This window comes from Streptomyces sp. NPDC058045 (assembly GCF_042885635.1).
In the GTDB taxonomy this organism is placed as follows: Bacteria; Actinomycetota; Actinomycetes; order Streptomycetales; family Streptomycetaceae; genus Streptomyces.
Genome location: NZ_JBHVRR010000019.1, coordinates 29,866 through 86,704 on the forward strand (window position 1 = coordinate 29,866; position 56,839 = coordinate 86,704).

Consider the following 56,839-nt stretch of genomic DNA (forward strand, 5'->3'; position numbering starts at 1 on the left):
CCGCGTCCCCCCCCCCCCTTCCCCGGCCTGCCCCAAAACCCCCCCGGGGGAGGGGTTTTGGGGGGGGCTAAGTGGGGCCCGCGCGGGTGGCGCGGCCACCCTCCACTTCGGAGCGGGGTGACCGGCCCCGCACGCGTCCGGACTCAGCAGTCGCGCAACTCCGGTGACTGGTTGAGGAGTTGGCCGCGGACGGAGGTGAAACGGGCGAGCCGCTCGTCCACCGAGGCGTCCAGCGGGAAGACCGCCACCCGGTGGCAGTTCTGGAAGGCCAGCCGTACCCCGAAGTGCCGTTGCAGCGCGCCGCGTATCGCGTCGCTCGCCAGCGCCCGCAGCAACTGGCCGCGCGCCTGCTCGTCCGGCGGCGGCGTCTGGTTGTCGGCGAACTCCCCGCCGTCGACCTTCAGTTGGGCCACCAGAGAGCTGATCATCCCCCAGGCGTAGGGCAGGGAGGTCCGGACGCAGTCGACGAAGGCGGCTTCGTCGACCTCGCCTCGCTCGGCCTGTTCGAGTAGGGCCGGTGAGACGTCGAGCGACATGGGTTCTCCTCTCGCACCCCCGTGACCGCACGGGGGCTGACGGACAAGTACGGCTGCCGGACACGCTGTGTACACGCGCGGCGACCTCCTGCGTCCACCGTAAGCACCTGCACCGCCCCGCACCAGGAGATGGCGGACACAACCGGCCAACTCCGAAAAGACCCGGACGGGTTCGTGCGGGATATGGACAACGATCCGATGCCAACCGGCGATCAACCGGACATCGGCCCGGCCCCGACCGCGCCTTCGCGGGAGCTCGGGCGCGAGTCGCGCGGGCGGGGCCCGGTCGAGTAGCGTTGCCGACCATGCGTCTCGTCATCGCCCGCTGCTCCGTCGACTACGCGGGCCGCCTCACCGCCCATCTCCCGCTCGCCCCCCGGCTGATCCTTGTGAAGGCCGACGGCAGCGTCTCCGTCCACGCCGACGACCGGGCCTACAAGCCGCTCAACTGGATGTCGCCGCCGTGCACCCTGAAGGAGGGCTCGGGCGAGGACTCCGGGGTGTGGACGGTGATCAACAAGGCGGGCGAGAAGCTCATCATCACCATGGCCGAGGTGCTGCACGACTCCAGCCATGAACTGGGCGTGGACCCGGGCCTGATCAAGGACGGCGTCGAGGCCCACCTCCAGGAGCTGCTCGCGGACCGCATCGAGACCCTCGGCGACGGCTACACCCTGATCCGCCGCGAGTACCCCACCGCGATCGGCCCGGTGGACATCCTGTGCCGGGACGCGGACGGCGCCACCGTCGCGGTGGAGATCAAGCGCCGCGGCGAGATCGACGGCGTGGAGCAGCTCACCCGCTATCTGGAACTCCTCAACCGCGATCCCCATCTGGCCCCGGTACGCGGGGTGTTCGCGGCCCAGGAGATCAAGCCGCAGGCCCGCGTCCTGGCCACCGACCGAGGCATCGGCTGCGCGGTGCTGGACTACGACGCGCTGCGCGGTATCGAGGACGACAAGCTGCGCCTCTTCTGACGGCCCCGCGGTCGGCCGACAGAGGGTGCCGGTCGTCAGAGGCTGCCGCTCGGCGAGGCCTCCGGCCCGGCCTCCGGACTGGACGTGGTGTCGCCGCTCGCCGCGGGGCTGCCCTCGGCCCGGGTGGACGCGGCGGTGCGGCTCGCCGAATCGGAGGTGCCGTCCGGCCCGGTGGGTTCCGTGGTGGGTGACTCGGTGGGCGTCGGCTTCCCCGTCTCGCTGCCCGAAGGCGTCGGCTTGGGCGAGGACTTGGTGGGCGTGGGCTTCGGCGAGGACCTGGTAGGCGTCGGCGTGGGGCTCGGGTGCCGGGTCGGGCTGGCCGGTGCGCTGCGGGACGGCTCCTGGGTCACCGGGTCAGGGGTGGGCGTCGGCGCGCTGGTGGTGGGCGTGACGCTGTCCTCGGGCTCGGGCGAGGAGGCGGTGGTCGCGGGTGCGGTGGTCGGCTCCTCGGCGGCGGTGTCCCCGCTGTCGTCCTGGCTGGCGGAGGGCGTGCTGCCGACGGTGCCGGAGGAGTCCTGGTCGCCGCGGGAGGTGATGCCGAGGGTGATCACGGTGCCGAGGACCGCGACCAGTACGGCACCGGCGCCGGCCGCCGCCAGATTCCGCCGGGTGCCCCGCACCACCCCGGCCTTGCGGTGGCCGTGGCCGACCGCTTCCGGTTCCGCCGCAGCGGACATCCGGTGGGTGACCAGGGCCTCCTGCTCCGCGGGCACCGGCTCGAACCCGGACACCGCCGCCGGCTCCGGTCGGCTCGGCGGCCCCGGCACGATCACCGGGACGGGGACGCCGGTGGCGGGGGTGGAGGACGGGTCGTCGTCGTGGCGGGCGGCGATCGGCGGCTCGCCGGGGAGCGGGCCGGTGACGGTGTGTCCTGAGCGGTCGGCGACCAGGGCGAGGGCGCGCCGCCCGGCGACGGTGCCCCGCCGGTCGGCGAGCGCGCCCCGCAGCCCGATGGAGGCCTCCAGCTCGGCGCGGGCCCGGTCGAGGCTGCCGCGGCAGAGCGCCAGTACGCCCAACTCGTGGTGGAAATAGGCCTGGTCGGCGATCTCACCGGCGTGGCGGGCGGCCTCCTGCCCGGCACGCAGCGCCCGTTCCCAGGAACCCCAGTCGAGGGCGGCGGCGAAGGCGGGGGCGGCACCGCGGGCCAGCCGCACCGGCAGGCTGCGCCGCGGCCCGTCCTCGGTCCCGCTCGCCGGACCGGGCGCGGGGGCGGTGCTCCCGGCGGTGGGGACGGCCCCGGCGAGGGCGGCGAGTACCGCCTCGGCCTCGGCCGCGACCCGCTCGGGGGTGACCGAGGGGTGGCCGGTCCACCAGGCGTAGTGGGCGGCGGCGGCCCGGAGATGGGCGGCACGGTCGCCGTCCTGGCCGACGGCCTCCAACTGGGCGGCCGCCCCGGCCGCCAGCCGGTGGCGGGAGCCGACGGGGGTGACGAGGGCGGCGTCGAGGAGTTCGGTGAGGGCGGTGTCCGCGTGGGTGTCGCCGACCAGGGCGGGCAGATGCGCGGGGTGCGGCAGCTCACCGTCGAGGGCGAGCGCGAAGCGGAGTGCGGCGCGCGCGGCGTGCCCCAGCCGGGCCGCCAGCACCGGTACGGGCGCGGCGCCTTCCCCGAAGGTGGGCAGCGGCACCGTGGCGGCCCCGAACGCCGTAACCGGGGTCAACCGCCCTTCGCCCAGGGCGGATTCGGGCCGCCACGGGGACTGGTCCAGGGGCTCGCCGGCGCGGATCCGGTCCCGGCGCCGCAGCAGCGCGGCGGCCTGGAGGACGCGCACCGGCAGCCCGTCCCACTCCGGCCACAGCTCCCCGGCCCAGGCGGACTCCTCCGGGCTGAGGGCACGGCCGGTACCGGCGGCCAGCAGCGCCAGCGAGGCACCCCGGTCCAGCCCCGGCAGGTGGACCTCCTCCAGATGCGAGCCCGGCGAGGGGGCCGCGACCTCGGGAGTGGCGGCGAGCAGGAAGGCGCACTCGGGGGTCGCGTCGAGGAGTTCGTCGAGGGCGGCGCCGCCGAACTCCAGATCGTCCAGGACCACCACCGCTCCGATGCCCTGCACCGATGCCAGCAGAGCCGTTTCGTCCGGGCGGGCCGGGCCCGCGTCGAAGACCTCGGCGTACAGGTCGTACAGCAGGTCGGCGGTGGTGCGGCGGTGGCCGGTCAGGCGTATGACGCCGTCGGGGGCGAGACCGGCGCAGTCCCCGGCCACGGCGTCCAGCAGTGCGGTGCGGCCGCAGCCGGCCGGGCCGGTGAGGCGGACCGAGCGGCCGCGGGCCAGCAGCCGGGCCAGCCGGTGGCGCGCCTCGTCCCGCGCCAGCAGCGGTACCCGGGGCGCGGTGGGGGCGGGCGGGACCGGCGGGAGGGCGGCGCGGGCGCGTTCGGCGCGCTCGGCGGGGGTGCGGCGGACGGGCTGCGGGGCGCGCTCGCCGGGCGGGCAGGGCTCGATCTCGCTCCCGTCGAGGGGGTTGACGGTGAGCAGGAAGTCGCCGGTGTGCAGGGTGACGGTGCGGACCTGCGGCGGGTTGGCGGCGGGGGTCGGGTCGAGGGGGGCGCGGGCGGGCGGCGAGTGGCGCACGGGCAGATACCGGGCGTCCTGCGGTGCGGGGTCGGGGTGTCCGCCGTGGCGGTGCGGGAAGTCGGCGCCGTTCGGGTCGTTCGGGTCCATGGTCAAGCCCCCACAAGCATCATCGTGTGCCCGAGCCCTCCCGGCCCCGTGTCCCGCGGTCGCGGGTCCCGCTGCACACCATGCTCTCGCTGCTGGTCCGGTGCCCGTCTGCCGGGTCTGTCATGGAACGGGCCCCCGCACCCTAGACCGCCCCGACTACTTCCGGCCACCCGGGGCCCCGAACCATCCCAACCGTTCCGAACTGCCCGAGATACCCGAAGAGCTGGTCCTGTCCGGCGAGTTCCCCTTTGCCCTGCGGGATGCGGCCCGCCTCACCCGGCCCCGGTCCCGATCCCGTCCACAGCCTCGCCGGCGTTGAACTCCGGTGCGCGCAGGGCGAGTTGGGCTCCGCCCGGACCCCGTACCTCAGACCCTGGGCAGGGACTCCAGGCCGATGCCGCCCTCGATGGCGAGAATGCGGTGCAGCCGGGTGGCGACCAGCAGCCGCTGCATCTGCGGCGGCACCGCGCGCAGTACCAGCCTGCGGCCGCACCGCCCGGCGCGCCGGTGCACGCCCATGATGACGCCGAGCCCGGTGGCGTCCCAGGAGTCCAACTCGGACAGATCCAGCACCAGATCACCGACTCCGTCGTCCACGGCGGAGTGCAGGACCGTTCGGGCGTCCGCCGCGCTGCGGACGTCGAGGCGGCCCCCGACGACCAACTCGACGTGGTCGCCCCTGATGTGCATATGCGCTCCCCAAAAGTGCTGTCGGCGATGCTGGTCGGCTGCCCGGTGCCGTGACGGCGGTCGGCGTGGTCGGCGTTTACCCGCGTACGGTGTATGTCACTGCAACTGACCGCGAGTTGTGCAGCCGAGTGGCCCGGTTGTGAGCGAACCGATATCCAATTCACCCCGGGGGGTGAAGATTTGGTCTCCCCCGGGGTGCACGGACTCGGCTCGCGTGGTGCGGTGGTGCGGGTGTGCCGTCGTACGGCACCCGGTCAGTACGTGTAGAACCCCTGCCCGGTCTTGCGGCCGAAGTCACCGGCGTCCACCATCCGGCGCATCGACTCCGGCGGGGCGAACTTCTCGTCCTGGGACTCGGTGTAGATGTTCTCGGTGGCGTGCAGCAGGACCTCCACACCGGTGAGGTCCGCGGTGGCGAGCGGTCCCATGGCGTGGCCGAAGCCGAGCTTGCACGCCAGGTCGATGTCCTCGGCGGTGGCCACGCCCGACTCCTGGAGCTTGGCCGCCTCCACCACCAGCGCGGAGATCAGGCGGGTGGTGACGAAGCCCGCCACATCGCGGTTGACGACGATGCAGGTCTTGCCGACGGACTCGGCGAACTCCCTTGTGGTGGCGAGGGTTTCGTCGCTGGTCTTGTATCCGCGGACCAGCTCGCAGAGCTGCATCATCGGCACCGGCGAGAAGAAGTGCGCCCCGACGACCCGCTCCGGGTGCTCGGTGACCGCGGCGATCTTGGTGATCGGGATCGCCGAGGTGTTGGTGGCGAGCACGGTCCGCTCCCCCACCAGCTTGTCCAGGGTGCGGAAGATCTCGTGCTTGATCTCCAGCCGCTCGAAGACGGCCTCCACCACGATGTCGGCGTCGGCGACGGCGTCCAGGTCGGTGGTGGCGGTGATCCGGCCCAGCGCGGCCTCCGCGTCCGCCGCGGACAGCTTGCCCTTGGCGGTGAACTTCTCGAACGAGGCCTTGATGCCGTCGGTCCCCCGGGTCAGCGCCTCGTCGGTGACGTCCCGCAGGACCACGTCCCAGCCGGCCTGCGCGGAGACCTGAGCGATTCCCGACCCCATGAGTCCCGCTCCGATGACGGCGAGCTTCCCTGCCACAGTCCGACTCCCTCTCCCCGTGAAAACATGTCCATGATTGCTCTCCGGCGGACCTTAGCGCCCACGAGGGGCCCGTGGGGACGGGAGAGATGCGTGTCACGTCTCACTGGACGGACATCACATCGGCCGACCCCCGAGACGGCACCCCCAGCACCTCACCGGGCCTTGCACCGGGCGTAGTTGAGGAACCGTTCACTCAGCAGGCGACCGTCTCGCCGGGCACCCGCGCGCCCTCCGCCGTGCCGAGGCCTAGGGGGTGTCCGCAAAGTCCCGCCGTCGCCCGAAGGGCGGCCCCGCGGCGTCTGGTGCGTGCTCTCGGCGTGCCGGGCGCGAGGCCTCGTACTGGACGTACTTGGCCTTGTGCCCGGTGCGGCGAGAGTGCGTGCCAGGCGTCGCGGGGCAAGGCGGGACTTTGCGGACACCCCCTAGGCTGAGGCCCATGGTCAACCTCACGCGCATCTACACCAGAACCGGCGACCAGGGCACCACCGCCCTCGGCGACATGAGCCGCACCCCCAAGACCGATCTGCGGATCTCCGCCTACGCCGACGCCAACGAGGCCAACGCGGTCCTCGGCACCGCCATCGCCCTCGGCGACCTCGGCGAGGAGGTCACCAAGGTCCTCGTACGGGTGCAGAACGACCTCTTCGACGTCGGCGCCGATCTGTCCACCCCCGTCGTGGAGAACCCGGAGTACCCCCCGCTGCGCGTCGAGCAGTTCTATGTGGACCGGCTGGAGGAGGACTGCGACCACTTCAACGCGCAACTGGAGAAGCTGCGTTCGTTCATCCTGCCCGGCGGCACCCCCGGCGCGGCCCTGCTGCACCAGGCGTGCACCGTGGTGCGGCGGGCCGAGCGGTCCACCTGGGCGGCGCTCGACGTACACGGCGAGACGATGAACCCGCTGACCGCGACCTACCTCAACCGCCTCTCCGACCTCCTCTTCATCCTCGCCAGAACGGCGAACAAGGAGGTCGGCGATGTGCTGTGGGTACCGGGCGGCGAACGCTAGAGCCTCTTGTCGAACGGCCCTCGGTCAACCGTGGGGGCGGGCGGGGGCTGTTCCGTGCGGCCGGCCGGGGCCTTCTTCGGGAAGAAGGTGTAGCTCAGCGCGATCACCAGGTTGATCCCGATCAGATAGAGCATCCCCCGCTGCCAGTCCGACAGCACCTGGGTGGCCCCGGCCCGCCCCACGTACCAGATCGCGCACTGCAACAGCGCCATCGCGATCAGCGACCCCACCGTCCAGCGCGCCGCCACCCGCCACTCGTGGACCGCGCGCGGCCACCCGTACCTGGGGGTGGACGGCGGCGGCCCGCCCGCGAACCGGTGGGCGACCCGGGCGTCGGCCCACCGCACCAGGGACGGGCCGAGCGCCAGGGAGAAACCGATGTAGACGGCGGCGATCCCGTGCCGGGGGCCCGGTTCCGCGCCGTTCTTCAGATCGATCGCGGCGATCACGAAGAGCAGTACCTCCAGCAGCGGCTCGCACAGCAGCACCACCACACTCGCCCGCGGCCGCTTCGCCCAGTACCGCAGGGCGAGGCCCACGGCCAGCAGCACCCAGAAGGCGACCTCGCAGACGACGATCAGCGTGACGATCACGGTGGACTCCTCTCCGTCCTCCTCCAGACTCCCGCCCGATCCGCCCCGCTGCCTCGTCGCCGCCGACGAGATGGGACTGCATCCTTCGATGTACCGAAGGCCCGCCCACGCTCCACCGCGGCGGGGAGGTGGCCCGGGCCGCGGCCGTGTTGGATGGTGCCATGCCCGCCGCACCCCGCCCGCTGCCGCACCGCCAGGACCTGATGATCGCGGGCGCCGGGCTCTCCTCCGGCGTCCTGGCCTGGGCGCTCGGGCTGCACGCCGGGGGTCTCGTCCTCCTCGGCGGGGCGTGGACGCTGGTACCGCTGGTGGTGATGGCGGGCCTGGAACTGCTGCGCCGGAGCCACCCGCGGACGGCGCTCTGGGCCGGCACCGCGGCCATCACCGCCGACCAGCTCACCCTGGGCAATCTCGCCACCATCCTGATGTTCACGGACCTGGTGTACGCGGCGGTGGTCTACGGGACGCCCGCCGCCGCCCGCCGTATCCCGGTCGCCACCGGAGTGGTCACCCTCGCCATGACCTTCGGGGCCCTCGCCTGGTGGCGCAGCCCGGAGGCGCTGTTCGTCGGGGTGCTGACCGGGCTGGTGTCGTTCGGTCCCGCGACCACCGGGGCGCTGGTGCGCAACCACCGGGACGCCGCCGAGACGGCCCGGCTGCGCGCCGAGCAGACCGCGCTGCTCGCCGAGATGGACCGCGGTCAGGCGGTGACCGCCGAACGCGCCCGGATGGCAAGGGAGTTGCACGACATGGTGGCCAACCACCTCTCGGCGATCGCCATCCACGCCACCGCCGCCCTCTCCATCGACGACCCGGCGACCACCCGCACCGCGCTGGGCACCATCCGCGAGAACAGCGTCCAGGGCCTGGCCGAGATGCGCCGCCTGATCGGCCTGCTGCGGGACTCGGGCGCCGACTCCGAACCGGCCGCCGCCCCCACCCTGGACGGCCTGGACGCCCTCGTCGCCCAGGCCCGCGGCAACGGACTCGACGTCTCGCTCACCGTCACCGGCGACACCGGGGGCCTGCCCGCCCCCGTCGGCCTCGCCGCCTACCGCATCGTCCAGGAGTCCCTGACCAACGCCCTCAAACACGCGGCCCCCGGCCCGGTCGAGGTGGCCGTGGCACGCACCGGCGACCGCGTCGAGGTGCGGGTCAGCAGCCCGTACGGGGAGCGGCGCGGGCCACGGGCGCCGGGGTCGGGCGCCGGGCTGGTCGGGATGCGCGAGCGCGCCGCCCTGCTGCACGGCACCTTCGAGGCGGGACCAGGCCCGGCCGCCACCGCCTCCGGAGGCACCGCCTGGTGCGTGCGGTCGGTGCTGCCGCTGGAGCAGCCGGAGACCGGACACCACCCACCGCAACGCCCGCTCCCCGAGGGCCGGTTGCCGCAGAGCCGGCCCCAGGAAGGAACCCCGGAGTGATCCGCGTACTCGTCGCCGAGGACCAGAGCGCGGTACGCGCCGGCCTGGCGCTCATCCTGAACAGCGCCCCCGACATCGAGGTGGCCGGAGAGGCCGCGGACGGCGAGGAGGCGGTACGGCTGGCGCGCTCGCTGCGCCCCGACGTGGTGCTGATGGATGTGCAGATGCCACGCCTGGACGGGGTCTCCGCCACCCGCACGGTGACCTCCGAAGGCCTCGCCGACGTCCTGGTGCTGACCACCTTCGACCTGGACTCGTATGTCTTCGGGGCGCTGCGGGCGGGCGCCGCGGGCTTTCTGCTGAAGAACACCGAGGCGGCGGATCTGCTCACCGCGGTCCGTACGGTGGCCCGCGGTGAGGGGATCATCGCGCCCGCGGTGACCCGGCGGCTGATCGCCGAGTTCGCCGCCGTCCCCGGTCCGGCCGCCGTACCCGAACCGCCGCCGGAGCTGGCGGAGTTGACGCCGCGGGAGCGCGAGGTGCTGGGCTGCCTCGGCGCGGGCTGCTCCAACGCGGAGATCGCGGACCGCCTGGGCATGGCGGAGGGCACCGTGAAGACGCATGTGAGCCGGGTCCTGGGCAAGCTCGGGCTCCGCAGCCGCCTCCAAGCGGCCGTCCTGGCCCAGGAGTTGGGACTCTGACCGGGCGGGCGGCCGGCAACAGGGGGAGATTCAGGCGACGTTGACGCGCTGGCCCGGCGGGGCCGCCTCCAGCCAGGCCAGGAAGCCGGTCAGGGCGTCCTCGCTCATCGCCAGCTCCAGCCGCGCCCCGCGATGCACACAGCTCAGCACGATGGCGTCGGAGAGCAGCGCCAGCTCCTCCTCGCCCTGCGGGGCCCGCCGCCCGGACACCTCGATGGCGTTGCGCTCCAGGGTGCGGCGTGGCCGGGGCGCGTAGGAGAAGACGCGGAACCACTCGATGCGGTCGCCGTTGTACCGCGCGATGCCGTAGCCCCAGCCCTTGCCCGAGGTGTCCTCGGCGCCGTCCGCACCGGGCGCGTCCCAGCGCAGGCTGCAGTCGAAGGTACCGCCGGACCGCTGGACGAGCCTGCGGCGCAGCCCGAAGGCGAACAGCCCCAGCACCACCAGCGCTACCACCGCGATACCGCACACCAGCAGGACGAGGATCATCGGCACCGACCTCCTCGCCTCTCCGTTGGCGGACGACTAGCGACATCCCTTACTGCACCGCACACGGCCGGCAGCCGCCGCGGTCCCCGCGTCCAGCATCCCGCACAGCGGGTACCGGACGCGGATCGCCTCAGCCGCGGCCCGGTCCGGATCACTCCGGTCCTGGCCGCGGCTGAGTCAAAGCTCTCCGTACGCCTGGGTCAGCGCACCGCCACCGCGCGCAGTCGGACATCGGCGCGGCGTTCGGCGGAGGCGTCGGCCTCCGACTTGGCCCGCTCCAGCGCGCGCTCGGCACGCCGGACGTCGATCTCGTCCGACAGCTCGGCGACCTCGGCCAGCAACGACAGCTTGTCGTCGGCGAACGAGATGAAACCGCCGTGCACCGCGGCGACGACAGTACCGCCGTCATTGGTACGGATGGTCACCGGGCCCGACTCCAGCACACCGAGCAGCGGCTGGTGACCGGGCATGACGCCGATGTCGCCGGACGTGGTACGCGCGACGACCAGGGTGGCCTCGCCGGACCAGACCTGCCGGTCGGCGGCGACCAGCTCGACGTGCAGCTCAGCAGCCAAGGTGTGGCTCCTCGGGTCACCACCCGGCGGCTTCGCCGGGTGTTGGGTCAGATTCTAGTGGGCGTACGGCAGGGGGCGTGCGCCGCCCCCTGCCGTGGGCCTGCGGCTGGTGGGCCGGGGCTCAGGAGACGCCCAGCTCCTTGGCGTTGGCCTTGAGGTCCTCGATGCCACCGCACATGAAGAACGCCTGCTCGGGGAAGTGGTCGTACTCGCCGTCGCAGATCGCGTTGAAGGCCGAGATCGACTCCTCAAGCGACACATCGGACCCGTCGACGCCGGTGAACTGCTTGGCGACGTGGGTGTTCTGCGACAGGAAGCGCTCCACCCGGCGGGCCCGGTGGACGACGATCTTGTCCTCCTCGCCGAGCTCGTCGATACCGAGAATGGCGATGATGTCCTGGAGGTCCTTGTACTTCTGAAGGATCGTCTTGACGCGCATGGCCGCGTCGTAGTGCTCCCTCGCGATGTAGCGCGGGTCCAGGATGCGGGACGTGGAGTCCAGCGGGTCCACCGCCGGGTAGATGCCCTTCTCGGAGATCGGACGGGAGAGCACCGTCGTCGCGTCGAGGTGGGCGAAGGTGGTGGCCGGCGCCGGGTCGGTCAGGTCGTCCGCGGGCACATAGATCGCCTGCATCGAGGTGATCGAGTGGCCGCGGGTGGAGGTGATGCGCTCCTGGAGGAGGCCCATCTCGTCGGCGAGGTTCGGCTGGTAGCCCACCGCGGACGGCATCCGGCCGAGCAGGGTGGACACCTCGGAACCGGCCTGGGTGAAGCGGAAGATGTTGTCGATGAAGAACAGCACGTCCTGCTTCTGCACATCGCGGAAGTACTCGGCCATGGTGAGGCCGGCCAGCGCGACGCGGAGACGGGTGCCCGGCGGCTCGTCCATCTGACCGAAGACCAGCGCGGTCTTGTCGATGACGCCCGACTCGGACATCTCGTCGATGAGGTCGTTGCCCTCACGGGTACGCTCACCGACGCCCGCGAACACCGACACACCGTCGTGGTTGTTGGCGACGCGGTAGATCATCTCCTGGATCAGCACGGTCTTGCCGACACCGGCACCACCGAACAGACCGATCTTGCCGCCCTTGACGTACGGGGTCAGCAGGTCGATGACCTTGATGCCCGTCTCGAACATCTCGGTCTTCGACTCAAGCTGGTCGAAGTTGGGCGCCTTGCGGTGGATGGACCACCGCTCACCAACGTTGGCGTTCTCCTCGGGGACGTTCAGCACCTCACCGATGGTGTTGAACACCTTGCCCTTGGTGAAGTCGCCGACGGGGACGGTGATGCCGTCGCCGGTGTCGGTCACCGCGGACTGGCGGACCAGGCCGTCGGTGGGCTGCATGGAGATGGCGCGGACCAAGCCGTCACCCAGGTGCTGGGCGACCTCCAGGGTCAGCGTCTTGAGCTCGCCGTCCTTCGCCGGGTCGGCGACCTCGACGTGCAGGGCGTTGTAGATCTCCGGCATGGCGTCGACGGGGAACTCCACGTCGACGACCGGGCCGATGACCCGGGCGACGCGGCCCGTGGCAGCGGCCGTCTCAACAGTGGTGGTCATTACTTGTCACTCCCCGCGGTCGCGTCGGCCAGGGCACTGGAGCCACCGACGATCTCGCTGATTTCCTGGGTGATTTCGGCCTGGCGGGCCGCGTTGGCAAGCCGGGAGAGGGCGTTGATCAGGTCCCCGGCGTTGTCGGTGGCCGACTTCATCGCGCGGCGGGTGGCGGCGTGCTTGGAGGCGGCCGACTGCAGCAGCGCGTTGTAGATGCGGCTCTCGACGTAGCGCGGCAGCAGGGCGTCGAGGACACCCTCCGCCGACGGCTCGAACTCGAACAGCGGCAGGATCTCGTCCTTGGCGGCCGACTCCTGCGCGACCTCGTCGAGGCTCAGCGGCAGCAGCCGGGCCTCGGTCGCGGTCTGCGTCATCATCGAGACGAACTCGGTGTAGACGATGTGGAGTTCGTCCACGCCGCCCTCGGCCGTGTCCCGCTCGATGGCCTCGATCAGGGGGCCCGCGACGGTCTTGGCGTCCGCGTACGTCGGCTCGTCGGTGAAGCCCGACCACGACTCCGCGATCTTGCGCTCGCGGAAGTTGTAGTGGGCCGTACCGCGCCGGCCGACGATGTACGTGTCGACCTGCTTGCCGTCCGCGCGGAGTTGGTCGGTGAGCCGTTCCGCGGCCTTGATGGCGTTGGAGTTGAAGGCGCCGGCCAGACCGCGGTCGCTCGTGAGGAGCAGCACCGCGGTCCTGGTGGGCGTCTCGGCCTCGGTGGTCAGAGGGTGCTTGGTGTTCGAACCGGTCGCCACCGCCGTGACCGCTCGGGTGAGCTCGGTCGCGTAGGGCGTGGAGGCGGTCACCTTGCGCTGCGCCTTGACGACGCGCGAGGCGGCGATCATCTCCATCGCCTTGGTGATCTTCTTGGTCGCGGTGACGGACCGGATGCGACGCTTGTAGACCCGGAGCTGCGCTCCCATGAGTCAGGTCCCTTCGGTCGTCACTTACTTGGCGGCGGGCGAGTCTTCGCCGAGCAGCTTGCCGTCCGAGGTCTCGAACTGCTTCTTGAAGCCCTCGACCGCGTCGGCGATCGCCTGGATGGTGTCGTCGGACATCTTGGCGCCCTCCCGGATGGAGGTCAGCAGGCCCTGCTCGTTGTGGTGCAGGTGGTCCAGCAGCTCGCGCTCGAACCGGCGGATGTCCTTGACCGGTACGTCGTCCATGCGGCCGGTGGTACCGGCCCAGATGGAGACGACCTGGTCCTCGGTGGCCATCGGCTGGTACTGGTCCTGCTTGAGCAGCTCGACCATGCGCGAACCGCGCTCCAGCTGCGCCTTGGACGCGGAGTCCAGGTCGGAACCGAAGGCGGCGAACGCCTCCAGCTCACGGAACTGGGCGAGGTCCACCCGGAGCCGGCCGGACACCTGGCGGATCGCCTTGTGCTGGGCCGAGCCGCCGACTCGGGACACGGAGATACCGACGTTCAGCGCGGGCCGCTGGCCGGCGTTGAACAGGTCGGACTCCAGGAAGCACTGGCCGTCGGTGATGGAGATGACGTTGGTCGGGATGAACGCCGAGACGTCGTTGGCCTTGGTCTCCACGATCGGGAGGCCGGTCATCGAGCCGGCGCCCTCCGCGTCGGAGAGCTTGGCGCAGCGCTCCAGGAGGCGGGAGTGCAGGTAGAAGACATCGCCCGGGTAGGCCTCACGGCCCGGCGGGCGGCGCAGCAGCAGGGACACGGCACGGTAGGCGTCGGCCTGCTTCGACAGGTCGTCGAAGATGATCAGGACGTGCTTGCCGTCGTACATCCAGTGCTGACCGATGGCGGAACCGGTGTACGGCGCCAGGTACTTGAAGCCGGCCGGGTCGGACGCCGGGGCGGCGACGATGGTCGTGTACTCCAGGGCACCGGCCTCCTCCAGCGCGCCGCGCACGGACGCGATGGTGGAGCCCTTCTGGCCGATGGCGACGTAGATGCAGCGGACCTGCTTCTTCGGGTCGCCGGAGCGCCAGTTGTCACGCTGGTTGATGATCGTGTCGACGGCCAGCGCGGTCTTGCCGGTCTGGCGGTCGCCGATGATCAGCTGGCGCTGGCCGCGGCCGACGGGGGTCATCGCGTCGACGGCCTTGTAGCCGGTCTCCATCGGCTCGTGCACCGACTTGCGCTGCATGACCGTGGGGGCCTGCAGTTCCAGGGCGCGCCGGCCGCTGGTCTCGATGTCGCCGAGGCCATCGATCGGGTTGCCGAGGGGGTCGACCACGCGGCCGAGGTAGCCCTCGCCGACGGCGACGGACAGGACCTCGCCGGTGCGGGTGACCGGCTGGCCCTCCTCGATGCCGCTGAACTCGCCGAGGACGATCGAGCCGATCTCGCGCTCTTCGAGGTTGAGCGCGAGGCCGAGGGTGCCGTCCTCGAACTTCAGCAGCTCGTTGGCCATGGCCGAGGGCAGGCCCTCGACCTTCGCGATGCCATCGCCGGCCAGGGTGACCGTACCGACCTCCTCGCGCGAGGCCGCGTCCGGCTTGTACGACTGGACGAAGTTCTCCAGTGCGTCCCGGATCTCCTCCGGCCGGATCGTGAGCTCCGCCATGCTGGGTTCCCTGCTCTCCTTGTTGGGCCCGAAGTTTCTTAGGGGATCTGGGGCTGTTTCGCCTTGCGGTTCCACCGCCGGCCCCCAGAAACATGTGCATCCTCTGCACGGCCCAACTCGGGCCGTAAGCAATGCTCTTGTTGAGTTGGTTGGTGCCGCGCCGCGTCAGGCGGCCATGCGGCGGGTCGCCTCTTCGATGCGGTCCGCGATGGAGCCGTTGATGACCTCGTCGCCGACCTGCACCCGGATCCCGCCGAGGACCTCGGGGTCCACGTCGAGGTGGAGGCGGATCTGCCGGCCGTAGAGCTTCGACAGGCCCTGGGCCAGCCGCTGCTTCTGCGTGTCCGACAGCGGGACCGCGGAGGTGACCACGGCCACCATGCGGTTCCGGCGCTCCGCGGCGAGCGCGGAGAGGGCCTCAAGGCCCGCTTCCAGGCTACGTCCCCGCGGATGGGTCACCAGACGGATCACCAGCCGCTCGGTCACGGCGTCCGCGCGGCCGTCCAGGAGGCGGTGCAGCAGCTCGCCCTTGGCGGCGGCGGGGGCGTTGCGCTCGCTGAGCGCGGCGCGCAGCCCGGCGTCGGCCGAGACGATCCGGCCGAAGCGGAACAGTTCGTCCTCGACGTCGTCCAGGGTGCCGGAGCGCTGGGCGGCGGCCAGGTCGGCCGTGTCGGCCAGCTCCTCCAGGGCGTCGACCAGGTCACGCGACTGCGACCAGCGCGAGCGGACCATGCCGGACAGCAGGTCGACGGTGTCCCCGCCGACCTGGCCGCCGAACAGCCTCGCGGCCAGGTCCGCCTTGGCGTCCGCGGCCTGCGCCGGGTCGGTGAGAACCCGGCGCAGGGACACCTCGCGGTGCAGCAGCGCGGTGACCGCGGCCAGCTCCCCGGCGAGCTGCGCCGGGTCGGAGGAGGCCTGGTCGGTCAGCGCGTCGAACTGGTCGCGGGCGGCGCCCAGGGCCTCACGGCTCGCTCCGTGTGCGGTCACCGGGCGACCTCGGCCGTCTCGGTGCCGGAGGCCTTTCCGTCGAGCTCGTCGAGGAAGCGGTCGATGGTGCGGCTCTGCCGGGCGTGGTCCTCAAGGGACTCGCCGACGAGCTTGCCGGCCAGCTCGGTGGCCAGTCGGCCCACGTCCTGGCGCAGCGTCTGCGCGGCGGCCTTGCGGTCGGCCTCAAGCTGGGTGTGGCCGGCGGCGATGATCTCCTCACGCTGCCGCTGGCCTTCCGCACGCATCTCCGCGATGAGCGCGGCGCCCTGCTCCTGCGCGTCCTGACGCAGGCGCGCGGCCTCGTGGCGGGCCTCGGCGAGCTGGGCCTTGTACTGCTCCAGCACGCTGTCGGCCTCGGTCTTGGCGGCCTCGGCCTTCTCCATACCGCCTTCGATGGCCTCGCGGCGCTCCTCCAGAACCCTGTTGATGTTCGGGAGGAGCTTCTTGGCGAAGACGAAGAAGACGATGGCAAAGGCGATGGCGCCGATGAGCAGCTCGGGCCACGCGGGGACGAGCGGGTTCTGCTCCTCCGCGGCCGCGAGTTGCACCAGGTTGGCGATCACATCAGTGCCTTTCGTCGGGATGCTGGGTAAGTAAGCGGATTACTTACCGAACACGAACGGCATCACGATGCCGATGAGGGCGAGCGCCTCACAGAACGCGAAGCCGAGGATCTGGTTGGCGCGGATCAGGCCGGCGGCCTCGGGCTGGCGGGCCAGGGCCTGGGTGCCGTTACCGAAGACGATGCCGACGCCGATGCCGGGGCCGATGGCGGCGAGGCCGTAACCGACGGAGCCGAGGGAACCGGAGACAGCGGCGAGGGTCTCAGTGGCAGCCATGCTGTTTCTTCCTTCTTTTCTTTACGGACCGGTGGGGGTTGGCCACCGGACGTTCTGGGGTTTTGGCGGACGGGTCGGCTCAGTGGTGCTCGGCGAGCGCGCCCTGGATGTACGAGCAGGTCAGCATCACGAACACGTACGCCTGCACGGCCTGGACGAAGAGCTCGAAGAGAATCATGATCATGGTCATGATGAACGAGACGCCCGCGGCCGGGATCATGTAGCTGTTCAGCAGGTACCAGGAGGCGACGGTGAACATCACCAGCATGAGGTGACCGGCGAACATGTTGGCGAAGAGCCGGACGGCGTGGGTGAAGGGCCGCACGAAGAGGTTCGAGAAGAACTCGATGACCACCACGAGCGGGAGCACCGGGCCGAGGGACTTGTCCCAGCCGGTGATGTTCTTCCAGCCGCCGACGAATCCGTGCCGCTTGAAGGTCAGCGAGACCCAGAGCACCCAGACGACCAGGGCAAGGAACGCCGGGATGGCGATCACCGAGCCGACCGGGAACTGGGCGAGCGGGATCACGGACCAGATGTTCATGATCCAGATGAAGAAGAAGAGCGCGACGATGAGCGGGACGTACTTCTCGCCCTCGCGCTTGCCGAGCGTCTCGTAGACGACGCCGCGGCGCACGAAGTCATAGCCGGCCTCGGCGGCCATCTGCAGCTTGCCCGGGACGACCTTGGCCTTGCCGAAGGCGGCCCAGAAGACGCCGAGCAGCACGACCGTGGTGAGCAGGGCCAGCAGCATGACCTTGTTGAACTCGAAGCTGCCCACCGAGAAGAGCGGCTTGAACAGGAAGGAGTTCAGGCCAGGAGCCGGAAAGCCACACCCGTTTTCGGACAGGATGCGGCAGCTCCAGTCAAAGGCGAGCTCGGTCTGGTCAGCACTCACCGCGGGCTCCTTCAGCGTGGCGCATAGGTACGGCAACCTCGTTGTGTCGGCGCGGCGTTGAGCCGCAGTTCGGCACTGGACTGGTGTTACGGATGTGGGGGCGGCAGTCGGGCGTCAAGCCTCGCGTCAGAGCAGGCGTCGGCTTGGTTGCCCGCGCCCGCGATGCCGCAGTTGGCACCGGACGATAGCAGCCCGCGCGGGGCCCGCTTATCCCGCCCCTACCCCTCACGACGGGAGCCCTGACTTCTCGCTCTGGTCGCGCTTTTCCGTATCGGGCTCGACATAGAGGATCTTCGCCTTCATGTGCGCCCGGGCCTGGGCCGCCATCCATACGACGGTGGCGACGACCAGGGATGCGGCGAACGCCTTCGGGTGGAAGGCGGTGGTGTCCTTGAACACTCCCACGAAGATCAGGAGCAGCAGGAGTTGGGCGACGTAGAGCATCAGGCCCATCGCCTGGAAGAGCTGCGGCAGCGACTTCGCCGTGCGTTGCAGAACGTAGAGACCGAGGCCCATGAAGGCGATGGCGAGGGCCGTGCCGACGACCGCTCCGAGTGCCCCCTTGCCGCCCGCGAGCACCGCACTCACGGCGGCGGCGATCGCGCCGGCGACTGCGGTGGGCACGGCGGCCTGCAGGAGGATCCGGGCGTCATTGGACGGCATGGCGGTGTCTCCGCTTGCTGGGGGTGGTGTGCAGGGGATGTGTCGTCGGGGACGAAACAGGACCCCGGGCCGAGGGGTTTCTTCGGGCCAATGGACCGTCGCACTACGGTCCTTCGGCTCTGTCCCGGGTTCTCGTGAACGGTATCACAAACTATTTAACGAGGTCTTTACCTGCCTCGTGTGCTCACCGTCACACGTGAGAACCAGTCCGCGCGTCTGCGCACTTTTCCGCCCCGACTTGTCTGGTAATGGGGCGATTTGGCACATCACCAAGACGGCAAAGAAGCACACACGAAAGAACAGCGGTCCAACGGCCGTGCCTCAGCGGCGAGTTCCGGCCCGGCGGGGATCAAGATGCCGCGAACGAGCGCCGATCGAGGTGGCTCCATTGACGCCGGTCACACCGGCGGCCACCGGTTGGCACTCCTCCGCCCCGGCCTCCCCCGCGCCTTCCGCACCGGCGTCCCCCGCATCCGCACCCCGCCCCGACGCGCGCCTGCGGTACCGCGGCGGCACCAACTGCTCGGCCCAGTACGGCGCGTGGGGCCGGAAGCGGGGCAGCAGGAGCAGCACCAGGCCGAGGGCGGAGAGCGCCACCACGGCCAGCACGATCCACATCGAGGCCGCGTTCACCGAGAAGGCCAGCGCACCGAAGGCGATCAGCGCGGACCAGAAGTACATGATCAGGACGGCGCGGCTGTGGGAGTGGCCGATCTCCAGCAGTCGGTGGTGCAGATGTCCGCGGTCCGCGGCGAACGGCGACTGTCCGCGCCAGGTGCGCCGCACGATGGCCAGCACCAGGTCGGCGGCGGGCACCGCGATGATGGTGAGCGGCAGCAGCAGCGGGATGTAGGCGGGCACCATCTGGTGCACGGTGGCCCGTTCCGAACCGGAGAAGAGGTTCATCGCGTCCGGGTCGATCTGCCCCGTGACGGAGATCGCGCCGGCCGCCAGCACCAGGCCGATCAGCATCGACCCGGAGTCCCCCATGAAGATCCGCGCGGGATGCATGTTGTGCGGCAGGAAGCCCAGGCACATGCCCATCAGAATGGCCGAGAACAGGGTGGCCGGCGCCGCCGCCTCCAGGCCGTAGCCGTACCAGATGCGGTACGCGTACATGAAGAACGCGGTGGCGGCCATGCAGACCATGCCGGAGGCCAACCCGTCCAGGCCGTCCACGAAGTTGACCGCGTTGATGGTGATCACCACCAGGGCGACCGTGAGGAGGGTGCCCTGGCCCCGGGTGAGGGCGACCAGGCCCACGCCCGGCACCGGCAGCCACAGGATGGTGAGGCCCTGCACCACCATGACGCCCGCGGCGATCATCTGCCCGCCGAGCTTGATCAGCGCGTCGATCTCGAACTTGTCGTCCAGCACCCCGATCAGCCAGATCAGCGCGGCCCCGGAGATCAGTGCCTGCGGCTCGCTTGACTGGTCGAACACCGCGTTCAGGCTGGGGAGATGGTCCGCGACCAGCAGTCCCGCGCAGAGCCCGAAGAACATCGCGATCCCGCCGAGCCGGGGGGTCGGCTCCCGGTGCACATCGCGCGCGCGGATCTCCGGCATCGCACCCGCCACGATCGCGAACTTCCGCACCGGGCCGGTCAGCAGGTACGTCACCGCGGCCGTGATGCAGAGTGTCAGCAGGTATTCACGCACGGGCTTCCCCACAGATCTCGCTGGCCATCTCAGCCCCACACCCTAGCGGGCGTATCGACAAGGACTTCCCGGGCGGCCCGGATGGTTCCACGCTCCGCGGCGGGCCCGCGTCAGCCGGTGACCGGGTACGGCGGGAAACCGTCGGTGAGTTCGCGGACCGCGCTCCGGCCCCGCCCGGCGTCCAGGCGGCCGGCCAGCAGCCCGGCGATCAGCTCCGCGATCCGGTCCATCTCCGCCTCCCCCATGCCCTGGGTGGTGACGGCCGCCGTGCCCAGGCGCAGGCCGCGGGCGTCGCCGGGGGCGAGGGCGCAGCAGTCGAGGATGACGCCGGCGGCGGCGAGCCGGCCGCGGGCGGTGCGGCCCTCCACGCCGAGCGGCGCCGGGTCGCAGACCAGGAGGTGGGTGTCGGTGCCGCCGGTGGAGATGCGCAGCCCGTGCCGGGCGAGCGCGGCGGCCAGCGCCCGTGCGTTGGCGACGACCCGGTGCGCGTACGCGCCGAAGGCGGGGGTGGCGGCCTCGGCGAAGGCGACGGCCTTGGCGGCGATGGTGTGCATCTGCGCGCCGCCCTGGGTGAAGGGGAAGACGGCCCGGTCGACGCGTTCGGCCAGTTCCGCCCGGCACAGCAGCAGACCGCCGCGCGGTCCCCGCAGCACCTTGTGGGTGGTGGCGCACACCACGTCCGCGTAGGGCACCGGGTCGGGTGCCGCTCCCCCGGCGACGAGTCCGATGGGGTGGGCGGCGTCCGCGATGAGCCGGGCTCCGACCTCGTCGGCGATGTCCCGGAAGAGGGCGTGGTCGAGGTGGCGGGGGTAGGCGATGGAGCCGCAGACGATGGCCGCGGGGCGGTGGGCGCGGGCCAGGGCGCGGACCTGGTCGTGGTCGACGAGCCCGGTGGCCGGGTCGAGGCCGTAGCCGACGAAGTCGTACCAGTGGCCGGAGACGTTGGCCGGGGAGCCGTGGGTGAGGTGGCCGCCGTAGGGGAGGCCCATGGCGAGCACGGTGTCCCCGGGGCGCAGCAGTGCGGCGTAGGCGGCCAGGACGGCGGAGGAGCCCGAGTGCGGCTGGACGTTGGCGTGTTCGGCGCCGAAGAGGGCGCGGGCGCGGTCGGCGGCGGCCCGCTCGGCGAGGTCGGCGAACTCGCAGCCGCCGTGGTGCCGGGCGCCCGGGTAGCCCTCGGCGTACTTGTTGGCGAGCGGGGAGGCGAGGGCGGCGAGTACCGCGGGCGAGGTGAAGTTCTCGGCGGCGATCAACTGGAGGCTGTGCGCCTGCCGGTCGCGTTCCGCGTCGAGGATTCCGGCCAGTTCGGGGTCCTGCCGGTGCAGCAGGTCCGGGTCCGGGCCGGCGGGTGGCGGGGTGTCTGCGGGGGCGTGGGTGAGCGACATGCCGGTCTCCGGACCTCGGGGGATCGCTGCCACCCAATGTAGAGCGGGATCGGGGGCGGCGCGCGGCCGTCGCCGGCGGGGAGCGGCAGGGAGCGGCGGGAATCCCCAGGCGGTGCCCGCGGGCGCTACGGCAGGGGGCGGCCCGGCCGGGACGGGATGCCGGTGAGGGCGGTCAGCACCGGGTCGAGGGCCTGGTGGATCTCGTCGCCGACGGACCGGAAGAAGGTGAGCGGCGCCCCGTACGGGTCGTAGACCTCGTCGGCCTCCACGTTCGGCGCCAGCAGCCAGCCGCGGAGCGCGGCGGCGGCCCGCACCAGGGCGCGGGCGCGTTCCACCACCCCGTCGGCGCCGTCCGGGTCCGGCAGGGTCGCCGGGTCGATGGCGCGTACCAGCCGGGTGAACTCCTTGAGGGTGAAGGTGCGCAGGCCCGCGGAGTGCCCCATGGAGATGACCTGGGCGCGGTGGTCGCGGGTCGCGGTGAGCACCAGGTCGGCGCGGATGACGTGCTCGTCCAGCAGCTCCCGGCCGGTGAATCCGGCGGCGTCGGCGCCGAAGTCGGCGAGCACGGTCTCGGCGTGCGCCTCCATCGGGGCGCCTTCGTGGCCCCAGGTGCCGGCGCTCTCCACCAGCATCCCCGACGGCCCGCCGAGGCGGCCCGCCAGGGCGTGCCGGGTCAGCCGCTCGGTGATGGGCGAGCGGCACACGTTGCCGGTGCTGACGTGGAGGATCCTGAAGGTGTCGCCGGTCCCGGCGGCGTTTCCTATGCCACGCCCCTCAGGGGCCGTCAATTGGCCACCTCAAGGTCGGGTACGACCTTGCGGAGCTCGTCGGCACCGAGGGCCCCGGCCCGCAGCAGTACCGGCACCGGACCGGTGACGTCGACGATGGACGACGGCTCGATACCGGGGGTGGGCCCGCCGTCGAGGTAGACGGAGACGGAGTCGCCGAGCATCTGCTGGGCGGCGTCGCAGTCCTCCGGTGCGGGGTGGCCGGAGAGGTTGGCGGAGGAGACGGCCATCGGGCCGACCTCGGTGAGGAGTTCGATCGCCACCGGGTGCAGCGGCATCCGTACCGCGACGGTGCCTCGGGTCTCGCCGAGGTCCCACTGGAGGGACGGCTGGTGCCGGGCGACGAGGGTGAGCGCGCCGGGCCAGAAGGCGTCCACGAGTTCCCAGGCCGGCTCGGAGAAGTCGGTGACCAGGCCGTGCAGGGTGTTCGGGGAGCCGATGAGGACAGGGCTGGGCATACCGCGGCCGCGGCCCTTGGCCTCCAGCAGGTCGCCGACGGCTTCGGTGCTGAACGCGTCGGCGCCGATGCCGTAGACGGTGTCGGTGGGCAGCACGACCAGTTCGCCGCGGCGGACGGCGGCGGCGGCCTCGCGCAGCCCGGTGGTGCGGTCGGTCGCGTCATTGGTGTCGTAGCGCCGTGCCATCAGCGGGCCTCCTGGTACACGTACGGATCGGGGGTGAAGGGTGGCGGGTTGCGCGGGTCGCGCGGGTCGCGGGTGGGGCGGCGCGTCACGGGAGGGCCTTGCGGGCGGTGGCGAAGCGCGGCCGGTTGTTGAGGTCGGGGTGGTCGGCGGCGTCCGCCCAGCCGGCCTCCTCGCTGAAGATCCACGGCACCTGCCCGCCCTGGGTGTCGGCGTGCTCGACCACGACGACACCGCCGGGGCGCAGCAGCCGGTGGGCGGTGCGCTCGATACCGCGGATGGTGTCGAGGCCGTCCTCGCCGGAGAAGAGCGCCAGCTCCGGATCGTGGTCGCGGGCCTCGGGCGCCACGTACTCCCACTCGGTGAGCGGGATGTACGGCGGGTTGGAGATCACCAGGTCGACCTGGCCGTCGAGTTGGGGCAGGGCGGTGAAGGCGTTGCCCTGGTGGACGCGGACGCGGGAGCCCTCGGCGTTGCGCCGGGTCCACACCAGGGCCTCGGGGGACAGCTCCACGGCGTGCACCCGGGAGCGGGGCACCTCCTGCGCCATGGCGAGCGCGATGGCCCCGGAGCCGGCGCACAGGTCGACCACCAGGGGCTCCACCACGTCCATCGCGCGGACCGCCGCTATGGCCCAGTCGACGACCGACTCGGTCTCCGGCCGGGGTACGAACACCCCTGGTCCGACGTGGAGTTCGAGGTAGCGGAAGTAGGCGAGGCCGGTGATGTGCTGGAGCGGTTCGCGGGCCTCGCGGCGGGCGACCGCCTCCCAGTAGCGGGCGTCGAAGTCGGTGTCCTGGACGGTGTGCAGCTCACCGCGCTTCACCCCGTGCACATACGCGGCCAGTTCCTCCGCGTCGTTGCGCGGGGAGGGCACACCGGCGTCGGCGAGGCGCCGGGTGGCCTGGGCGACCTCCGCGAGCAGCACACTGCGGGGGCTCTGGGGGCGCTCCCCGGGCTGTTGCGGCACGCTGTTCCTCCGGCGATCTCAACGGGACGGGCTGGCGGGGCGGACGGGACGGGACGGACGGGCGGGAGTGGCCGGCGGGGCTCAGGCGGCGGCGAGCTTGGCGGCCGAGTCGGCGTCCACACAGGCCTGGATGACCGCGTCCAGCTCACCGTCGAGGACCTGGTCCAGGTTGTACGCCTTGAAGCCGACGCGGTGGTCGGAGAGGCGGTTCTCCGGGAAGTTGTAGGTGCGGATCTTCTCCGAGCGGTCCACGGTGCGCACCTGGCTGCGGCGGGCGTCGGCGGCCTTGCTCTCGGCCTCCTCCTGCGCGGCGGCCAGCAGCCGGGAACGCAGGATGCGCAGCGCCTGCTCCTTGTTCTGCAACTGGCTCTTCTCGTTCTGGCAGGAGGCGACGACCCCGGTCGGCAGGTGGGTGATGCGGACCGCGGAGTCGGTGGTGTTGACGGACTGGCCGCCGGGCCCGGACGAGCGGTACACGTCGATCCGCAGGTCGTTGGGGTTGATCTCGACGTCGATCTCCTCCGCCTCGGGCGTCACCAGGACCCCGGCCGCGGAGGTGTGGATACGGCCCTGGGACTCGGTGGCCGGCACCCGCTGCACCCGGTGCACCCCGCCCTCGTACTTGAGGCGGGCCCATACGCCCTGGCCGGGCTCCGGGCTCTGGCCGCCCTTGGTCTTCACGGCGACCTGGACGTCCTTGTAGCCGCCCAGCTCGGACTCGGTGGAGTCGATGATCTCGGTCTTCCAGCCGACGCGCTCCGCGTAGCGCAGATACATCCGCAGCAGGTCGCCGGCGAAGAGCGCGGACTCGTCGCCGCCGGCTCCCGCCTTGATCTCCAGGATGACGTCCTTGTCGTCGCTGGGGTCGCGCGGCACCAGCAGCAGCCGGAGCTGTTCGGTCAACTCCTCGCGCCGCTGCTCCAGTTCCTTCACCTCGGCCGCGAACTCCGGGTCGTCGGCGGCGAGTTCACGAGCGGTCTCGATGTCCTCCCCGGTGCCGCGCCAGGTGCGGTACGCGGTGACGATCGGGGTCAGCTCGGCGTAGCGCTTGTTGAGCTTGCGCGCGTTGGCCTGGTCGGCGTGGACCGCGGGGTCGGCGAGCTGCTTCTCCAGATCGGCGTGCTCGCCGATCAGTTCCTCGACCGCCTCGAACATCTCCGGCTCCTGAACTTCTGTGACTGACGGTGGCCGGTGCGCGACCGGCCGGGTGGACGACCAAAAACGCCGGTCCCGGTCCGTCCCCGGCGGGGGACGGCCGAGGACCGGCGCGGTCGGCTCGCTACTTCTTGGAGCCGGCAGCCTTGCCGAAGCGGGCCTCGAAGCGGGCCACACGGCCACCGGTGTCGAGGATCTTCTGCTTGCCCGTGTAGAACGGGTGGCACTCGGAGCAGACCTCGGCGCGGACGGTGCCGCTCTCGATGGTGCTGCGGGTCGTGAACGAGGCGCCGCAGGTGCAGCTCACCTGCGTCTCGACGTACTGGGGGTGGATGTCGCGCTTCAAGGTGTCTCCTATGTTCCGGGAGGGTGCCGGGTCGCCGCCGCGGGATGCGGGGGCGTGAACCGGGACCGGCGGACCAGTCTGCCAGGACCGGCCGTATCTCCCAAAACCGGGTCGGGGGCCCGGGTATTCCCTCTGGTCAGCACGGGCCGGGACGGGGATGGCCGAGGGCGGATCAGCGGCCGCCGACCACACGCCCGGCGTCGCCCTTGTCGCCCGCCGAGTCGCGTACCGCGGAGGCGGGGATGGGCTTGTCGGCCTTGAGCGCGGACCACACCTGGGCGTCGGCGCGGGCCAGCGGCAGGACGCGGTTGGCGTCGGCCGGGTCGTAGCGCACCGGCAGGGTCACCATGGTCATGTCCTGGCCGCCGATGTCCTTGAGGCTGCCCGCGAATCCGGCCAGTTGTTTGACGGAGTCCAGGTCGGAGTCGGTGGTGACGGCACTGGTGGCGGTGTCGGCCAGGTCGTACAGCTTCTTCGGGTTGCTGATCACGCCGACCTGCTTGACCTGGTTCAGCAGGGCCTTGACGAAGGCCTGCTGGAGCTGGATGCGGCCCAGGTCGCTGCCGTCGCCGACGCCGTGCCGGGTGCGGACCAGGCCGAGGGCCTGCTCACCGTCGAGCCGGTGCGCCCCGGGCGCCAGCCGCAGATGGCTCTTGGGGTCGTGTATGGCCCGGCTGGTGGTGACGTCCACGCCGCCGAGGGTGTCGACCAGCTTCTTGAATCCGGTGAAGTCGACCTCGACGTAGTGGTCCATGCGGATACCGGAGAGCGACTCGACGGTCTTCACCGCGCAGGCCGGACCGCCCACCGCGTAGGCCGAGTTGAACATCTGCTGCCGGGCGGCCGGCACCGGCCTGCCGTGCTTGTCGGTGCACTCGGGGCGGGTGACGAGGGTGTCCCGCGGTATCGACACCACACTGGCCTTCTTATGGCCCTTGGCGATGTGCACCACCATCGCGGTGTCGGAGCGCGCCCCGTCCTGCCCGTGCCCGTACGCGGCGTTGGCACCGGAGCGCGAGTCGGAGCCGAGGACCAGGATGTCCATGGAGCCGTTGTCCACGTTCCGCGGCCGGTCGCGGCCGAGTGCGGCGTTGATGTCCACGCCGTTGATGTTGCCGTTGAGCTTGAAGTAGACGTAGCCGAGGCCGGCGCCGCCGAGGACGACGAGTCCTGCGGCGGCCCAGGCGGTGACGAGGACCGCCTTGCTCCGCCTGCCGCGGGGCCTGCCTCGGCGGCCCTTCGCACGGGGGCGCGGGCTGCCGGTCTCGGGCGTGCTCTCGTCGTCGGGCATGTGCTCCTCAAGTCCTCGTCGGGTCGGGGTACCCCCTGCTGCCGGGGCCAGTCACGCTCCGGCCCCGCGCCCCGGAGGTGGGACGTGACGGCCGCCCTGAAGGGTTGCACAATGCACCGGGTCGTCCCGGTATCCACCCGCGTACACACAGTGGCCCGGCCCGCGTCGGCTGACGCCGGCTTCCCCCGCGACCTGGCGTTTTCACCGGCGCCGCGGCCCGGGCCCCGAGACCTCGGCGACTACAAGCCTGTGGTCAACGTCTCCCGGCGGCCGCACGCACGGCAGCCCCCGTCGGACGACGGGGGCTGCCGGACTGCCTCGGTACGGCGTCAGTCGTTGCCGTTGCCCGGGGTGGGCGTGGTCTTCTGGATCTGGAGCAGGAACTCCGCGTTGGACTTGGTCTGCTTCATCTTGTCCAGCAGCAGCTCGATCGCCTGCTGCTGGTCGAGGGCGTGCAGCACCCGGCGCAGCTTCCAGACGACGTTCAGCTCGTCGCCGCCCATCAGGATCTCTTCCTTACGGGTGCTGGACGCGTCCACGTCCACCGCGGGGAAGATGCGCTTGTCGGCGAGCTTCCGGTCGAGCTTCAGCTCCATGTTGCCGGTGCCCTTGAACTCCTCGAAGATCACCTCGTCCATCCGCGAGCCGGTCTCCACCAGCGCGGTGGCCAGGATGGTCAGCGAGCCGCCGTCCTCGATGTTGCGCGCGGCACCGAAGAAGCGCTTCGGCGGGTAGAGCGCGGTCGAGTCGACACCACCGGACAGGATGCGCCCGGAGGCCGGCGCCGCCAGGTTGTACGCACGGCCGAGACGGGTGATGGAGTCCAGCAGGACCACCACGTCGTGTCCCAGCTCCACCAGCCGCTTGGCCCGCTCGATGGCCAACTCGGCGACGGTGGTGTGGTCTTCGGCGGGACGGTCGAAGGTCGAGGAGATGACCTCGCCCTTCACCGACCGCTGCATGTCGGTGACTTCCTCCGGACGCTCGTCGACGAGGACGACCATCAGGTGGCACTCGGGGTTGTTGTGCGTGATGGCGTTGGCGATCGCCTGCATGATCATGGTCTTGCCGGTCTTCGGCGGCGCCACGATCAGACCGCGCTGCCCCTTGCCGATGGGCGAGACCAGGTCGATGATCCGGGTCGTCAGCACACCCGGGTCCGTCTCCAGGCGCATCCGGTCCTGCGGGTACAGCGGCGTCAGCTTGTTGAACTCCGGCCGCCCGCGCCCGTGTTCGGGCGCCATGCCGTTGACGGAGTCGAGGCGGACCAGCGCGTTGAACTTCTCCCGGCGCTCCCCCTCCTTGGGCTGGCGCACCGCACCGGTGAGGTGGTCGCCCTTGCGCAGACCGTTCTTACGGACCTGGGCCAGCGAGACGTACACGTCGTTCGGGCCGGGCAGGTAGCCGGAGGTGCGGATGAAGGCGTAGTTGTCCAGGATGTCCAGGATGCCCGCGACGGGGATCAGGACGTCGTCGTCGGAGATCTGCGGCTCGCCGACCTCGTCACGGCCGCGGCGGCCCCGGCGGTCCCGGTACCGGCCGCGCCGGCCGCGGCGCCCACCGGCGTCGTCGTCGAAACCGTCGTCCTGGCGGCTGCCTCCGCCGCCCTGCCCGCCCTGCTGGCGCTGCTGGTTGCCGCCGTCGTGCTTCTGGCCGTGCTGCTCGTCGCCCTTGCGGCGGTCGCGGTCACGGTCCCGGCCCCGGCCGCGGTCCCGGCGGTTCTGCCGGCCGTCGCCGTGCTCGCCACCGTCGTGCTTCTGGCCCTGGCCGCCGTCCTGCCCCTCGGCCTTCTCCCCGGCCTTCTCCGCCTTGTCGGAACGCTCGGCGCGCTCGGTCCGGGAATCGGCCTTCTGGTCGGGGCTGCCGGCCTCGGCGGTGGCGCGGCGGCGACGGCGATCGCCGCCGGCCTGCTCGTCGCCGGCGCCCTGGCCGGGGATGTCGATCTGCTCCTGCGTGGCGGCCGGTTCGGCCTTGGCCTCGGGTGCCTTCTCCGCGGCCTTCTCGGCCTTGGCGGCGCCCTCGTCGCCGGTGCGGGTCCGCGAGGTGGTGCGGCGCTTGGGCTTGGTCTCGGTGTCCGCGGGCGCGGCGGCGCCCGACTGGGCCTGCGCCTCCTTGATGACCTCGATCAACTGGCTCTTGCGCATCCGGGCGGTGCCCCTGATGCCGAGCCCGGAGGCGACCTGCTGCAGTTCGGCCAGCACCATGCCCTCAAGGCCGGTGCCACGGCGGCGCCTCGTCCCGCCGGACGCACCGGCGGCAGGCGCGGCGGAGGCGTCCGTGGCGGAGGCGGCAGCATTGTCGACCGTGCTGTCGGCGCTCACGCCCATCAGATCGGTGGTGTCGCTCACGAAGGGTCCTTCCCTGGAGCGGACGTCGGCCTGTCTGGCTCGGCGACCGGTTGTGCTGTCCGGCGATGGTCCTTGCTTGGGTGGACCGGCCGGGGCGGTGGTCCGCCACAGCGGGCGGAAGAGATAACTGGTGCTGGCGTGTCCCCAAGACGTGCCACGGATCGTTCTGTGTCACGCGGCTCGGTCACGCCTGTTCCGGAGCGTGCTCATGGTGCCGTTCTATGCGGAGCAAGAAACGGCTCGGGAGGCTCCCGGAAGGATGTCTGTCCCGGACTGGGACACGAAGCACCTCGCCATGCTGGGGTCGGGTGCAGACTTGAGGTTAACACTACCGGATCCAACAAACATTCCCCCTCTCGTCATCCGGTAACCCGGCGGCTACTCGGCGGCGGGCGGCGCGAGCGGCAGCACGCTCGTACCGCCGGTGTCCAGCGGCAGCCGGTTCGCCGCCCAGCCCGCACCGGCCAGCAGCGCCACCTTGTCCGCCTCGTCCGCGCTGGTCAGCGCCAGTACGGTCGGTCCGGCGCCGGAGATCACCGCGGGCACCCCGTCGCCCCGCAGCCGCTCCACCAGTGCGGTGCTCTGCGGCATGGCGGGGGCGCGGTACTCCTGGTGGAGCCGGTCCTCGGTGGCGGGCAGCAGCAGTTCGGGGCGCCGGGTCAGGGCCTCCACGAGCAGTGCGGCCCGGCCCGCGTTGGCCGCGGCGTCCACATGCGGGACGCTGCGCGGCAGCAGTCCGCGGGCGGTCTCGGTAAGCACCGGCTTCGACGGGACGAAAACCACCGGAACGACGGAATCGGCGGGCTCCATCCTGATCGCGCGGGCCGCGCCGCCGTCCATCCAGGACAGCGTGAACCCGCCGAGGAGGCAGGCCGCGACATTGTCCGGGTGGCCCTCGATCTCGGTGGCCAGCTCCAGCAGCGCGGTGTCGTCGAGGCGGGCGTCGCCCCCTATGGTCACCGCACGGGCGGCGACGATCCCTGCGCAGATCGCGGCGGAGGAGGAACCCAGGCCGCGGCCGTGCGGGATGCGGTTGGCGCAGACGACCTCAAGTCCGCGGGGCTGCCCGCCGAGCAGGTCGAAGGCGGTCCGCAAGGACCGTACGAGCAGGTGCTGTTCGTCGCGGGGAAGGGTGTCGCCGCCCTCGCCCGCGATGTCGATGTGCAGGCCGGAATCGGCGACCCGGACCACGACGTCGTCGTAGAGCCCCAGCGACAGGCCGAGGGCGTCGAAGCCGGGGCCGAGGTTGGCGCTGGTGGCGGGGGTGCGCACCCGGACGGCGGCGGCGCGGAACGCGGGACCGGCCATCGCTCGTGGACTCTCCTTGGGCTGCTGGATCGTTGCGCGGTCTCCGCGCGTTGCGGAGGCCTCGCGTGATCTTCGGTGGGCGAGCTGTCTGTCTGCCGGATGTCTCTGTACGTGTCTGGTGTCTTGTGGCGGCTGTCCGTGAGTGGGACCTCTGGGGTCCTGGGCCCCGGCGCGGCGCGCGGGGCCACGGGGACAGCGCTGCACCGCGGCAGGTGCGGTGAGCGGATTGCGTACAGCCTATCGAAGGATGCTTCGGTGGCGACACAGGGCGCACGGGAGGCGCACGGTGCGTGTCGGAAGCCCCTCGTGCACCCCCCACGCTGCTTGTACCGGCTTGCCCGGCTTTGCGGTTGCGAGGGCCGTTGCGTCAGGCGAGGCCGAGGTGCTCCGCGGCGGACACCGCGTCGACCGGGACCGTCATCGGCTGCGGCGCGCCGGCCACCGCCCAGTCCGGGTCCTTGAGGCCGTTGCCGGTGACGGTGCAGACGATGCGCTGGCCGCGGTCCACCTTGCCCTGCTCTGCGGCCTTCAGCAGACCGGCGACCGAAGCGGCCGAGGCCGGCTCCACGAACACACCTTCCCGGGACGCCAACAGCTTGTAGGCGCGCAGGATTTCACGGTCCGTCACCTCGTCGATGAAGCCGCCCGACTCCTGCTGCGCGGCGAGCGCGAACTGCCAGGAGGCGGGGTTGCCGATGCGAATCGCGGTGGCGATCGTCGACGGGTCCTTGACCACCTCGCCGCGCACGATGGGCGCCGAACCGGAGGCCTGGAAGCCCCACATCCGCGGCGTGGAACCGGCCGGCCCGTCCGCCTCGTACTCGCGGTACCCCTTCCAGTACGCGGTGATGTTGCCCGCGTTGCCGACCGGCAGGACGTGGATGTCGGGGGCGGTGCCGAGAGCGTCGACGATCTCGAAGGCGGCGGTCTTCTGGCCCTCGATACGTACCGGGTTGACCGAATTGACCAGTGCCACCGGGTAGTTCTCGGAGAGGGCGCGGGCCAGCGTGAGGCAGTCGTCGAAGTTGCCCTCGACCTGGAGGATCTTCGCGCCGTGCACCAGGGCCTGGCCCATCTTGCCGAGTGCGATCTTGCCCTGCGGCACCAGCACCGCGCTGACCATGCCGGCCCGTACCGCGTAGGCGGCGGCGGAGGCCGAAGTGTTGCCGGTGGAGGCGCAGATGACGGCCTGGGCGCCCTCCTCCTTGGCCTTGGTGATGGCCATCGTCATCCCGCGGTCCTTGAAGGAACCGGTCGGGTTGGCGCCCTCCACCTTGAGGTGGACCTCGCAGCCGGTGCGCTCGGAGAGCACCTGGGCCGGCACGAGCGGCGTGCCGCCCTCGCGCAGCGTGACGACCTCGGTGGTGTCGGAGACCGGCAGCCGGTCCCGGTACTCCTCGATGATTCCGCGCCACTGATGGGTCATTGCTGGTTACTCTCCTTCAACCCGCATCATGCTGGCGACACCGCGCACGGTGTCGAGGTCGCGCAGCGCTGCGACGGTGCCGGTGAGGGCGGCGTCGGTGGCGCGATGGGTGACGACGACGAGCGAGGCCTCGCCCGAACCGTCCTGCCGTACCTGCTGGCGCACCGTGTCGATGGACACGCTGTGCTCGGCGAAGACCGTCGCCACCTGGGCGAGGACACCCGGTTTGTCGGCCACGTCGAGGCTGATGTGGTAGCGGGTGACGACCTCGCCCATCGGGGAGACGGGGAGCCGGGTGTAGGCGGACTCGCCCGGTCCGGTGGCCTCTCCGAGCTTGTTCCGGCAGACGGCCACCAGGTCGCCGAGGACCGCGGACGCCGTCGGCGCACCGCCCGCCCCCGGCCCGTAGAACATCAACTGCCCGGCCGCCTCCGACTCCACGAACACCGCGTTGTACGCCTCCCGTACGGAGGCCAGCGGGTGGCTCAGCGGGATCATCGCGGGATGCACCCGGGCGGTCACCGAGCCGCCGTCCGCGGCCCGTTCGCAGATCGCGAGCAGCTTGATGGTGCAGCCCATCTCCTTCGCGGACGCGAAGTCGGCGGCGGTCACCTCGGTCATGCCCTCGCGGTACACATCGTCCAGGCGGACCCGGGTGTGGAAGGCGATCCCGGCCAGGATCGCGGCCTTGGCGGCGGCGTCGAAGCCCTCCACATCGGCCGTGGGATCGGCCTCCGCGTAGCCGAGCGCGGTGGCCTCGTCCAGGGCCTCCTGGTAGCCGGCGCCGGTGGTGTCCATCTTGTCGAGGATGAAGTTGGTGGTGCCGTTGACGATGCCCAGCACGCGGTTGACCTTGTCGCCGGCGAGGGACTCGCGCAGCGGACGGATCAGCGGGATGGCGCCGGCGACGGCCGCCTCGTAGTACAGGTCCCGGCCGTGCTCCTCGGCGGCGGCGTGCAGGGCGGCGCCGTCCTGCGCCAGCAGCGCCTTGTTGGCGGAGACCACGGAGGCGCCGTGCTTGAAGGCGGTGGTGATGAGCGAACGGGCCGGCTCGATCCCGCCGATGACCTCCACCACCACATCGATGTCGCCGCGTTTGACCAGGGCGGTGGCGTCGGTGGTGATCAGCGCCGGGTCGACGCCCTCACGCACCCGCGACGGGCGGCGGACCGCGACCCCCGCCAGCTCCAGCGGCGCCCCGACCCGTGCCGCGAGGTCCTCGGCGTGCGTCGTCATGATGCGCGCCACCTCGGAGCCGACGACCCCACAGCCCAGCAGCGCCACCTTCAGCGGACGCGTACGCATCATCCGACCTCGCTTCTCGTACTTCTACGGTTGGTCCAGTCTCACTCACCGGACGGAGGATTCTTCGCCCCGTCCGGATCCTGAGATGTCGATTTCAACTATCCGAGGTCGAGACGCAGGAGATCCTCCTCCGTCTCCCGCCGGACGATCACCCGCGCCTCGCCGTCCTTCACGGCGACGACCGGCGGGCGAAGCGCGTGGTTGTAGTTGCTGGCCATGGAACGGCAGTAGGCGCCGGTCGCCGGCACCGCGATCAGGTCGCCCGCCGCCAGGTCCGAGGGCAGGAAGGCGTCCTTCACCACGATGTCCCCGCTCTCGCAGTGCTTGCCGACCACCCGGCACAGCATCGGCTCCGCCTCCGAGGCCCGCGAGGCCAGCGCCACCGAGTACTCGGCGTCGTACAGCGCGGTCCTGATGTTGTCCGACATACCGCCGTCCACCGACACATAGGTACGCAAGCCCTCCAACGGCTTGACCGTACCCACCTCGTAGAGCGTGAACGTCGTCGGGCCGACGATCGCGCGGCCCGGCTCCACCGAGATCCGCGGGGTGCGCAGCCTCGCCGCGAGGCACTCCCGGCCGACGATCTCGCCCAGCGCCTTGGCGATCTCCTGCGGCTCCCGCGGATCGTCGTCCGCGATGTACGCGATGCCGAGGCCGCCGCCGAGGTCGATCTCGGGCAGCTCCACCCCGTGCTCGTCCCGCACCTGGGCGAGCAGCGAGACCACCCGGCGGGCCGCCACCTCGAAGCCCGCCATGTCGAAGATCTGCGAGCCGATGTGCGAGTGCACACCGAGCAGTTCGAGGCTGTCCTGGGCCAGCGCCCGCCGTACCGCCTCCGCCGCCTGCCCGTCCGCGAGGGCGATACCGAACTTCTGGTCCTCGTGCGCGGTGGCGATGAACTCATGGGTGTGCGCCTCCACCCCCACCGTCACCCGGATCTGCACCCGCTGCCGCCGCCCGAGGCGCCGCGCCGTCCCGGCGACCCGCTCGATCTCCTGGAAGGAGTCGAGCACGATCCGCCCCACCCCGGACTCCACGGCCCGCTCGATCTCCGCCGCCGACTTGTTGTTGCCGTGCAGCGCGATCCGCTCCGCGGGCATCCCCGCGGCCAGTGCCGTCGCCAGCTCCCCGCCCGAGCACACATCGAGGTTGATGCCCTCCTCGTGCAGCCAGCGGACCACCGCCCGGGACAGGAACGCCTTGCCCGCGTAGAAGACGTCCGCGCCCGGCCCGAAGGCACCACGCCAGTCGTGCACCCGGGCCCGGAAGTCCGACTCGTCCATGAAGTACGCGGGGGTGCCGAACTCCTCGGCCAGCCGCGTCACCGGCACCCCGCCGACGGTCAGCACCCCGTCCTCGCCGCGGCGCACGGTACTGGCCCAGACCTTGGGCTCCAGGGTGTTCAGGTCGGCGGGCGGAGCGAAGTAGTGCCCCTCGGGCAGCACATCGGCGTGACGGGGCCCGGCGGGGTGTGCGGAACGGCTCATGGTGTGACTCTCTCGTACGTGGTTCTGAGTTCAGATGGTCTCGGGGGCGTCGACGCCGAGCAGGGACAGGCCGCCGGCCAGCACCGTCCCGGCGGCTTCGGCGAGCGCCAGCCGGGCCCGGTGGGCGGCCGAGGGTTTCTCGTCCCCCATGGGCAGCACCGCCACCGCCGCCTGGAAACCGAGGAAGGCGTCCGCCACCGCCACCGACTGCCGGGCCACCCGGTCCGGCGCCCGCAGCCGGGCGGCCGCGGCCAGCGCCACCGGGTACCCGGCGAGCGCCGCCAGCAGCGGAGCGGCCTCCTCCGGCAGCGGTCCCTCGGGGTCGGACCCGAACCCGAGCTCGGCGGCGTTCCGCACCAGCGCCCGGGTACGCGCGGCGGCGTACCGCACCCGGAACAGCGGATTCTGCTCCCGCTGCACCAGATGCTCCGCCCCGATCCGCGGCCGGTCGCCCCCCGCCACCGCCAGCAGCGCCCACCGCCCGCCATCCACCCCCAGCACCCAGGGATCGGACGGGGCGGGAACGGGACGGACGTGGTGGGGGGTGCGGTCGCGGTGACCGCCGTGGGCGTCACCGGTGTCATAGGCGGCATAGGCGCCATCGGTACGGGCGAGGGCGGCGGTGACCCGGTTCGCGCCCGGCCCGTCCCAGCTCACCGTCCACCCCTGGCTCTCCAGCACCCGCACCAGCGCCTCCGCCACCACCACCGCCCGCACCTCGGCGGGGACCACCAGACGCAGTTCCCGGGAGGCCGCTGCCGGCTCCGCCCCAACGAACCCGTACCGCTCCCCCGCCGCCAGTACCGCCCGTACCAACTCCCGCCCGTGGCGGGCGCCGTCCAGCGTGATGTTGAGGAAACCGGGGCCGGTGATGTCGACCGCCCGGATCCCGTCCGAGCCCGCCAGCAGCCGCCGCCGGATCACCTCGGCCACCTGCCGCGGCGCCCGTCCGGCCGGCCTCGCCAACTGCAACGCGATACCCGTCGCATAGTCCCCGCAGCCGCCGGGCCGCGGCCGCTCCACCACGGTCCGCTCCGGGACGGCCACCGAAAGCTCCCCGGCGTCGACGGCGGAACGCACCGCGTGCAACACGGTGCGCGAGAGCTCGACGGGGGTCACGGCACAAGCGTATGGGAGGGAGGGGGTGCGTCGGCGACCCGGTTTCGCATCCCGGGACGGCGGTCAGGCCCGGTCGGCCCGCGTCAGGAACCCGACCCCTGCTCGGCCCCCTCGGCCTCGCCCTCCTCGCCCCGCTCGGCGTCCCGGTCGCACACCGGCCGGCTCCGCGGCCCCCGCTGCACCAACCGCCGTACCGTGGCCACGAGTTCATCCGGTTCGAACGGCTTCGCCACGACGGCGTCGACGCTCGTCTCCGGACCGGCGCCCACCTCCTCCGGCACCGAGGCGCTGACGATCACCAGCGGCAGCGACCGGGTCCGCGGATCGGACCGCAGCCGGGCCGCCGTCCGCAGCCCGTCCAGCCGGGGCATCACGATGTCGAGGGTGACGAGATCGGGCCTGACCTGGTGCACCACCTCAAGGCACTCGACGCCGTCGGCAGCGGTCACCACCTCGAAACCCTCCAGTTCGAGGTTGACCCTGATCAGTTGCCGGATCACCTTGTTGTCGTCGACGACAAGCACCCGGCCGAGCACGCCTGACACCCTTCGAGACTAGGACTGCTCCCGAGACCGCGTCCGCCCTTTGCCCACTTCCACCCCCTGCGGGTGACCTCCGCTCTCCCGTTGCCGATCAAGCGTCCGGCCCCTCCAAAACCGTTCATGACCACCCCGAAGGAGCTGGTAGTGTTCTACCCGTCACCGCGCAACAGCGCCCGACACGCCCCCGTAGCTCAGGGGATAGAGCAACGGCCTCCGGAGCCGTGTGCGCAGGTTCGAATCCTGCCGGGGGCACCTTGAAGAAGGTGCCCGAAGACCCCGACATCAGCGCTTCCGCTGAGGCCGGGGTCTTTTAGCGACCCCAAGTCCCCGCTGTCAGTGGGGTGTTGGGGCAGGGTGCGTGTGGCAGCGGGTGCCGGAGGGGTGTCAGTCCAGGAGGCCGAGGCGGGTGATCTCCCGTCCCGCGGAGCGGTCCATCACCATCCGCAGGCCGGCCTTGCGGGTGCGGTCGTAGGCGGCCTCGTCGATGACGTCGAGCTGGAACCAGACGGCCTGGGCGCCGATCTCCACGGCCTGGTCCGCGACGTCGCCGGCGAGGGAGGAGTTGACGAACACATTCACCACGTCGACCGGGAACGGGATCTCCGCGAGGGAGGCGTAGCCCTGCTCGCCGTGCACCGTCTCGGCCTTCGGGTGCACCGGCACCACCTTCTTGCCGATGCGCTGGAGCTTCGCGGCGACGCGGTAGGCGGCCCGCTCGGGGTTGTCGGACAGGCCGACCACGGCCCAGACGTTCCCACCGGCGGTGAGAATCCGCTCTGTCGTCGTGTCATCGCTGTCATCCGTCATGCCCCGCACCGCCATTCGCTTGTGAGTTCCGCGCCGCTTGCCACCGACCGCGTCAGCCGCGTACGGCGACGTTAGCGGGTTCTGGATACTGTATGCAATAGCGCAGGAGGTGCGGATCAGCCCTGCGCGGGCTGCGGCGCCTTGGGTGAGGTTCTGCGCGGAGTCGCGCGATCCAGATGGACGACCACGGTCGAGTAGAAGCGGTGCACCACGTCGTCGACGCTGCGGATAAAGCCTGACTCGGCGTTGCCGCGACTGCTTCCCATGCTCTTCATCAGGGAGAGACGGAAGCCGGTGATACGAGTTCCGCTGTCCTTGGGGAGCATGTCCGCGGGCTCCGGGCGCAGCCGTTCCAGAGTGCCGCGCGGGCCGCCCTGCTCCACGTCAACAAGGGTTTCTATATGGAGAGTTGACGGCGCTTCAGCGAGGGTCCGGATGAGTCGCTTCGCCCAGGTGAGGGGATACCCCTGCTCGGGTGCGGGGAATTCGATGGAGGTCCGCAGCCTGCTGGTACGGAGATCCGCGCTGATCGCCAGAATGCCGGGCGTTCCCTCGATACGCAGTTCCGCCTGCAATTTTCCGTCGAGGCAGAGTTGATCGGCGAGGAGATTCCGCCGGGCCTCCGGATCCGTTCCGCGACGGGTGCGCTGAACCGGCAGGACCTTCTGCCCCAGTTCACCGCCGAGCCCGAGGCATACCTGCCGGGTGAGCCGCTCCCAGCTCTCCACGACTTCCAGTGCGCGCGGATCTCCCTGGCACAGCGTCTCGTCATCGATTCCATTGCGTACCGGCACCCAGGCCGGGCCCATGTTCTGGAAACCGTGGCAACCGGAATTGTCGTGCCTGAGATAATGGAGTAGTTCCTGTAGCAGCCAGGCGTGGGCCGCGTTGACGACGCCCTCGTGGCGGATCAACATCTGGGCCTGGTGCGCGACTTCGACCCAGGACAGATGCCGGAGGGCGACCTTGTTCCTGCGCCTTCCGTCAATCTTGACGTCGACCAGCGGGCTGCCTTCCAGGGCGACGTCGTTCGACAGCGTGATAACGGCCTCATAGCCCCGGCGTGCGGCGATATCCGCGTATGCCTGGACCTGATCGGCCCTGAGGGCGTTGCCATTGGTCTTTGTCTCGACCAGTGCCGTCCACAGCTTGCCGGCCCGCTCGACCCGGATCACCCCGTCGGGGCGCCGGGGAGCGTCACCGTGCGGAAGGCGGGCACAGCGGCCGATCGAGGCCTTTAGGCCACGCACAGCGCGGGCTGCTGCACAGCCCGGCAGGGGCGTGGAGGCGGAGCAGTCGCAGGTTGTGACCGGCTTCGGACGATGTTGCGGGTGGTTCACGGCGTTGTCCCGGTTGTACCTCGGGGCGGATCACCGCTGGTCGGGAAGGGTTAGCGTACGTGGTGGCCGGTGGCTTGAAAGCTTCGGCCGTACGGGATCGTGACGCGGGCCGGTGACGGCCGTCGTCACAACGACTTGGCAAGGGTGGGCACATGACCAGAGGACTCGGCGCGGCCGGAGGCAGAACCTCACGGCGGAAGCTGCTGCGGGTGGCGGGGAGCGGTGCCGCGCTGGCGGTGCTGGGCGCGGGGGCCGCCGGCTGCCGGCAGGACGACCAGCCCAAGGGCGGGGGCAAGGAGCCGTCGTCCGCCGCCAGTTCGGGCAGTGGCTCGGGCAGCGGCTCGGGTGGGAGTGACGGGCGGGCGCCGAAGCCGCTGTGGAGCAAGCCCAGTGCCACCCAGATCAACTCGCAGGACGGCGGGCTGCTGGCCACCGCCGGAGTGGTGCTCGCCGCCGGGGAGCCGCTCACCGCGCGGGACGCGAAGACCGGCGCCGAGCGCTGGTCGCTGGCCGAGGGCACGACGGCGGGGGCGCGGCTGCTGTTGGGCGGGGGCACGCTGTTTCTCGCCAGCGGGAAGTTCGACGGCAGCATCGGCGGACTCGACCCCGCCACCGGCAAGGAGACCTGGCGCAGCCGGCTGGGCCCCGACTTCGACCAGCCGCGGCCGATCGCCGCCGACGACAAGCAGGTGTATGTCACCGCGGCGATCCTCAAGAAGGGTCTGATGACCCGTACCAATGTGATCGCGGCGCTCAACGCCCGTACGGGCAAGCTGGTTTGGCGGGAGAAGCGGGACACCGGTACCGAGGAGAACGGCATCAACGCCGTCGTCCAGGGCAACCGCCTCGTCTACACCGACATACGCAAGAACCTCACCGTCCGCGACACCGCCACCGGCCGGCAGGTGTGGACGCACAAGACCGGCAAGACCAACTACGGCAGTTTCGCGGTGCACCAGGACCTGGTGATCGTGGCGCAGGGGGCCTCACTGCAGGCGTTCCGGCTGTCCGACGGTGGCCGGAAGTGGTCGGTGAAGGCCAAGGACTTCGACACGTTCAAGGCGCCGAGCGTGCTGGACGGCATCCTCTACGTCGCGGACAGCGGCCGGAACCTGTGGGCGATGGACCCGTCGAACGGCAGGACCCACTGGCGCCGCGACGACCTGGCCAACGCGAACCGCACCGCACCGATCCAGTTCGTCAAGGTCAAGGACACCCTCTACGGGGGCACCGAACTGGACGACCGCGGCGGGGTGCACGCCTTCGACGTGAAGACCGGCGCCCTGCGCTGGACCTTCAACGACAACTCCGGCGACTTCCACGAATGGCTCGTCGCCACCGACGGCACCCACGTCTTCGCCCACCACGGCAAGAAACTCCACGCCCTGCCGGCGTGACCGGTAACGGGCCGGGTCCGCCCCCGGCCGGTCCGGGCCGAGCGCCGGACCGGCCGGGGGCGGCGTCATCGCGGTCCCCGTGTCCGGCGGCCGCCCCGCGCCTCCCGTCAACCACCCCCCGCATAAGGTCCCGCGCCCTTCAGGGTCTGGTGGGTGGGGGTGGTGATGGTGTGGTGGAGGCCGGGGAGGGTGGCGATGGAGTGGGTGAGGTAGCGGTAGAAGTGCTGGGCGTCGGGGACGTCCACGGAGGCGTAGATGTTGGTGGTGCCGGTGGTGGCGGCGGCGAAGGCTACTTCGGGGTGGGCGGCGAGGGCGGTGCCGGCGGCGGAGAGGGAGGCGGGGGCGATCTCCAGCCAGAGGCCGGCCCGGAAGTGCCGGTGCAGCAGGCTGGGGTGGTATTCGAGGTCGAAGTAGAGGACGCCGGAGGTGCGGAGTTCGGTGATCCGGCGGCGGACGGTGGAGGGGGACAGGCCGGTGGTGGCGGCGAGTTCGGCGGCGGGGGTGCGGCCGTCGCGGGCCAGGGCGTCGAGCAGGAGCCGGTCGGCGTGGTCGAGGAGGGCGGGGGGCTGGGGTTCGGCCGGGGGTCGCGGGGTGGGGTCGCGGGTGAGGGCGGCGGCCTGGTCGGGGGTGAGGGGGCCGCGTTTGTTGATCGGGCCGAGGTCGTGGCCGTAGTAGATGTGCAGCAGGCAGTGGGCCGACATGTCGACTACCCGGGGGGTGCGGGGCAGTCGTTGGAGGACGCGGGCGTCGGCGGGGGTGCCGTCGCGGGTGCGGACCACGCAACTGATCTCGGTGCCGCCGGAGACGAGTTGGACCCAGGTGGTGTCGGTGCGGCGGGCCAGGGCCTCGCCGATGGGGGCGGCGGCGTCGGGCGTGCAGCGGACGCGGACGAGCCAGAGGGAGTCGCCGAGGCGGAACGGCGCGGTCAGCCCCAGCAGCCGGAGTGTGCCGGCGGAGCGGAGGCGGGCCCAGCGGCGGGCGACGGTCTGGTCGGAGACGCCGAGTACCGCGGCGATCTCGCGGAACGAGGCCCGCCCGTTGATCTGGAGGGCGTGCGCCAGCGCCTGGTCGCCTTCGTCAAGAACGCGGTCCGGGTACGGCTCTGTGTCGAGATACGTCGCCATGCCCCTCATGATGTCGGATCCGCGCGAACGGCTGCCCCCGGTACCGGACTTCACCGGCGCTGCGCGGAGACTTGCCGGGGGGGACCGGCCGGCAGCGGCGCGCGGGCGCCCGTACCGGCGGTATCGGCATGGCGAGACGGAACGGACGGAGTGTGGGGGCTATGCGCAAGTGGTGGCCGTTGGCGGCGGTGTGCCTGGGCGCGTTCATCCTGCTGGTGGACGTGACCATCGTGAATGTGGCACTGCCCACCATGGCCGACGAGTTGCACGCGGACTTCGCCTCCCTCCAGTGGGTGGTCGACGGGTACGCGCTGGCGCTGGCGGCGCTGCTGCTGGCCTCGGGTGCGCTGGCGGACCACTTCGGCCACCGGCGCCTGTATGTGTACGGGCTGGTGGTGTTCGCGGCGGCCTCGCTGGCCTGCGGGCTGGCGCCGAACGCGGGGCTGCTGGTGGCGGCGCGGGTGGTGCAGGGCGCCGGTGGGGCCGCGATGTTCGCCACCGCGCCCGCCCTGCTGCTCACCTCGTACCAGGGCCGGGACCGGGGTACCGCCTTCGGGGTGTGGGGCGCCGCGAACGGGGCGGCGGCCGCGGCGGGTCCGCTGCTCGGCGGGCTGCTCACCGAGCATCTGGGGTGGGCGTCGATCTTCCTGGTCAATCTGCCGGTGGCCGCGATCGCCGTCACCCTCACCCTGCGGGTCGTCCGCCGGGACGCGATACGGCCGCCGGGCGCCGGGGAACGGCCGGTGCGGGTCGATGTGCCGGGGGCGGCCGCGTTCACGGTGGCGGCCGGCGCCCTCACCTATGCGCTGATCCGGGGCGGGGAGACCGGCTGGACGTCGGGGCAGGTGCTGGGCGTGTTCGGGGTGACGGCGCTGGCGCTGGTCGTCTTCGTGCTGGTGGAGCGGCGGGCGGCGCACCGCGGCCGGGCCCCGATGCTGGATCTGGCGCTGCTGCGGCGGCCCTCGTTCGCCGGTCTGATGGGGGGCGCGTTCCTGCTCCAGGGCGGTGCGTTCGGCTCGCTGGTGCTGGTGTCGCTGTGGTTGCAGTCGGTGCTGCGGCTGTCCCCGGTCGCGGCGGGGCTGGCGCTGACTCCGCTGGCCGCGGCGTCCTTCCTGGTGGCGGCGTTCGCGGGGCGGCATATGCAGCGGCTGGCGCCGCGGCTGCCGGTCGGGGTGGGGCTGCTGTGTGTCGCGGCGGGGATGCTGCTGCTGCGGTCCGGGATGTCGGCGGACGCGGGCCGGGGTTCGCTGGTCGCGGGGCTGCTCGTCACCGGGGTCGGGGTGGGGCTCGCGACTCCGGTGCTGGTGTCCGCGGCGACGTCCACGGTGCCGCCGCGGCAGGCCGGGATGGCGGGCGGCGCGGTCAACACCTTCCGGCAGTTGGGCATGACGCTGGCGATCGCCGTGCTCGGGGTGGTGTTCACCCATCGTGCGGCGGCGGTGCTCGGCGCCTCCGGTGCGGTGCCGGACGCCCGGGACGGGGCGGCGGCGCTGGCCGCGGGGCAGGCGCAGCGGCTGGTGGCGGGCGCCCCGCCGGAGCACCGCGGGGCCGCCGGGGACCTGGTGCGCCACGCCTTCGCCTCGGGTCTCGACCAGGTCTTCCTGTGGTCGGCCGTGGCCGCCGCACTGGCCGGGGTCCTGGTGCTGCTCCTGGTACGCCCGGAGCGGACGCCCCCGGGCACCGCGCCCGCCGCCGGTGACATCGACGTACCCGCGCAAGCCCGGGAGCCCGCGGCGGCCCGGACCGCGCCCGCCCCCGCCGCCGCGGCCGACGGCGAGCGCCCCGCGGGCACGTAGGCTGGCCGCCCACAGACTGATCGGGTAACGCGGCACCGCAGGACGGGAGTTCACCGATGGCAGAGCAGGGCGTGGGGGACGACGGGGATGTGGCGGCACGGCTGGTGACCACCCAGCCGCACACCGCACGGATCTGGAACTACTGGCTCGGCGGCAAGGACCACTACGCGGTGGACCAGGCGGCCGGGGACCAGATCCGCCAACTGCACCCGGGGATCGGCGAGTACGCGCGAGCGGACCGGCTCTTCCTGGGGCGCGCGGTGCGGCATCTGGTGTCCGACTGCGGGATCCGCCAGTTCCTGGACATCGGCACCGGCCTGCCCTCCGCGGACAACACCCATGAGGTGGCGCAGCGCCTGGCCCCCGAGTCCCGGGTGGTCTACGTCGACAACGACCCGCTGGTGCTGGTGCACGCGCGCGCCCTGCTGACCAGCACCCCCGAGGGCCGTACCGACTACCTCGACCAGGATCTGCGCAATGTGGACGCCATCCTGGAACGCGCCAGGGAGACCCTCGACTTCTCCCAGCCGGTGGCCCTGATGCTGCTCGGTGTGGTCATCTTCGTGGAGGACGACGAGGAGGCGTACGGGATCGTGCGGCGGCTGATGGACGCGTTGCCCGCGGGCAGCCATCTGGTGCTGTCGCACACCATCACCAGCGCGGCGATGCCGGACGTGGACGAGGCGGTCGCCTTCTGGAACGAGAACGGCACCCCGAAGCTGACCCAGCGCACCCCGGAGCGCGTCGAGCGGTTCTTCGACGGGCTGGAGCTGCTGGAGCCGGGCGTCGTCTCCTGCAACCGCTGGCGCCCGACGCCGGACATGGCGGACCTGCCCGAAGAGGTCGCCATGTACGGCGGCGTGGCCCGCAAGGCCTGACCCCGGCTCCCTCAACTCCCCTTGCCCGCCGGGTCGTTGACCGCTTCCACCGTCATGGCTCCCGCCAGAGTTCCGCGTGGCGGGCCAGTTCGTGGAGGTGGTCGAGCTGACGGGCGGTGAGCTGGCCGGTGAGGGGCGCCAGTGCGGAGACCTGGCGCTCCCGGTAGACCCGGACGTCGGAGAGGGTGGCGGCGACGTCGAGTCCGGCCGCGGCGACGAAGACCAGCACCGGTTCGACCCGCAGCGGGAAGTCGCAGTGCCGCTCCAGGGTCTTCTGCACGAAGGCGGCCTCGGCGCGGCACTCGGCGAGGTACGGCAGCGGCTCGCCGTCCCCGATGCGGACCGCGTCCTCCTCCACCCGTACCGGCTGCTGCGGGTGGTGGACGGTGCGGACGGTGAAGACGCCGCCGGGGCCGAGCAGCAGATGGTCCAGGTCGGCGCCGTCCGGTAGCGGGACGGAGTGCAGTACGCGCCAGCCGTGGCGGGTGAGGCGGTTGAGCTCGGCGCCGGCGCGGCGTTCGCCGAGGAGGTCCCGGCGGCGGTCCTCGTCCAGCGGGCGGCGGCGCAGGATGCGGGAGCTGAGGCGCTCCAACGTGCCCGTGTCGGCGGCGCCTTCCTCGGTCCGGCCGGGGGCGGCGGTGCGCAGACCGGCGCCGGGGCGGCGGCCCGCGAGGTCGGTGGCGGGGGTGAGCGGCGGCAGCGGCGCGGCCGGACGGCGGCCTTCCGGGGGCCGCCGCGGATTCTCCCGCAGCTTGTTGAGGCTCTGCCTGAGCGCCTGGGAGCGGTCCCGGAACGCGGTGGCCTCGTCGGCCCTGCCGCCGCCCGGCCCGCGTTCGCTCCCCTCACCGGCGGACGCGGGACCCGGCAGCGGCCCCTCCCCCGGCCAGAACGCCTTACGGTCCTGCCCGGCCGGGGGCTCCTGGCCGTCGTCGGACGGGACCGCGGCCATCGGCTCCTCGGGCGGCGCGGCCCCGGTGCTCTGCTCCCCCTCGTCCGCGTCCTCGGCGACGCTGGGGGCGTGCACGGAGACCCGGGGGCGGGCCGGCAGGAGTTCGGGCACGCGGCGGGCCAGCGCGTCGGTGACGGCGTCCCGGTAGCGCGCGTGGACCACGGTGATCTCGCCGGTTCTGCGGTCGGCCCAGCCGATGGCGGTGCCGTCGGGAAGGTTCACATAGAGACGGTCGTGTCCGAAGTACTGCCATGCGGTGACCGTCAGTTCCTCGACCATGCCCTGCCTCCTTCGCCCCCGTGCGGTTCCCGGTGCTGTGCTGCTCAACTGCTCTCCCGCGCCGTGGTTCTGCTGGTGCCCTGCCCCTCCAGGCTGCATTCCGGTGGGGTACGCGGAGAAGGGCGCAGGGCGGGCGCATCGGGTCGGCGGCGCGCCCGGGGTCCGTCTCCCCCGCCGGGCCTGCGGGTATGCCCTCGGTACGTGCCCTGCCCGGACGGTCCTGGTGCAGGGGAGCGCATGAGGAGGAAGGGGCCGGATCACGGGGCACACTCCGAACTGGCGTGCCCCCCGCGGTTTTCGGCCACCCTCGGGACGGGGCTCCGGGGTCCGTTGTCAGTGCCGGAGAGTAGCGTCACTCACTGTGACCGACAAGCCCGAAGAGTACGCCACGAGAGCCGCCGTCGCCCCCGCCGCGGAGGGCACGCACGCCTCCGAGCCCGCCTTCCTCAGCGACACCCGCGCCTTCTACGACACCATCGCCGCCGACTACGACGCCCACTTCGGCGACACCCTGGCCACCAGACCGGTGGACCGCTCGGTCCTGGCCGCCTTCGCCGAGCTGGTGCGGTCGGCGGGCGGCGGGCCGGTCCTGGACGCGGGGTGCGGTCCGGGGCGGGTGACGGCGCATCTGGCCGGTCTCGGCCTGGAGGTGTCGGGGCTCGATCTCTCCCCGGGGATGGTCCGGTTGGCCCGCGCCGCCCATCCCGGGGTGCGGTACGAGACGGGGGCGCTGGGGCGGCTGCCGGTGGCGGACGGCGCGCTCGCCGGGCTGGTCGCCTGGTACTCGCTGATCCACACCCCGTGGGAGCGACTGCCGGAGGTCTTCGCGGAGTTCCGCCGTGCGCTGGCGCCGGGCGGGCTGCTGCTGGCCGCCTTCCAGGTCGGGGCCGAACCGCTGCGCCTGGAGCGGCCGTTCGGCCATGAGGTGTCGCTGGACTTCCGGCGGCTGGATCCGGAGGAGGTCGCCGGGCTGCTGCGCCGGGCCGGTTTCAGCGAGCGGAGCCGGCTGGTCCGGGCGGCACTGGAGAGCTTGGGCGAGGGGGTGCCGCAGGCCTTCCTGATCCTCCGCGCGGACGAGGAGCCGGCCCCCGCTCCCGCCCAACTCCCCGCTCTCCCACCGCAGTTGCGCCAGACCGTGCTGGACGGGCCGGACGCGCGGGCGCTGGCCGAGTTCTACCGGCGGCTGCTGGGGCTGCGGTACCGGCCCGGGGACGAGCCGCCCGCCGCGGGCGCGCCGGATCCCCTGGGCGCGGACTGGCTGGTGCTCCAGGACGCCTCGGGCATACCCCGGTTGGCGTTCCAGCAGGTGGACCGGTGGAAGCCGCCGACCTGGCCCGGCGGTCCGCGCCCGGCGCAGCTCCATCTGGATCTGACGGTGGGCACCGCGGCCGAGCTTCAGGCACAGCACGAGCGGGTGACGGCGCTCGGCGCCCGGCTGCTGGCGGACCGTTCCACGGACCCGGAGGAGCCCCTTCGGGTGTACGCGGACCCGGCGGGTCATCCGTTCTGCGTCTTCGTCCGGCCAACTACGGGGAGGTGACCGCCTCTTGAGCGCGGCCGCCCGGTCGCCTACGTTCGGGACGGTGGATCCTGCGAGCTTCGGACTTCGGGTCGGGTCGGCTGTCGTCACCCCGCTGGTGAAGAGACTCTTCGTACCGGACGGTCCGGGCGCGGGTCTGGTGGACCGGGGGGTGCGGCTCTCCGCGCTGGTGTCCTTCCGCGGGGAGCAGCGCACCCTGACGCGGGCCGATCTGCACAAGCTGACGGACGAGCTGGTGCGGCGGGCGCTCCGGTCGACGGGGCCGCGGGAGGGCTTCCCGGCGGACGAGCACACCGCGGTGGTGGACGCCCTGGTGTCCACCCTGTACGGGCTGGGCGACCTGGACATGGACGACGTGCAGGCGGTGGCGCTGGGGCCGCAGGAGTTCGCCCGCCGGCTGCGGCGTGAAGTACCGGACGCCTGCCGGGAGTTGTCGGCGGACGCGAGCTGGTTCCACGACCGGCTGGTGGACACCGCGTGCCTGCACATCCTGCACTTCTTCAGCGGGCGGTCGACGTTCGCGGCGCGGACCGCGGTGGAGCAGAGCCGGCGGCTGGCGGAGGCGGTGCGGCTGCTGGAGCGGCTGCCGGTGCCGGACGCGGTGGACGCCGAGTTCGAGTCGGCGTATGTGGCGAGCCTGGTCCGGCTGTACGGGCAGGTGACCATCGTCGGGGTGGACTTTGTGAATTCGCCCGGGAGTTGGTCGCTGGACGCCACCTACGTTCCGCTGGGCGCCGAATCCACCGAGCACGGGCCGACGGCGGTGGACGCCGGGGCGGACGGGGAGGGTCCGCAGCCCCCTTCGGTCCCGGTGCCGGTGGACCACGCCCTGGGCGACCGGCCGCGCACCCTGGTACGGGGCACCGCGGGCGCCGGCAAGACCACGCTGATGCAGTGGCTCGCGGTGCACACCGCCGCGGACCGCCTCCCGGGCGAACTGGCCTCGCTGCGCGGCCTGGTGCCGTTCATGCTGCCGGTGCGGCGCTTCTCCGACCGGGACATGCCGGCGCCCGCCGAGTTCCTCTCCGCGGCGCACCATCCGATGGCGGGCGCCGAGCCGGACGGCTGGGCGGTGCGGGTGCTGCGCTCCGGGCGGGCGCTGCTGCTGGTGGACGGGGTGGACGAGGCGACGGCGGAACGCCGGGAGCGGATCCGCGCCCAGATAGACGAGCTGCGCCGCGCCTTCCCCGGCAACCGCTGGGTGGTGACGACCCGCCCGTCCGCGGTACGGGACGACTGGCTGGCCCCTCTGGGCTTCGGCGAGCTGACGCTGACCCCGATGAACCGGGACCAGGTGGCCCGCTTCATCCAGGCCTGGCACCGGGCGGCCGCCGCGGAGCCGGGCGCGGATCCGGCGCGGCTCGCGGAGTACGAGCGGAAGCTGCGGCATTCGGTGCGGCTGATCCGGGAGTTGCGCGGACTGGCCACCAATCCCCTGATGTGCAGCCTGATCTGCGCGCTCAACCGGGACCGCAACGGCATCCTCCCCCGCGGCCGCAAGGCCCTGTACAAGGCGGCGCTGGCGATGCTGCTGGAGCGGCGGGACCCGGAGCGCGAGGTGGACGCGGACGGCATCGTCATCGACCGGGAGGCGAAGGAGCGGCTGCTGCAGAAGCTGGCGCACTGGATGCTGCTGAACGATCTGACGGAGGTGGGCCGGGAGACCGCCGTCAGCATCCTGGACCGCTATCTGCCCGCGATCCCCAGCGCCGGCCGGCAGGGCGACGCCGCACTCCTCTTCGACCATCTGCTGCACCGTACGGGCCTGTTGAGGATGCCGACGCCGGGTGTGGTGGATTTCGTGCACCGCACCTTCCAGGACTATCTGAGCGCCAAGGAGGCGGTGGAGCGGCACGACTTCCACTTCCTGGTGAACAACGCGCACCGCAGCGACTGGGACGAGGTGATCCGGATGGCGGTGTCGCTGGCCAGGCCCAACGAGTGCGCGCTGATGATGGAGGAGCTGGTGTCGGCGCGGCCGGGCCTGTCGGCGGCGGAGGCCAAGTACTGCAAGCTGCTGGCGTCGGCCTGTCTGGAGCACGCCACCGAGATGAGCCCGGAGACCCGGGAGATGGTGCGGCAGCGGACGCGCTTCATCGCGCAGCCGGACAATCTGGGCAGTGCCCGCGGCCTCGGCTGGATCGGGCCGATCGTGCTGGAGCTGCTGCCGGAGCCGGAGAAGGTCTCCGACCGGCGGGCCCTGCTGCTGGCGGCGACCGCTACGGGCGTACGCGACGACGCGGCGATCGACTACCTGGCGCGGCTGCGGGACCGCGGCTCAGTGGCGGTGCGGGCCGAACTGGCGGGCGCCTGGCGGCGGTTCGACACCGAGCGGTATGCGGCGGAGGTGATCGCCCATCTGCGTCCGGAGGGCCTGTACTTCACGGTGACGGGTCCGGAGGAGATGGCGGAGCTGCGCAGGCTGGGCGGCCGGAGCCGGATCCAGGTGGCGGAGCTGCTCACCCCCGAGGAGCTGGTGACGGGCCTGGTCGCGGACCGGCTGACGCATCTGCATCTGCTGGTGCACGACGCCCGGGAGCCCATGACCTGGCTCTCGGCGTTCCCACGGCTGGCGGTGCTGCGGCTGGGGCGGCATGTGGGGACGGTGAGCGGGGTCCCGGACGGTATCCGGGTGGAGCACGACGGCGAGGACATCGGCGACGGCTGGCGCTGGGACCGGGGGTAGCGGGCGGGGGCCCGCTGATGCTCCCGAAGTCCCTTGCCGTACAAGGGCGTTGACGTACCGGAGCGCCGGGTCGTCCGCTACCGGGCCGGGCGCCGCCGCAGGACCAGCGCGGTGAGCGCGCCCGCCAGCAGGCCCCAGAAGGCGGAGCCGACGCCGAGCAGGGTGAAGCCGGAGGCGGTGGCGAGGAAGGTCACCACGGCGGGTTCGCGGGAGCGCTCGTCGGCGAGGGCGGCGGTGAGCGAGCCGGAGATGGTGCCAAGCAGCCCGATACCGGCGATGCCCAGCACCAGGGCCTCCGGCAGCGCGGTCAGCAGCGAGGCCACGGTGCCGCCGAGGATCCCGACGCAGAGGTAGCCGAGGCCGGCCCAGACGGCGGCCAGAAAGCGGCGGTCGCGGTCCGGGTGGGCCTCCTCGCCGGTGCAGAGCGCCGCGGTGATCGCGGCCAGGTTCAGCCCGTAGGCACCGAACGGGGCGAGCACCGCGTTGACCCCGCCGATCCAGCCGAGCAGCGGGGAGACGGGGGTGGTGTACCCGTCGCCGCGCAGGACCGCCACGCCCGGCAGGTTCTGCGAGGCCATGGTGACGACGAACAGCGGCAGGCCCACCCCGATCAGCACCTGCCAGTCGAAGGCGGGGGTGGTGAACACGGGGGCGGCGACGGAGAGTTGGATGCGCTCCGGGTGCCATTCGCCGGTGAGCGCGGTGGCGGCGACGCCGGCGAGCAGCGCCACCAGTACCGCGTACCGGGGCAGCAGCCTGCGGGCCAGGAGGTAGGCGGCGAACATCGGGAAGGCCACCGCGAAGCTGTGCTGGACGGTGGTGAAGAGGCCGGTGCCGAACTGCACCAGGACCCCGGCGAGCAGGGCCGAGGCCATCGGTACCGGTATCCGGTCCATGACGCGGGCGAACCAGCCAGTGACCCCGCTGAGCAGCATCAGCAGCGCGGAGAAGAGGAAGGCGCCGACGGCCTGCGCCATGGTGACGCCGTGCAGCGCGGTGGCGAGCAGTGCGGCGCCCGGTGTGGACCAGGCGGTCACCACGGGCGCGCGGTACCGCAGCGAGAGCCCGACGCAGGTGACGCAGAGGCCGACGCCGAGCGCCAGCATCCAGGAGGCGACCTCGGCGTCGTCGGCTCCGGCGGCCCGTGCGGCGGTGAAGACCAGCGCGGCGGAACTGGTCACCCCGATCAGTACGGCGACCGCTCCGGCGGTAACCGCTGAGAGAGGGGCGAGCGCCCGTATCCGGTGCGGGCGGTCCGGGCGGGGGGTGGTCATGGGCGTTCCGTCTCGGCGCGGGGCGTGGTGCGGGCGGCACACCGCCCGAGCGTTCCGTAAACAGAACGTTCTGTGTGTGGAACACTAGGCGGCGGTACGAGGAAGCGTCAACCGGCGGCGGTGCGGCGCGAGGCGCGGCGGAGGGCGGCGGCCATGGCGGAGCGGCCCGGGGACGGGGCGGACGGCGTACGGGTGGGCGACCAAGTGGGGCGCCGGCTACGGCAGTTGCGGACCGGGCAGGGGCTCTCGCTGTCCGAGCTGGCCCGCCGCTCCGGTGTCGGCAAGGGCACCCTCTCCGAGCTGGAGGGCGGCCGACGCAACCCCACCGTGGAAACCCTCTACGCCGTCACCACCGCACTGGGCCTGCCGCTCAGCTCGGCCCTGGCCGACCTCTCCCCCACCTCCGGCCGCCCGGACCCGGACCGGCCGACGGGGCTCTCCGGCAGTGCGGTGACCGTGGTCCTCCAGGAGCGCTTCGAGGACGCGGCGGCCGTCACCGAGGTGTACCGGATGCTGATCCGGGCGGGTGCCGTGCAGGAGTCGGCGGCGCATATCCCGGGCACCGAGGAGCGGGTCGTGGTGCTCGCCGGGACCGCCCGCCTCGGCCCCGTGGACCGGCCGCTGACCGTGGACCCCGGCGCCCAGGGCCACTGGCTCTCCGACGGCCCCCACCTCTACGCCGCCCCGGACGGCGACGTGGACGCCGTCCTCTTCATCCGCTACCCGAGGCGGCCGTAACTTCCTTGGCTCCCACGGGAGTTCAGCCGATGCGGGCGACGCCCACATAGAAGGAGCTGTCCTCCTGCCGGGGCGCCGGCTCCCCCTCCTCGTGCCAGGACGGCGCGGTGACCAGGCCGGGGGCGAGCAGTTCATGGCCGTCGAAGAAGCGCAGCACCTCGGCGTGGGTGCGCAGCGCCAGCCGGATCCCGCCCTTGGCGTAGGCGTCCGCGGCGCCGCCGACCAGCTCCGGGTGGAAGTCGCCGGTGCCCTGCGACAGCACCAGATAACTGCCCGGCACCAGCTCCCGCGCCAGCTCCGAGACGATGCCGTACGGGTCCTCGTCGTCGGGGATGAAGTGCATCAGCGCGATCACCGACAGCGCCACCGGGCGGTCGAAGTCCAGGAAGCCGCGGGCGTGCCGGATGATGCCCGCCGGCTCGCGGACATCGGCCTGGATGTAGTCGGTGGCGCCCTCGGGCGCGGAGACCAGCAGCGCCTCCGCGTGCCGCATAACGATCGGGTCGTTGTCCGTGTACGCGACCCGGCAGGCCGGGTTCACCTCCTGCACCACCTGGTGCAGATTGGGCTCGGTGGGGATCCCGGTGCCGACGTCGAGGAACTGGTCCACCCCGCGCCGCGCCAGCATCCGCACCGCCCGGTGCATGAACGCGCGGTTGGCGCGGGCGTCCTGGTGCGCGTTCTGCGGCAGTCGGGTACCGACCTCGGCGTCCACCGCGTAGTGGTCCTTGCCGCCGAGCAGGTAGTCGTAGACCCGCGCCGGGTGCGGCCGGCCGGTGTCGACCTGCGGCTTGGGCGTGCCCATCGTCATGTGGTGCTCCATCTGCTCGGTTCCTCGGCTGCGCTGTTCCGGTGCGCCGGCGACCCCGCCGGTCCTGGCAAGCAAAGCCCCGTCCCCCGCCGGACGCAAGCCCCGCCACCGCCCCCAACCCGCCTGCGTTCACGGGGAGTTGGCGACCGGACACCGACGGGGACGGCCCGTGTGCGGCTCAGGCGGAGGCGCGGCGGGGGCCGGTACCGGTCTTCCGGGTGCCGCGGGCCGACTTCCCGCCGGTACCGCCGCGTGCGCTTCCGGTGCCCGCGCCCTTCCCCGTACCGGCCGACTTCGCCGTACCGCCCGCGTCGGCGGACTTCGCGGACTTGGCGGACTTCGTGGTGCGGCCCGCGGTGGACTTCCCGGTGCCGGCGGTCTTCCGGGCGGCGGTGGACTTCCGTGGGGCCGCGGGCTTCCGGGCGGACTTCGGGGCGGTGGACTTCGGGGTGGCCGCCTTCCCGCCGCCGGTCCCGGCCGCTGCCGCCTCCGCCTCCGGGGTCTCGCCGCGCGCCTCCTGGGCCGCGCGGACCGAACTCTCCAGCGCCGACATCAGATCGATGACCTTGCCGCCGCCCTCCGCCGCCGGCCGGGCCACCGGCTCACCCGCGGTCTTGGCGGCGATCAACTCCTCCACCGCGTCCCGGTAGTCGTCGTGCAGATCGTCCAGGTCCACCTCGCCCAGGGTGTCCATCAGGGCGTCCGCCAGGTCGAGTTCGGCGTCCCGGACGGTGACCTCGGTCTGTGGGGCGGCGCTCTCGGGGGCGCGGATCTCGTCCGGCCACAGCAGCCCGTGCATGGCGATCGTCTCGTCCACCACCCGCAGCATCCCCAGCCGCTCCCGCCCGCGCAGCGCGAACTTGGCGATCGCCACCCGCCGGCTGCGCCGCAGCGCCTCCCGCAGCAGGGTGTACGGCTTGGCGGCGGGCACCCCGTTCGGGGCGAGGTAGTAGGCGGTGCCCATCTGGAGCGGGTCGATCCGGTCGGCCGGGACGAAGGCCACGATCTCGATGGTCTTGGCGGTGGGGATCGGCAGCCGGTCCAGGTCGTCCTCGGTGATCGGGATGATCGACCCGTCGGCGTCCTCGTAGCCCTTGCCGATCTCCTCGGGGACGACCTCCTCGCCGTCGAGTTCGCACACCTTGCGGTACCGGATCCGGCCGCCGTCCTCGGTGTGGATCTGGCGGAAGGAGACATTGTGGCTCTCGGTGGCGTTCACCAGCTTGATCGGGATGCTGACCAGGCCGAAGGAGATCGCACCGTTCCAGATCGATCGCACCGCGTACACCTTCCAGGTCCGGGCCGAACACCGCACCCCCGCTACGGCCAGTGTCGGCGCGCCGTGGAATCCCTGCCACCGGCCCGGGACGCGCCGCGGGCCCCTCCCGTGCGACGCTCGGCGGTATGACGCCGATCACCGAGGTGGAGGGCCGGCGGGTGGCGCTGACCCGGCTGGAGAAGGTGCTGTACCCGGACACCGGCTTCACCAAAGGCGAGTTGGTGCACTACTACGCGACCGCCGCCGGGCCGCTGCTGGCGCAGTTGCGGGACCGGCCGGTGTCCTTCCTCCGCTACCCGGACGGCCCGGACGGCCAGCGCTTCTTCACCAAGAACGTGCCGCCCGGCATCCCCGACTGGGTGAGCACCGCCCGCGTCGAGCACTCCGGCGGCGCGCTGCGGCAGGTGCTGGTGCAGGATCTGCCCTCGCTGGTGTGGGCGGCGAATCTGGTGGCCGAGTTCCACACCCCGCAGTGGCGGGTGCGGCGGCCCGCCGAGGCCGACCGGCTCGTCTTCGACCTCGACCCCGGCGCCCCCGCCACCCTGGTGGACTGCTGCCGGGTGGCGCTGTGGCTGCGCGACCGGCTCGCCGAGGACGGCCTCGACGCCCACGCCAAGACCTCCGGCGCCAAGGGCCTGCATCTGCTGGTACCGCTGGAGCCGGCCCCGTCCGCCCAGGTCACCGCCTACGCGAAACGCCTCGCGGTGGAGGCGGCGCGCGCCCTGCCCGAGCTGGTGGTGCACCGGATGACGCGGAGCCTGCGCCCCGGGAAGGTCTTCGTCGACTTCAGCCAGAACGCGGCCGCCAAGACCACCGCCACCCCCTACACCCTGCGGGCCGCACCCCGGCCGACCGTGTCCGCGCCCGTCACCTGGGCCGAGGTCAGCGCCTGCGACAGCCCCGAGGATCTCACCGTCACCGCGGCCGACCTCCCCGGCCGGCTGGAGACCTACGGCGACCTGCTGGCCCCGCTCACCGACCCGGCGTCGGCCCGCCCCCTGCCGAGCTGAGGCACCCGGTCCCCTCAGACCCGCAGCCAGGTCCTGCGGTCGCGGGCCAGGGCGTACAGGGAGGCGATGTCGGCCGGCTTCAGCACCCCGCCGCCGGTCGCGAACGACGGCGGCCCCGCCACCGAGAGCAGCTCCTCCACCCGCATCCCGCGCGGTGCCCGCTCCAGCCGCAGCGCCGCCGCCTCCACCGGCACCAGCACCGCCCGCACCTCCACGGCCAGCCCGAACGACGCCCGGTACGCCACCGAGCGCACCCGGTCGAGCAGCGGCTCCGGACGGGCCCGGCCCACCGCCACCAGCGGATCCGCCACCCGCACCCGCTGCCGCCGGGCCGCCAGCGTATGCACCGCGAAGAGGCCACCGGGCCCGATCAGCAGATGGTGGATACGGTCCCCGCCCGGCAGCGGCACCGAGTGCAGCACCAGCACCCCGGCGCCCTCCAGGTCGTCCAGGGCCGCGCCGACCGCCTCCTCCGCGGCCAGCGCCCGGCGCAGCGGATCGGGGCGCAGCCGCCGCACCCTCCCCCGCGGTCCGGACTCCGCGGCCGAACGGAGCGTCTCCCCGGGGCGGTTGGGGGCCAGATCGTCGTCCGGGTGGAGGCTCAGCCGGGACAGTTCGGTGCGGCTCGGCACCGGCGGCGGGCCGACGGACACCTCACCGGCGAGGAACGGGCCCAACGCCATGAGCACCCGCTCCCGGTCCTCCTCCCGCAGCAGGCTGACCCGGGCCTCGTCCCGGTCGTACCAGGCCAGCCGATCACCGGCCCGGCCGAAGACGTACAGGCGCTCCTGTCCGTGCCGCCAGGACGGCACCACCCGCGGCGTGCTCACCGGCCATCACCCCCTCCCCATGGGACCAGCCGCCGCCGCACCCCGGCAACCGGCCACCGGCGGGCCGGCACCGACGGTGACCGCACCGATGGCGCAGCGTGAACTGCGGGGTGTGCGGGGCCCTGCCTAGCGTGAGGCGAGGTTCCCGCCTCTTCTTCCGTTTTCCGTTCTCACCAAGGAGGTCCCATGTCTCTGCGGTCCACCACCGCACGGCTCGGCATAGTCGCCGCGGGCGGCGCGCTCGCCGCCCTCGCCGCGTCCGGAAGCGCCCTCGCCGCGGGCGGCGACGACCACGGCGGCAGCGGCCACGGCGGTGACGGCACCACCACCGGCCGGGTCACCGCCCGCAGCGGACTGCTGCTGCGGGACGCGCCCACCCGGGGCAGCCGCGTCGTCCGCAGCGAGCCCTTCAACGCCCGGGTCTCCATCTACTGCCAGACCAAGGGCGAGAGCGTCGACGGCAACCGCCGCTGGTACCTCCTCACCGACGGCACCTGGGCCTGGGGCTCGGCCCGCTATATCGACACCTGGGGCCACAGCCCGCGCTGGTGCTGAAGCGCGTCCCCTTATTGAGGCTCGGTTCGCCTCCGGGGCGCTCTGTGCCGGTGTCCGCCGGGGGACGCCCCCAGGCCCCGGAGGACACCGGCCGCGCCCCTTCGGCTCACCCGCCGAACGACCGAGCCCCGCCCCAGCAGAGGGAGGCACGTGACTGTCACGGCCGTGGAGTCCGCCCCGACCCTGCCCGCGGACGGCACCCCGGCACCCCGGCGCCGCCGCGGCGCCGAGCTGTGCCTGCTGCTGCTCGCCGTACTGCTCTGCGTGTACGGCTACTGCGCGGTGGGGCTGGCCCGGCACGGCACGCTGCCGCCGGACGCCCTCCGCTACGGGGCGGGCCTCGCGGTGCTGGCGCTCGCCGCCCATCTGGCGATCCGCTTCCGCGCCCCGTACGCCGATCCGCTGCTGCTGCCGATCGCGGTCCTGCTCAACGGTCTGGGCCTGGTGCTGGTGCACCGGCTCGACCAGGAGACCCCGCACGACACGGCGGCGCCCACCCAACTGGTCTGGTCCGCACTGGGGATCGCCCTGTTCACCCTGGTCGTGGTGGTGCTGCGGGACCACCGGACGCTTCAGCGCGGCACCTATCTCTCGGTGGTCGCGGCGCTCACGCTGATGGTGCTGCCGGTGTTCTTCCCCGCGGTGAACGGGGCGCGGATCTGGGTGCGGCTCGGCGGACTCTCGTTCCAGCCGGGCGAGTTCGCCAAGGTGCTGCTGGCGGTGTTCTTCGCCGGGCAGTTCGCCGCCTCCCGCGCCACACTCCGGCACACCGGCCGCCGCCTCGGCCCGCTGCGGCTGCCCACCGGCCGGGCGCTGGGTCCGCTGCTCGCGGTGTGGCTGCTGAGCGTCGTGGTCCTGGTCCTGGAACGGGACCTGGGCACCTCGCTGCTCTTCTTCGGCCTGTTCGTCCTGCTGCTGTACGTGGCGACCGGCAGGACGAGCTGGGTCTCGGCCGGACTGCTGCTGGCGGCGCTCGGGGCGTACGCGGTGGGCCGGTTCGAACCCCATGTGCACAGCAGGATCGAGGACTGGCTGCACCCCTTCGCCACCGCGGACGCCGGCCAGGGCGCGGGTCAACTCGCCCAGTCCCTCTACTCGTTCGCGGCCGGCGGGATGACCGGCACCGGGCTGGGCCTCGGCCACTCGGTGCTCATCGGCTTCGCCGCCAAGTCGGACTTCGTACTGGCGACCGCCGGCGAGGAGCTGGGCTTCCTGGGCCTGGCGGCGATCCTGCTGCTGTACGGGCTGCTGGTGGAGCGGGCGTTCCGTACCGCGCTGCTGCTGCGGGACCCGTTCGGGCGGCTGCTGGTGGTGGGGCTGGCGGCGATCGTGGCGCTCCAGGTGTTCGTGATCGCGGGCGGGGTGACCGGGCTGATCCCGCTGACCGGGATGGCGATGCCGTTCCTGGCGCAGGGCGGCTCCTCGGTGGTGACCAACTGGGTGGTGGTGGCCCTGCTGGTGCGCTGCGACGACGCGGCCCGCCGCGGCGCGGCGCCGACTCCGGCGGAACCGGCGGCGGAGGTGGCGCGGTGACGGCGTACATCAGGCGGTCGGCGCTGCTGTGCGGGCTGCTGCTGGTGGCGCTGCTGGTGAACGCGGTCCGGGT

General features: G+C 72.3%; 51 protein-coding genes, 1 tRNA gene and 1 pseudogene (1 of these 53 cut by a window edge). 15 read left to right on the plus strand and 38 right to left on the minus strand.

The window, feature by feature from the left end:
- Positions 1-143: 143 nt before the first annotated feature.
- On the minus strand, positions 144-536 hold the full coding sequence (locus tag ACFVST_RS14325; RefSeq protein WP_390150471.1) for an SCO5389 family protein: 393 nt from the start codon (positions 534-536) through the stop codon (positions 144-146).
- Between the two features lie 305 nt (positions 537-841).
- Here ACFVST_RS14325 and nucS point away from each other — a divergent pair, with 305 nt between their 5' ends.
- Positions 842-1,513: an endonuclease NucS gene (gene nucS, locus ACFVST_RS14330; protein ID WP_390150474.1), complete on the plus strand. Its 672-nt coding sequence runs from the start codon at positions 842-844 to the stop codon at positions 1,511-1,513.
- Positions 1,514-1,548: 35 nt separating this feature from the next.
- Here the strand turns inward: nucS and ACFVST_RS14335 are convergent, their stop codons facing one another.
- The 3 genes from ACFVST_RS14335 to ACFVST_RS14345 form a co-directional block, all read right to left on the minus strand.
- Positions 1,549-4,167 carry an ATP-binding protein gene (locus ACFVST_RS14335; protein WP_390150477.1) on the minus strand — a complete coding sequence of 873 codons (2,619 nt, stop codon included), beginning with the start codon at positions 4,165-4,167 and terminating at the stop codon, positions 1,549-1,551.
- Between the two features lie 366 nt (positions 4,168-4,533).
- Positions 4,534-4,857 (minus strand): STAS domain-containing protein, encoded by a 324-nt coding sequence (locus tag ACFVST_RS14340; protein ID WP_390150480.1) that lies wholly within the window; start codon positions 4,855-4,857, stop codon positions 4,534-4,536.
- A gap of 254 nt (positions 4,858-5,111) precedes the next feature.
- Positions 5,112-5,960, minus strand: coding sequence for a 3-hydroxyacyl-CoA dehydrogenase family protein (locus ACFVST_RS14345; RefSeq protein WP_390150483.1), 849 nt, complete (start codon positions 5,958-5,960; stop codon positions 5,112-5,114).
- 439 nt (positions 5,961-6,399) lie between these two features.
- On the opposite strand from ACFVST_RS14345, the gene ACFVST_RS14350 reads away from it, so the two are divergent.
- On the plus strand, positions 6,400-6,972 hold the full coding sequence (locus ACFVST_RS14350) for a cob(I)yrinic acid a,c-diamide adenosyltransferase (protein WP_390150486.1): 573 nt from the start codon (positions 6,400-6,402) through the stop codon (positions 6,970-6,972).
- Here ACFVST_RS14350 and ACFVST_RS14355 read toward each other — a convergent pair.
- Entirely contained in the window at positions 6,969-7,565 is a 597-nt protein-coding gene (locus tag ACFVST_RS14355) for a hypothetical protein (protein WP_390150489.1), read from the minus strand. The two genes, ACFVST_RS14350 and ACFVST_RS14355, sit on opposite strands and share 4 nt — an antisense overlap.
- 161 nt (positions 7,566-7,726) lie before the next feature.
- Here ACFVST_RS14355 and ACFVST_RS14360 point away from each other — a divergent pair, with 161 nt between their 5' ends.
- Together ACFVST_RS14360 and ACFVST_RS14365 are read left to right on the plus strand one after the other, a co-directional pair.
- Positions 7,727-8,986 (plus strand): sensor histidine kinase, encoded by a 1,260-nt coding sequence (locus tag ACFVST_RS14360; protein ID WP_390150492.1) that lies wholly within the window; start codon positions 7,727-7,729, stop codon positions 8,984-8,986.
- The gene (locus ACFVST_RS14365) at positions 8,983-9,627 is read left to right on the plus strand and encodes a response regulator (protein ID WP_390150495.1); all 645 of its coding nucleotides are present in this window, start codon (positions 8,983-8,985) and stop codon (positions 9,625-9,627) included. Before ACFVST_RS14360 ends, ACFVST_RS14365 begins: the two co-directional genes overlap by 4 nt.
- 30 nt (positions 9,628-9,657) lie before the next feature.
- Here ACFVST_RS14365 and ACFVST_RS14370 read toward each other — a convergent pair whose 3' ends face one another.
- From ACFVST_RS14370 to ACFVST_RS14490, 25 genes are all read right to left on the minus strand, one after another.
- Positions 9,658-10,116 carry a DUF2550 domain-containing protein gene (locus ACFVST_RS14370; protein ID WP_390150498.1) on the minus strand — a complete coding sequence of 153 codons (459 nt, stop codon included), beginning with the start codon at positions 10,114-10,116 and terminating at the stop codon, positions 9,658-9,660.
- Between the two features lie 200 nt (positions 10,117-10,316).
- Entirely contained in the window at positions 10,317-10,691 is a 375-nt protein-coding gene (locus ACFVST_RS14375) for a F0F1 ATP synthase subunit epsilon (protein WP_390150501.1), read from the minus strand.
- A 121-nt stretch (positions 10,692-10,812) separates the two neighbouring features.
- Positions 10,813-12,255 (minus strand): F0F1 ATP synthase subunit beta, encoded by a 1,443-nt coding sequence (gene atpD, locus ACFVST_RS14380; RefSeq protein ID WP_390150503.1) that lies wholly within the window; start codon positions 12,253-12,255, stop codon positions 10,813-10,815.
- Positions 12,255-13,172 carry a F0F1 ATP synthase subunit gamma gene (locus ACFVST_RS14385; protein ID WP_390150506.1) on the minus strand — a complete coding sequence of 306 codons (918 nt, stop codon included), beginning with the start codon at positions 13,170-13,172 and terminating at the stop codon, positions 12,255-12,257. The genes atpD and ACFVST_RS14385 overlap by 1 nt, the downstream gene beginning before the upstream one ends.
- A gap of 24 nt (positions 13,173-13,196) precedes the next feature.
- Entirely contained in the window at positions 13,197-14,783 is a 1,587-nt protein-coding gene (atpA, locus tag ACFVST_RS14390; protein ID WP_390150508.1) for a F0F1 ATP synthase subunit alpha, read from the minus strand.
- 165 nt (positions 14,784-14,948) lie between these two features.
- Positions 14,949-15,770, minus strand: coding sequence for a F0F1 ATP synthase subunit delta (locus ACFVST_RS14395; protein ID WP_390150510.1), 822 nt, complete (start codon positions 15,768-15,770; stop codon positions 14,949-14,951).
- A complete protein-coding gene (locus ACFVST_RS14400; RefSeq protein WP_390150513.1) occupies positions 15,767-16,333 on the minus strand; it encodes a F0F1 ATP synthase subunit B in 567 nt (188 codons plus the stop codon). The genes ACFVST_RS14395 and ACFVST_RS14400 overlap by 4 nt, the downstream gene beginning before the upstream one ends.
- A 39-nt stretch (positions 16,334-16,372) precedes the next feature.
- Positions 16,373-16,609 carry an ATP synthase F0 subunit C gene (gene atpE, locus ACFVST_RS14405; RefSeq protein WP_390150515.1) on the minus strand — a complete coding sequence of 79 codons (237 nt, stop codon included), beginning with the start codon at positions 16,607-16,609 and terminating at the stop codon, positions 16,373-16,375.
- A 79-nt stretch (positions 16,610-16,688) separates the two neighbouring features.
- Positions 16,689-17,459, minus strand: coding sequence for a F0F1 ATP synthase subunit A (atpB, locus tag ACFVST_RS14410; protein ID WP_390150655.1), 771 nt, complete (start codon positions 17,457-17,459; stop codon positions 16,689-16,691).
- A 273-nt stretch (positions 17,460-17,732) separates the two neighbouring features.
- Positions 17,733-18,170 (minus strand): hypothetical protein, encoded by a 438-nt coding sequence (locus ACFVST_RS14415; protein WP_390150518.1) that lies wholly within the window; start codon positions 18,168-18,170, stop codon positions 17,733-17,735.
- A gap of 321 nt (positions 18,171-18,491) precedes the next feature.
- A complete protein-coding gene (locus tag ACFVST_RS14420; RefSeq protein WP_390150521.1) occupies positions 18,492-19,829 on the minus strand; it encodes an MraY family glycosyltransferase in 1,338 nt (445 codons plus the stop codon).
- A 110-nt stretch (positions 19,830-19,939) separates the two neighbouring features.
- Positions 19,940-21,211, minus strand: a complete 1,272-nt coding sequence (glyA, locus tag ACFVST_RS14425) for a serine hydroxymethyltransferase (RefSeq protein ID WP_390150524.1) — start codon at positions 21,209-21,211, stop codon at positions 19,940-19,942.
- A 125-nt stretch (positions 21,212-21,336) separates the two neighbouring features.
- Positions 21,337-21,999 (minus strand): protein-tyrosine-phosphatase, encoded by a 663-nt coding sequence (locus tag ACFVST_RS14430; RefSeq protein ID WP_390150527.1) that lies wholly within the window; start codon positions 21,997-21,999, stop codon positions 21,337-21,339.
- Positions 21,996-22,643: an L-threonylcarbamoyladenylate synthase gene (locus ACFVST_RS14435; protein WP_390150530.1), complete on the minus strand. Its 648-nt coding sequence runs from the start codon at positions 22,641-22,643 to the stop codon at positions 21,996-21,998. Before ACFVST_RS14435 ends, ACFVST_RS14430 begins: the two co-directional genes overlap by 4 nt.
- 85 nt (positions 22,644-22,728) lie before the next feature.
- Entirely contained in the window at positions 22,729-23,568 is an 840-nt protein-coding gene (gene prmC / locus ACFVST_RS14440; protein WP_390150658.1) for a peptide chain release factor N(5)-glutamine methyltransferase, read from the minus strand.
- 123 nt (positions 23,569-23,691) lie between these two features.
- On the minus strand, positions 23,692-24,765 hold the full coding sequence (gene prfA, locus ACFVST_RS14445; RefSeq protein WP_390150533.1) for a peptide chain release factor 1: 1,074 nt from the start codon (positions 24,763-24,765) through the stop codon (positions 23,692-23,694).
- A 124-nt stretch (positions 24,766-24,889) separates the two neighbouring features.
- On the minus strand, positions 24,890-25,111 hold the full coding sequence (gene rpmE, locus ACFVST_RS14450; protein ID WP_382685732.1) for a 50S ribosomal protein L31: 222 nt from the start codon (positions 25,109-25,111) through the stop codon (positions 24,890-24,892).
- 172 nt (positions 25,112-25,283) lie between these two features.
- Positions 25,284-26,402, minus strand: a complete 1,119-nt coding sequence (locus ACFVST_RS14455) for an LCP family protein (RefSeq protein ID WP_390150538.1) — start codon at positions 26,400-26,402, stop codon at positions 25,284-25,286.
- A gap of 329 nt (positions 26,403-26,731) precedes the next feature.
- Entirely contained in the window at positions 26,732-28,750 is a 2,019-nt protein-coding gene (gene rho, locus ACFVST_RS14460; RefSeq protein ID WP_390150541.1) for a transcription termination factor Rho, read from the minus strand.
- Between the two features lie 378 nt (positions 28,751-29,128).
- Positions 29,129-30,058 carry a homoserine kinase gene (thrB, locus tag ACFVST_RS14465; protein WP_390150544.1) on the minus strand — a complete coding sequence of 310 codons (930 nt, stop codon included), beginning with the start codon at positions 30,056-30,058 and terminating at the stop codon, positions 29,129-29,131.
- 367 nt (positions 30,059-30,425) lie between these two features.
- Complete coding sequence (gene thrC, locus ACFVST_RS14470; protein WP_390150547.1) at positions 30,426-31,484, minus strand: threonine synthase; 1,059 nt, start codon at positions 31,482-31,484, stop codon at positions 30,426-30,428.
- 6 nt (positions 31,485-31,490) lie between these two features.
- Positions 31,491-32,792 carry a homoserine dehydrogenase gene (locus tag ACFVST_RS14475; protein WP_390150549.1) on the minus strand — a complete coding sequence of 434 codons (1,302 nt, stop codon included), beginning with the start codon at positions 32,790-32,792 and terminating at the stop codon, positions 31,491-31,493.
- Positions 32,793-32,887: 95 nt separating this feature from the next.
- The gene (lysA, locus tag ACFVST_RS14480; protein ID WP_390150552.1) at positions 32,888-34,279 is read right to left on the minus strand and encodes a diaminopimelate decarboxylase; all 1,392 of its coding nucleotides are present in this window, start codon (positions 34,277-34,279) and stop codon (positions 32,888-32,890) included.
- A 30-nt stretch (positions 34,280-34,309) separates the two neighbouring features.
- Positions 34,310-35,398, minus strand: a complete 1,089-nt coding sequence (nrtL, locus tag ACFVST_RS14485; protein WP_390150555.1) for an ArgS-related anticodon-binding protein NrtL — start codon at positions 35,396-35,398, stop codon at positions 34,310-34,312.
- Positions 35,399-35,481: 83 nt separating this feature from the next.
- Complete coding sequence (locus tag ACFVST_RS14490) at positions 35,482-35,943, minus strand: response regulator (protein WP_390150557.1); 462 nt, start codon at positions 35,941-35,943, stop codon at positions 35,482-35,484.
- Between the two features lie 177 nt (positions 35,944-36,120).
- Between ACFVST_RS14490 and ACFVST_RS14495 the strand changes: the two genes are divergently transcribed.
- Positions 36,121-36,192, plus strand: a tRNA-Arg gene (locus ACFVST_RS14495).
- Between the two features lie 132 nt (positions 36,193-36,324).
- Here the strand turns inward: ACFVST_RS14495 and ACFVST_RS14500 are convergent.
- A complete protein-coding gene (locus tag ACFVST_RS14500; RefSeq protein WP_390150560.1) occupies positions 36,325-36,747 on the minus strand; it encodes a CoA-binding protein in 423 nt (140 codons plus the stop codon).
- A gap of 116 nt (positions 36,748-36,863) precedes the next feature.
- Positions 36,864-37,961, minus strand: a pseudogene (locus tag ACFVST_RS14505) (TerD family protein); the annotation flags it as partial.
- Positions 37,962-38,239: 278 nt separating this feature from the next.
- On the opposite strand from ACFVST_RS14505, the gene ACFVST_RS14510 reads away from it, so the two are divergent.
- Complete coding sequence (locus ACFVST_RS14510; protein WP_390150563.1) at positions 38,240-39,484, plus strand: PQQ-binding-like beta-propeller repeat protein; 1,245 nt, start codon at positions 38,240-38,242, stop codon at positions 39,482-39,484.
- 107 nt (positions 39,485-39,591) lie between these two features.
- On the opposite strand, the gene ACFVST_RS14515 is transcribed toward ACFVST_RS14510, so the two are convergent.
- Positions 39,592-40,608: an Lrp/AsnC family transcriptional regulator gene (locus ACFVST_RS14515; RefSeq protein ID WP_390150566.1), complete on the minus strand. Its 1,017-nt coding sequence runs from the start codon at positions 40,606-40,608 to the stop codon at positions 39,592-39,594.
- Positions 40,609-40,769: 161 nt separating this feature from the next.
- Here ACFVST_RS14515 and ACFVST_RS14520 point away from each other — a divergent pair, with 161 nt between their 5' ends.
- Positions 40,770-42,404 carry an MFS transporter gene (locus ACFVST_RS14520; protein ID WP_390150569.1) on the plus strand — a complete coding sequence of 545 codons (1,635 nt, stop codon included), beginning with the start codon at positions 40,770-40,772 and terminating at the stop codon, positions 42,402-42,404.
- 56 nt (positions 42,405-42,460) lie between these two features.
- Positions 42,461-43,282, plus strand: coding sequence for an SAM-dependent methyltransferase (locus ACFVST_RS14525; RefSeq protein ID WP_390150572.1), 822 nt, complete (start codon positions 42,461-42,463; stop codon positions 43,280-43,282).
- Positions 43,283-43,334: 52 nt separating this feature from the next.
- Here the strand turns inward: ACFVST_RS14525 and ACFVST_RS14530 are convergent, their stop codons facing one another.
- On the minus strand, positions 43,335-44,510 hold the full coding sequence (locus tag ACFVST_RS14530) for a nuclease-related domain-containing protein (RefSeq protein WP_390150574.1): 1,176 nt from the start codon (positions 44,508-44,510) through the stop codon (positions 43,335-43,337).
- A gap of 361 nt (positions 44,511-44,871) precedes the next feature.
- On the opposite strand from ACFVST_RS14530, the gene ACFVST_RS14535 reads away from it, so the two are divergent.
- The gene (locus tag ACFVST_RS14535) at positions 44,872-46,050 is read left to right on the plus strand and encodes a VOC family protein (protein ID WP_390150577.1); all 1,179 of its coding nucleotides are present in this window, start codon (positions 44,872-44,874) and stop codon (positions 46,048-46,050) included.
- Positions 46,051-46,093: 43 nt separating this feature from the next.
- Positions 46,094-48,736 carry an NACHT domain-containing protein gene (locus ACFVST_RS14540; RefSeq protein WP_390150579.1) on the plus strand — a complete coding sequence of 881 codons (2,643 nt, stop codon included), beginning with the start codon at positions 46,094-46,096 and terminating at the stop codon, positions 48,734-48,736.
- Positions 48,737-48,813: 77 nt separating this feature from the next.
- Here the strand turns inward: ACFVST_RS14540 and ACFVST_RS14545 are convergent, their stop codons facing one another.
- Positions 48,814-50,010, minus strand: coding sequence for a benzoate/H(+) symporter BenE family transporter (locus ACFVST_RS14545; RefSeq protein ID WP_390150580.1), 1,197 nt, complete (start codon positions 50,008-50,010; stop codon positions 48,814-48,816).
- Positions 50,011-50,163: 153 nt separating this feature from the next.
- Between ACFVST_RS14545 and ACFVST_RS14550 the strand changes: the two genes are divergently transcribed.
- A complete protein-coding gene (locus tag ACFVST_RS14550; RefSeq protein WP_390150583.1) occupies positions 50,164-50,748 on the plus strand; it encodes a helix-turn-helix domain-containing protein in 585 nt (194 codons plus the stop codon).
- Between the two features lie 22 nt (positions 50,749-50,770).
- Here ACFVST_RS14550 and ACFVST_RS14555 read toward each other — a convergent pair whose 3' ends face one another.
- A complete protein-coding gene (locus ACFVST_RS14555) occupies positions 50,771-51,559 on the minus strand; it encodes an SAM-dependent methyltransferase (protein WP_390150585.1) in 789 nt (262 codons plus the stop codon).
- Positions 51,560-51,737: 178 nt separating this feature from the next.
- Positions 51,738-52,838 (minus strand): Ku protein, encoded by a 1,101-nt coding sequence (locus ACFVST_RS14560; RefSeq protein ID WP_390150587.1) that lies wholly within the window; start codon positions 52,836-52,838, stop codon positions 51,738-51,740.
- Between the two features lie 125 nt (positions 52,839-52,963).
- Here ACFVST_RS14560 and ligD point away from each other — a divergent pair, with 125 nt between their 5' ends.
- Positions 52,964-53,848: a non-homologous end-joining DNA ligase gene (ligD, locus tag ACFVST_RS14565; protein WP_390150590.1), complete on the plus strand. Its 885-nt coding sequence runs from the start codon at positions 52,964-52,966 to the stop codon at positions 53,846-53,848.
- Positions 53,849-53,862: 14 nt separating this feature from the next.
- Here the strand turns inward: ligD and ACFVST_RS14570 are convergent, their stop codons facing one another.
- Positions 53,863-54,678 carry a nuclease-related domain-containing protein gene (locus tag ACFVST_RS14570; RefSeq protein ID WP_390150591.1) on the minus strand — a complete coding sequence of 272 codons (816 nt, stop codon included), beginning with the start codon at positions 54,676-54,678 and terminating at the stop codon, positions 53,863-53,865.
- A 186-nt stretch (positions 54,679-54,864) separates the two neighbouring features.
- Here ACFVST_RS14570 and ACFVST_RS14575 point away from each other — a divergent pair, with 186 nt between their 5' ends.
- From ACFVST_RS14575 to ACFVST_RS14585, 3 genes are all read left to right on the plus strand, one after another.
- The gene (locus ACFVST_RS14575; protein ID WP_390150593.1) at positions 54,865-55,233 is read left to right on the plus strand and encodes an SH3 domain-containing protein; all 369 of its coding nucleotides are present in this window, start codon (positions 54,865-54,867) and stop codon (positions 55,231-55,233) included.
- A 150-nt stretch (positions 55,234-55,383) separates the two neighbouring features.
- Positions 55,384-56,766, plus strand: coding sequence for an FtsW/RodA/SpoVE family cell cycle protein (locus tag ACFVST_RS14580; protein WP_390150596.1), 1,383 nt, complete (start codon positions 55,384-55,386; stop codon positions 56,764-56,766).
- Positions 56,763-56,839 carry the 5' portion of a penicillin-binding transpeptidase domain-containing protein gene (locus tag ACFVST_RS14585; protein WP_390150597.1) on the plus strand. Its footprint extends 1,381 nt past the window's final position, so only the first 77 of its 1,458 coding nucleotides appear in the window; its start codon is at positions 56,763-56,765; the stop codon falls past the right edge of the window. Before ACFVST_RS14580 ends, ACFVST_RS14585 begins: the two co-directional genes overlap by 4 nt.

Excerpts from the sequence above, each read along its gene's own strand:
- ACFVST_RS14325 (WP_390150471.1), bottom strand. The coding sequence starts at position 536 with ATGTCGCTCGACGTCTCACCGGCCCTACTCGAACAGGCCGAGCGAGGC.
- nucS (WP_390150474.1), top strand. The coding sequence starts at position 842 with ATGCGTCTCGTCATCGCCCGCTGCTCCGTCGACTACGCGGGCCGCCTC.
- ACFVST_RS14335 (WP_390150477.1), bottom strand. The coding sequence starts at position 4,167 with ATGGACCCGAACGACCCGAACGGCGCCGACTTCCCGCACCGCCACGGC.
- ACFVST_RS14340 (WP_390150480.1), bottom strand. The coding sequence starts at position 4,857 with ATGCACATCAGGGGCGACCACGTCGAGTTGGTCGTCGGGGGCCGCCTC.
- ACFVST_RS14350 (WP_390150486.1), top strand. The coding sequence starts at position 6,400 with ATGGTCAACCTCACGCGCATCTACACCAGAACCGGCGACCAGGGCACC.
- ACFVST_RS14360 (WP_390150492.1), top strand. The coding sequence starts at position 7,727 with ATGCCCGCCGCACCCCGCCCGCTGCCGCACCGCCAGGACCTGATGATC.
- ACFVST_RS14370 (WP_390150498.1), bottom strand. The coding sequence starts at position 10,116 with ATGATCCTCGTCCTGCTGGTGTGCGGTATCGCGGTGGTAGCGCTGGTG.
- atpD (WP_390150503.1), bottom strand. The coding sequence starts at position 12,255 with ATGACCACCACTGTTGAGACGGCCGCTGCCACGGGCCGCGTCGCCCGG.
- ACFVST_RS14385 (WP_390150506.1), bottom strand. The coding sequence starts at position 13,172 with ATGGGAGCGCAGCTCCGGGTCTACAAGCGTCGCATCCGGTCCGTCACC.
- atpA (WP_390150508.1), bottom strand. The coding sequence starts at position 14,783 with ATGGCGGAGCTCACGATCCGGCCGGAGGAGATCCGGGACGCACTGGAG.
- atpE (WP_390150515.1), bottom strand. The coding sequence starts at position 16,609 with ATGGCTGCCACTGAGACCCTCGCCGCTGTCTCCGGTTCCCTCGGCTCC.
- ACFVST_RS14415 (WP_390150518.1), bottom strand. The coding sequence starts at position 18,170 with ATGCCGTCCAATGACGCCCGGATCCTCCTGCAGGCCGCCGTGCCCACC.
- glyA (WP_390150524.1), bottom strand. The coding sequence starts at position 21,211 with ATGTCGCTCACCCACGCCCCCGCAGACACCCCGCCACCCGCCGGCCCG.
- ACFVST_RS14435 (WP_390150530.1), bottom strand. The coding sequence starts at position 22,643 with ATGGCACGGCGCTACGACACCAATGACGCGACCGACCGCACCACCGGG.
- prfA (WP_390150533.1), bottom strand. The coding sequence starts at position 24,765 with ATGTTCGAGGCGGTCGAGGAACTGATCGGCGAGCACGCCGATCTGGAG.
- ACFVST_RS14455 (WP_390150538.1), bottom strand. The coding sequence starts at position 26,402 with ATGCCCGACGACGAGAGCACGCCCGAGACCGGCAGCCCGCGCCCCCGT.
- thrB (WP_390150544.1), bottom strand. The coding sequence starts at position 30,058 with ATGGCCGGTCCCGCGTTCCGCGCCGCCGCCGTCCGGGTGCGCACCCCC.
- thrC (WP_390150547.1), bottom strand. The coding sequence starts at position 31,484 with ATGACCCATCAGTGGCGCGGAATCATCGAGGAGTACCGGGACCGGCTG.
- ACFVST_RS14475 (WP_390150549.1), bottom strand. The coding sequence starts at position 32,792 with ATGATGCGTACGCGTCCGCTGAAGGTGGCGCTGCTGGGCTGTGGGGTC.
- lysA (WP_390150552.1), bottom strand. The coding sequence starts at position 34,279 with ATGAGCCGTTCCGCACACCCCGCCGGGCCCCGTCACGCCGATGTGCTG.
- ACFVST_RS14500 (WP_390150560.1), bottom strand. The coding sequence starts at position 36,747 with ATGACGGATGACAGCGATGACACGACGACAGAGCGGATTCTCACCGCC.
- ACFVST_RS14510 (WP_390150563.1), top strand. The coding sequence starts at position 38,240 with ATGACCAGAGGACTCGGCGCGGCCGGAGGCAGAACCTCACGGCGGAAG.
- ACFVST_RS14515 (WP_390150566.1), bottom strand. The coding sequence starts at position 40,608 with ATGGCGACGTATCTCGACACAGAGCCGTACCCGGACCGCGTTCTTGAC.
- ACFVST_RS14520 (WP_390150569.1), top strand. The coding sequence starts at position 40,770 with ATGCGCAAGTGGTGGCCGTTGGCGGCGGTGTGCCTGGGCGCGTTCATC.
- ACFVST_RS14525 (WP_390150572.1), top strand. The coding sequence starts at position 42,461 with ATGGCAGAGCAGGGCGTGGGGGACGACGGGGATGTGGCGGCACGGCTG.
- ACFVST_RS14530 (WP_390150574.1), bottom strand. The coding sequence starts at position 44,510 with ATGGTCGAGGAACTGACGGTCACCGCATGGCAGTACTTCGGACACGAC.
- ACFVST_RS14545 (WP_390150580.1), bottom strand. The coding sequence starts at position 50,010 with ATGACCACCCCCCGCCCGGACCGCCCGCACCGGATACGGGCGCTCGCC.
- ACFVST_RS14550 (WP_390150583.1), top strand. The coding sequence starts at position 50,164 with ATGGCGGAGCGGCCCGGGGACGGGGCGGACGGCGTACGGGTGGGCGAC.
- ACFVST_RS14555 (WP_390150585.1), bottom strand. The coding sequence starts at position 51,559 with ATGACGATGGGCACGCCCAAGCCGCAGGTCGACACCGGCCGGCCGCAC.
- ligD (WP_390150590.1), top strand. The coding sequence starts at position 52,964 with ATGACGCCGATCACCGAGGTGGAGGGCCGGCGGGTGGCGCTGACCCGG.
- ACFVST_RS14575 (WP_390150593.1), top strand. The coding sequence starts at position 54,865 with ATGTCTCTGCGGTCCACCACCGCACGGCTCGGCATAGTCGCCGCGGGC.